This window comes from Streptomyces sp. NPDC107522, from assembly GCF_055657525.1.
Genome location: NZ_JBVKAU010000025.1, coordinates 1 through 57136, shown reverse-complemented (window position 1 = coordinate 57136; position 57136 = coordinate 1). Strand labels below are relative to the sequence as shown.

The 57136-nt window shown below is 68.0% G+C and carries 46 protein-coding genes and 7 pseudogenes; 28 read left to right on the top strand and 25 right to left on the bottom strand.

Going from position 1 to position 57136, the window contains the following annotated elements; all coding sequences use genetic code 11:
• Window positions 1–86 precede the first annotated feature (86 nt).
• The 3 genes from ACZ7L6_RS40790 to ACZ7L6_RS40780 all read left to right on the top strand — a co-directional run bounded on the left by ACZ7L6_RS40790 (window position 87) and on the right by ACZ7L6_RS40780 (window position 1365).
• On the top strand, window positions 87–239 hold the full coding sequence (locus ACZ7L6_RS40790) for a transposase (RefSeq protein WP_471933121.1): 153 nt from the start codon (window positions 87–89) through the stop codon (window positions 237–239).
• Window positions 240–294: 55 nt separating this feature from the next.
• Window positions 295–618 carry a transposase gene (locus ACZ7L6_RS40785; RefSeq protein WP_471933189.1) on the top strand — a complete coding sequence of 108 codons (324 nt, stop codon included), beginning with the start codon at window positions 295–297 and terminating at the stop codon, window positions 616–618.
• A gap of 213 nt (window positions 619–831) precedes the next feature.
• Window positions 832–1365 (top strand): CbrC family protein, encoded by a 534-nt coding sequence (locus ACZ7L6_RS40780; RefSeq protein ID WP_471933119.1) that lies wholly within the window; start codon window positions 832–834, stop codon window positions 1363–1365.
• Here the strand turns inward: ACZ7L6_RS40780 and ACZ7L6_RS40775 are convergent.
• The 3 genes and pseudogenes from ACZ7L6_RS40775 to ligA form a co-directional block, all read right to left on the bottom strand.
• Entirely contained in the window at window positions 1362–1598 is a 237-nt protein-coding gene (locus ACZ7L6_RS40775) for a transposase (protein ID WP_471933117.1), read from the bottom strand. The genes ACZ7L6_RS40780 and ACZ7L6_RS40775 overlap by 4 nt on opposite strands.
• Before the next feature lie 63 nt (window positions 1599–1661).
• Window positions 1662–1807 (bottom strand): annotated as a pseudogene (locus tag ACZ7L6_RS40770) (transposase); the annotation flags it as partial.
• A gap of 1693 nt (window positions 1808–3500) precedes the next feature.
• Window positions 3501–5585 (bottom strand): NAD-dependent DNA ligase LigA, encoded by a 2085-nt coding sequence (ligA, locus tag ACZ7L6_RS40765; protein WP_471933115.1) that lies wholly within the window; start codon window positions 5583–5585, stop codon window positions 3501–3503.
• 290 nt (window positions 5586–5875) lie between these two features.
• Here ligA and ACZ7L6_RS40760 point away from each other — a divergent pair, with 290 nt between their 5' ends.
• The 3 genes from ACZ7L6_RS40760 to ACZ7L6_RS40750 all read left to right on the top strand — a co-directional run bounded on the left by ACZ7L6_RS40760 (window position 5876) and on the right by ACZ7L6_RS40750 (window position 8486).
• Window positions 5876–7033, top strand: coding sequence for a WD40/YVTN/BNR-like repeat-containing protein (locus ACZ7L6_RS40760; protein ID WP_471933113.1), 1158 nt, complete (start codon window positions 5876–5878; stop codon window positions 7031–7033).
• Between the two features lie 196 nt (window positions 7034–7229).
• Window positions 7230–7703: a hypothetical protein gene (locus ACZ7L6_RS40755; protein WP_471933111.1), complete on the top strand. Its 474-nt coding sequence runs from the start codon at window positions 7230–7232 to the stop codon at window positions 7701–7703.
• Window positions 7704–8048: 345 nt separating this feature from the next.
• Window positions 8049–8486, top strand: a complete 438-nt coding sequence (locus ACZ7L6_RS40750; protein WP_471933109.1) for an ATP-binding protein — start codon at window positions 8049–8051, stop codon at window positions 8484–8486.
• 24 nt (window positions 8487–8510) lie between these two features.
• Here ACZ7L6_RS40750 and ACZ7L6_RS40745 read toward each other — a convergent pair whose 3' ends face one another.
• The 4 genes from ACZ7L6_RS40745 to ACZ7L6_RS40730 all read right to left on the bottom strand — a co-directional run bounded on the left by ACZ7L6_RS40745 (window position 8511) and on the right by ACZ7L6_RS40730 (window position 10713).
• Window positions 8511–8948: an ATP-binding protein gene (locus ACZ7L6_RS40745; RefSeq protein WP_471933107.1), complete on the bottom strand. Its 438-nt coding sequence runs from the start codon at window positions 8946–8948 to the stop codon at window positions 8511–8513.
• Window positions 8949–9098: 150 nt separating this feature from the next.
• Window positions 9099–9470 (bottom strand): PRC-barrel domain containing protein, encoded by a 372-nt coding sequence (locus ACZ7L6_RS40740; RefSeq protein WP_471933105.1) that lies wholly within the window; start codon window positions 9468–9470, stop codon window positions 9099–9101.
• A gap of 49 nt (window positions 9471–9519) precedes the next feature.
• Window positions 9520–9753, bottom strand: coding sequence for a DUF5133 domain-containing protein (locus ACZ7L6_RS40735; RefSeq protein WP_471933103.1), 234 nt, complete (start codon window positions 9751–9753; stop codon window positions 9520–9522).
• Between the two features lie 96 nt (window positions 9754–9849).
• Window positions 9850–10713, bottom strand: a complete 864-nt coding sequence (locus ACZ7L6_RS40730) for a SigB/SigF/SigG family RNA polymerase sigma factor (RefSeq protein ID WP_471933101.1) — start codon at window positions 10711–10713, stop codon at window positions 9850–9852.
• A 355-nt stretch (window positions 10714–11068) separates the two neighbouring features.
• On the opposite strand from ACZ7L6_RS40730, the gene ACZ7L6_RS40725 reads away from it, so the two are divergent.
• Window positions 11069–11944 carry an RNA polymerase sigma factor SigF gene (locus ACZ7L6_RS40725; RefSeq protein ID WP_471933099.1) on the top strand — a complete coding sequence of 292 codons (876 nt, stop codon included), beginning with the start codon at window positions 11069–11071 and terminating at the stop codon, window positions 11942–11944.
• Between the two features lie 76 nt (window positions 11945–12020).
• Here the strand turns inward: ACZ7L6_RS40725 and ACZ7L6_RS40720 are convergent, their stop codons facing one another.
• On the bottom strand, window positions 12021–12491 hold the full coding sequence (locus tag ACZ7L6_RS40720) for an ATP-binding protein (RefSeq protein ID WP_471933097.1): 471 nt from the start codon (window positions 12489–12491) through the stop codon (window positions 12021–12023).
• Window positions 12492–12914: 423 nt separating this feature from the next.
• Here ACZ7L6_RS40720 and ACZ7L6_RS40715 point away from each other — a divergent pair, with 423 nt between their 5' ends.
• The 7 genes from ACZ7L6_RS40715 to ACZ7L6_RS40685 all read left to right on the top strand — a co-directional run bounded on the left by ACZ7L6_RS40715 (window position 12915) and on the right by ACZ7L6_RS40685 (window position 19747).
• Window positions 12915–13316 (top strand): STAS domain-containing protein, encoded by a 402-nt coding sequence (locus tag ACZ7L6_RS40715; protein WP_471933095.1) that lies wholly within the window; start codon window positions 12915–12917, stop codon window positions 13314–13316.
• Between the two features lie 833 nt (window positions 13317–14149).
• Window positions 14150–15049, top strand: coding sequence for an STAS domain-containing protein (locus ACZ7L6_RS40710; protein WP_471933093.1), 900 nt, complete (start codon window positions 14150–14152; stop codon window positions 15047–15049).
• Window positions 15046–15468: an STAS domain-containing protein gene (locus ACZ7L6_RS40705; RefSeq protein ID WP_471933091.1), complete on the top strand. Its 423-nt coding sequence runs from the start codon at window positions 15046–15048 to the stop codon at window positions 15466–15468. The genes ACZ7L6_RS40710 and ACZ7L6_RS40705 overlap by 4 nt, the downstream gene beginning before the upstream one ends.
• On the top strand, window positions 15465–15908 hold the full coding sequence (locus ACZ7L6_RS40700; RefSeq protein ID WP_471933089.1) for an anti-sigma regulatory factor: 444 nt from the start codon (window positions 15465–15467) through the stop codon (window positions 15906–15908). Before ACZ7L6_RS40705 ends, ACZ7L6_RS40700 begins: the two co-directional genes overlap by 4 nt.
• Window positions 15908–16978 carry an ATP-binding SpoIIE family protein phosphatase gene (locus tag ACZ7L6_RS40695; protein WP_471933087.1) on the top strand — a complete coding sequence of 357 codons (1071 nt, stop codon included), beginning with the start codon at window positions 15908–15910 and terminating at the stop codon, window positions 16976–16978. The genes ACZ7L6_RS40700 and ACZ7L6_RS40695 overlap by 1 nt, the downstream gene beginning before the upstream one ends.
• Complete coding sequence (locus ACZ7L6_RS40690; RefSeq protein ID WP_471933085.1) at window positions 16978–18720, top strand: PP2C family protein-serine/threonine phosphatase; 1743 nt, start codon at window positions 16978–16980, stop codon at window positions 18718–18720. The genes ACZ7L6_RS40695 and ACZ7L6_RS40690 overlap by 1 nt, the downstream gene beginning before the upstream one ends.
• A gap of 451 nt (window positions 18721–19171) precedes the next feature.
• Entirely contained in the window at window positions 19172–19747 is a 576-nt protein-coding gene (locus ACZ7L6_RS40685) for a transcriptional regulator (RefSeq protein WP_471933083.1), read from the top strand.
• A 513-nt stretch (window positions 19748–20260) separates the two neighbouring features.
• On the opposite strand, the gene ACZ7L6_RS40680 is transcribed toward ACZ7L6_RS40685, so the two are convergent.
• The 5 genes from ACZ7L6_RS40680 to ACZ7L6_RS40660 all read right to left on the bottom strand — a co-directional run bounded on the left by ACZ7L6_RS40680 (window position 20261) and on the right by ACZ7L6_RS40660 (window position 27776).
• Window positions 20261–22111: a peroxidase family protein gene (locus ACZ7L6_RS40680; protein WP_471933081.1), complete on the bottom strand. Its 1851-nt coding sequence runs from the start codon at window positions 22109–22111 to the stop codon at window positions 20261–20263.
• Window positions 22108–24045 (bottom strand): GMC family oxidoreductase, encoded by a 1938-nt coding sequence (locus tag ACZ7L6_RS40675; protein ID WP_471933079.1) that lies wholly within the window; start codon window positions 24043–24045, stop codon window positions 22108–22110. The genes ACZ7L6_RS40680 and ACZ7L6_RS40675 overlap by 4 nt, the downstream gene beginning before the upstream one ends.
• Window positions 24042–24341, bottom strand: a complete 300-nt coding sequence (locus ACZ7L6_RS40670; protein WP_471933077.1) for a hypothetical protein — start codon at window positions 24339–24341, stop codon at window positions 24042–24044. Before ACZ7L6_RS40670 ends, ACZ7L6_RS40675 begins: the two co-directional genes overlap by 4 nt.
• Window positions 24342–24875: 534 nt before the next feature.
• Entirely contained in the window at window positions 24876–26024 is a 1149-nt protein-coding gene (locus tag ACZ7L6_RS40665) for a hypothetical protein (RefSeq protein ID WP_471933075.1), read from the bottom strand.
• Between the two features lie 96 nt (window positions 26025–26120).
• A complete protein-coding gene (locus ACZ7L6_RS40660) occupies window positions 26121–27776 on the bottom strand; it encodes a hypothetical protein (protein WP_471933073.1) in 1656 nt (551 codons plus the stop codon).
• Between the two features lie 388 nt (window positions 27777–28164).
• Here ACZ7L6_RS40660 and ACZ7L6_RS40655 point away from each other — a divergent pair, with 388 nt between their 5' ends.
• Window positions 28165–29100: a CE1 family esterase gene (locus ACZ7L6_RS40655; RefSeq protein ID WP_471933071.1), complete on the top strand. Its 936-nt coding sequence runs from the start codon at window positions 28165–28167 to the stop codon at window positions 29098–29100.
• 137 nt (window positions 29101–29237) lie between these two features.
• On the opposite strand, the gene ACZ7L6_RS40650 is transcribed toward ACZ7L6_RS40655, so the two are convergent.
• From ACZ7L6_RS40650 to ACZ7L6_RS40640, 3 genes are all read right to left on the bottom strand, one after another.
• Window positions 29238–29885 carry a dihydrofolate reductase family protein gene (locus ACZ7L6_RS40650; protein ID WP_471933187.1) on the bottom strand — a complete coding sequence of 216 codons (648 nt, stop codon included), beginning with the start codon at window positions 29883–29885 and terminating at the stop codon, window positions 29238–29240.
• A 294-nt stretch (window positions 29886–30179) separates the two neighbouring features.
• Window positions 30180–31025, bottom strand: a complete 846-nt coding sequence (locus ACZ7L6_RS40645; RefSeq protein WP_471933069.1) for a hypothetical protein — start codon at window positions 31023–31025, stop codon at window positions 30180–30182.
• A gap of 112 nt (window positions 31026–31137) precedes the next feature.
• On the bottom strand, window positions 31138–32259 hold the full coding sequence (locus ACZ7L6_RS40640; RefSeq protein WP_471933067.1) for a hypothetical protein: 1122 nt from the start codon (window positions 32257–32259) through the stop codon (window positions 31138–31140).
• An 862-nt stretch (window positions 32260–33121) separates the two neighbouring features.
• Here ACZ7L6_RS40640 and ACZ7L6_RS40635 point away from each other — a divergent pair.
• From ACZ7L6_RS40635 to ACZ7L6_RS40615, 5 genes are all read left to right on the top strand, one after another.
• Window positions 33122–35038 carry a DNA/RNA non-specific endonuclease gene (locus ACZ7L6_RS40635; protein ID WP_471933065.1) on the top strand — a complete coding sequence of 639 codons (1917 nt, stop codon included), beginning with the start codon at window positions 33122–33124 and terminating at the stop codon, window positions 35036–35038.
• A gap of 55 nt (window positions 35039–35093) precedes the next feature.
• Window positions 35094–37031 (top strand): S41 family peptidase, encoded by a 1938-nt coding sequence (locus tag ACZ7L6_RS40630; protein WP_471933063.1) that lies wholly within the window; start codon window positions 35094–35096, stop codon window positions 37029–37031.
• Window positions 37032–38540: 1509 nt separating this feature from the next.
• Window positions 38541–38726, top strand: a complete 186-nt coding sequence (locus tag ACZ7L6_RS40625) for a LysM peptidoglycan-binding domain-containing protein (RefSeq protein ID WP_471933061.1) — start codon at window positions 38541–38543, stop codon at window positions 38724–38726.
• A gap of 897 nt (window positions 38727–39623) precedes the next feature.
• Entirely contained in the window at window positions 39624–40055 is a 432-nt protein-coding gene (locus ACZ7L6_RS40620; protein WP_471933059.1) for a peptidoglycan-binding protein, read from the top strand.
• Window positions 40056–40128: 73 nt separating this feature from the next.
• A complete protein-coding gene (locus ACZ7L6_RS40615) occupies window positions 40129–40395 on the top strand; it encodes a peptidoglycan-binding domain-containing protein (RefSeq protein ID WP_381510716.1) in 267 nt (88 codons plus the stop codon).
• A 103-nt stretch (window positions 40396–40498) separates the two neighbouring features.
• Here the strand turns inward: ACZ7L6_RS40615 and ACZ7L6_RS40610 are convergent.
• Both ACZ7L6_RS40610 and ACZ7L6_RS40605 read right to left on the bottom strand, forming a co-directional pair.
• A pseudogene (locus ACZ7L6_RS40610) lies at window positions 40499–41451 on the bottom strand (IS630 family transposase); the annotation flags it as partial.
• A 29-nt stretch (window positions 41452–41480) separates the two neighbouring features.
• A pseudogene (locus ACZ7L6_RS40605) lies at window positions 41481–42171 on the bottom strand (transposase).
• A gap of 354 nt (window positions 42172–42525) precedes the next feature.
• Here ACZ7L6_RS40605 and ACZ7L6_RS40600 point away from each other — a divergent pair.
• Window positions 42526–42816 (top strand): peptidoglycan-binding protein, encoded by a 291-nt coding sequence (locus ACZ7L6_RS40600; protein ID WP_217212939.1) that lies wholly within the window; start codon window positions 42526–42528, stop codon window positions 42814–42816.
• A 446-nt stretch (window positions 42817–43262) separates the two neighbouring features.
• Here the strand turns inward: ACZ7L6_RS40600 and ACZ7L6_RS40595 are convergent.
• Window positions 43263–43711 (bottom strand): annotated as a pseudogene (locus ACZ7L6_RS40595) (helix-turn-helix domain-containing protein); the annotation flags it as partial.
• A 495-nt stretch (window positions 43712–44206) separates the two neighbouring features.
• Here ACZ7L6_RS40595 and ACZ7L6_RS40590 point away from each other — a divergent pair.
• The 3 genes from ACZ7L6_RS40590 to ACZ7L6_RS40580 all read left to right on the top strand — a co-directional run bounded on the left by ACZ7L6_RS40590 (window position 44207) and on the right by ACZ7L6_RS40580 (window position 47706).
• Window positions 44207–44449 carry a hypothetical protein gene (locus ACZ7L6_RS40590; protein WP_346184545.1) on the top strand — a complete coding sequence of 81 codons (243 nt, stop codon included), beginning with the start codon at window positions 44207–44209 and terminating at the stop codon, window positions 44447–44449.
• A gap of 168 nt (window positions 44450–44617) precedes the next feature.
• The gene (locus ACZ7L6_RS40585; RefSeq protein WP_471933056.1) at window positions 44618–46585 is read left to right on the top strand and encodes a LodA/GoxA family CTQ-dependent oxidase; all 1968 of its coding nucleotides are present in this window, start codon (window positions 44618–44620) and stop codon (window positions 46583–46585) included.
• Window positions 46582–47706, top strand: a complete 1125-nt coding sequence (locus ACZ7L6_RS40580) for an NAD(P)/FAD-dependent oxidoreductase (protein WP_471933054.1) — start codon at window positions 46582–46584, stop codon at window positions 47704–47706. The genes ACZ7L6_RS40585 and ACZ7L6_RS40580 overlap by 4 nt, the downstream gene beginning before the upstream one ends.
• Before the next feature lie 164 nt (window positions 47707–47870).
• Here ACZ7L6_RS40580 and ACZ7L6_RS40575 read toward each other — a convergent pair.
• Window positions 47871–48131, bottom strand: a pseudogene (locus tag ACZ7L6_RS40575) (IS110 family transposase); the annotation flags it as partial.
• On the opposite strand from ACZ7L6_RS40575, the gene ACZ7L6_RS40570 reads away from it, so the two are divergent.
• The gene (locus tag ACZ7L6_RS40570; protein WP_471933185.1) at window positions 48052–48660 is read left to right on the top strand and encodes a DUF2625 family protein; all 609 of its coding nucleotides are present in this window, start codon (window positions 48052–48054) and stop codon (window positions 48658–48660) included. The pseudogene ACZ7L6_RS40575 and the gene ACZ7L6_RS40570 overlap by 80 nt on opposite strands.
• Before the next feature lie 6 nt (window positions 48661–48666).
• Here ACZ7L6_RS40570 and ACZ7L6_RS40565 read toward each other — a convergent pair.
• Window positions 48667–49467 (bottom strand): annotated as a pseudogene (locus ACZ7L6_RS40565) (IS5 family transposase).
• Between the two features lie 637 nt (window positions 49468–50104).
• Here ACZ7L6_RS40565 and ACZ7L6_RS40560 point away from each other — a divergent pair.
• Window positions 50105–50371: pseudogene (locus tag ACZ7L6_RS40560) on the top strand (IS5/IS1182 family transposase); the annotation flags it as partial.
• 73 nt (window positions 50372–50444) lie between these two features.
• Here ACZ7L6_RS40560 and ACZ7L6_RS40555 read toward each other — a convergent pair.
• Window positions 50445–50996 (bottom strand): DinB family protein, encoded by a 552-nt coding sequence (locus ACZ7L6_RS40555; protein WP_471933052.1) that lies wholly within the window; start codon window positions 50994–50996, stop codon window positions 50445–50447.
• A 180-nt stretch (window positions 50997–51176) separates the two neighbouring features.
• On the opposite strand from ACZ7L6_RS40555, the gene ACZ7L6_RS40550 reads away from it, so the two are divergent.
• Complete coding sequence (locus ACZ7L6_RS40550) at window positions 51177–51560, top strand: hypothetical protein (RefSeq protein ID WP_471933050.1); 384 nt, start codon at window positions 51177–51179, stop codon at window positions 51558–51560.
• Between the two features lie 280 nt (window positions 51561–51840).
• On the opposite strand, the gene ACZ7L6_RS40545 is transcribed toward ACZ7L6_RS40550, so the two are convergent.
• The 3 genes from ACZ7L6_RS40545 to ACZ7L6_RS40535 all read right to left on the bottom strand — a co-directional run bounded on the left by ACZ7L6_RS40545 (window position 51841) and on the right by ACZ7L6_RS40535 (window position 54554).
• A complete protein-coding gene (locus ACZ7L6_RS40545; protein ID WP_471933048.1) occupies window positions 51841–52461 on the bottom strand; it encodes a hypothetical protein in 621 nt (206 codons plus the stop codon).
• A gap of 283 nt (window positions 52462–52744) precedes the next feature.
• Window positions 52745–53407, bottom strand: a complete 663-nt coding sequence (locus ACZ7L6_RS40540) for a response regulator (protein WP_147977719.1) — start codon at window positions 53405–53407, stop codon at window positions 52745–52747.
• A complete protein-coding gene (locus ACZ7L6_RS40535) occupies window positions 53382–54554 on the bottom strand; it encodes a sensor histidine kinase (protein ID WP_471933046.1) in 1173 nt (390 codons plus the stop codon). Before ACZ7L6_RS40535 ends, ACZ7L6_RS40540 begins: the two co-directional genes overlap by 26 nt.
• A 175-nt stretch (window positions 54555–54729) precedes the next feature.
• Between ACZ7L6_RS40535 and ACZ7L6_RS40530 the strand changes: the two genes are divergently transcribed.
• Window positions 54730–56997 carry an MMPL family transporter gene (locus ACZ7L6_RS40530; RefSeq protein ID WP_471933044.1) on the top strand — a complete coding sequence of 756 codons (2268 nt, stop codon included), beginning with the start codon at window positions 54730–54732 and terminating at the stop codon, window positions 56995–56997.
• Window positions 56998–57136 lie beyond the last annotated feature (139 nt).

The following is a 57136-nucleotide window of genomic DNA, read 5'->3' as shown; positions in this document are numbered from 1 at the left end:
AACTCTGGGAGCCGGTCGCCCCGTTGCTGCCGTCGTTCGCGGCGCGTCCGTAAGGTGGTCGGACTGCTCCGTGGGACGAGCGGGCCGTGTTCACGGCAGTGGTGTACGTGCCGACCAGCGGCTGTGCTTGGCGGCATCTGCCGCCCACGTTCGGCACGTCGCCCGCCACCGCGCATCGCCGCTTCACGGTACGGACCGAGGCCGACCTGTGGCGTCGGCCGCGTCGGGCGGTGATGTAGGAACTCGGGGCCTGGGGCGAGGTGGACTGGACCTCGGCGATCGTCGACGCGGCCTCTGTTCGCGCCAAAGGGGGGATCGCTGACGGGGCCGAGCCCGGGTCGATCGAGGCAAGAAGGGCAGCAAACTGCACGTGCTGTCCGATGCCAAGGGCGTCCCGCTCGCCGCCGCCGTGTCCGGCCCGAACATGCACGACAGCCTCGTCCTCAAACCGCTCAACCGCGGCATACCCGCCGCCTGGTCCCGCCGGGGACCACGGCAGCACCGACCCGTCAATCTCCGCGCGGACACGGCGAACGCCTCGGTCGACACCGCTGGAAGATCGAACGGTCGATCGCCTGGCTCTTCGGCTACCGCCGCCTCACCGTCCGACATGAATGAAAGGGCTCGCACTTCCTCGCCTTCCTCGGCCTGCCCGCCGCCCAGACAAGAAGCTCGCGAACTTGCCACGTGAGACACCCTCTTAAAAGCTGTCTCAATTGGCTGGGCCAGGAGGAGTCCCACGCCGCGCTTGATCGTGGACCTGCTCGCGGACAGACTGCTCTCCATGGAATCAATGGGCATGGCCACCGGGGCGCAGATCGGGAACCGGCGATGAGTGCCAGTCTGCCCTCCTTTCGCTATCACCCAGACCCTCTGGCAAGCGGGTCCATCCGCGCGGCCGCCGAGACATGCGCCTGCTGCAAGGGCAACAGGGGATGGATCTACACGGCCACGTTCTACACCACACACGAGGTCAACGGACGTTTCTGCCCGTGGTGCATCGCAGACGGGAGCGCGGCTGAACGCTTCGCGGGTGAATTCACTGACTCTTACGGGCTCGAGGGTGTCAGCGAGGGCGTCTTGCACGAGGTCACCCGCCGCACTCCTGGCTTCCACGCCTGGCAGGATCCACACTGGCTCGTCCACTGCCAGGACGCGGCCGCCTTCGTGGGCGAAGTCGGATACACCGAGCTGGCGGCGCATCCCGAAGCCCTCGACCAGCTGCGGACCGAAATGCGCCTCGACGGCTGGCACGACGAAAACCAGCTTGAGCACTTCCTGGCCCACCTTGGCGACGGGGCGACCGCCATGCTCTTCCGCTGCACCGTCTGCGGCACTCATCTCGCCTATGCCGACGCCTCCTAGAAGTCGTCTGCTCGGGCGAGTCGTCGGTAGCAGATGAGGGTGCAGGCGATGCTGGTAAAGGCCAGGAAGTGGCTCGCCTTGCGTTCGTAGCGGCGGTGCAGGCGTCGGCATCCGGCGAGCCAGGCCATGGTGCGTTCGATGGTCCACCGGTGCCGGCCCAGCCGCTGGCTGGAGTCTGTGCCCTTGCGTGCGATCCGGCGCGTGATCCCGCGGCTGCGTAACCATCGTCGCAAGTGGTTGTAGTCGTAGCCCTTGTCGCCGTGGAGCTTGCCGGGCCTGCGCCGACGTCGGCCGCGCCGGGACCGGATCGGCGGTATTCCCTGTACCAGCGGGATAGGGCCTGGCTGTCGTGCGTGTTCGCGCCGGAGATGCCGACGGACAGGGGCAGACCGGTCCGCTCGGTAACCAAGTGGATCTTCGAGCCGTACTTGCCCCGGTCCACAGGATTCGACGGTGGCCGAGTAGAGCTCGGGCGCGATCAATCTGCCCGTACCGCGTGGGTGCAGGTTCAGCCAGGATGGGATAGTCCGAGGCGAGCCGCTCCGTCATCCAAGCGTAGAAATCCTTTTGTGTGGGATTCCACGTAGCCAGTGGAAACAGCACTGGGACGGCATTCGTGTGCGGGCCGGCAGCGCTCGTCGTCCGCCGGTGAAGCAGCCCCAGCATCAGCCGTGACAGAAGGACTGTCTTTCCTGCGCCAGGTCCTCCCAGCACCAGAAGGCGCCGAGTAGGAACCCTTTCTGCGAATACTTGCGTGATTTCCGCGCCAGAACCTCCCAGTTCTGCTGGGGAATTCGCCCACCCGTCAGGGACACACCCAAGCTCGCCGGGCCAGTCGTTGGCGGTCGTCTGGAGCAGCGGCCAGGATTCGACCAGATCGTCCGGGGCGGCCCTCCACCTCACCGTCATGGGATACGGATCGTTCACGCGCCGCACCGCGACCTCGGTCTCCCACTGATTCTGCACGGCTTGCGCCAGCTGCTCTGCGATCTCCTCGAGTGGCTGCTCGGCAGCACGTTCCGCGCCCGAGCGGAAGGTCACCCAGGACAAGAACAGCGGAGCCAGTGTAGGCAGCAGTGACGCTGCAGTCGCGGCCGCTCCAAGGTGAAAACGTTGTGCGAACCACAAGGCGCCGATGATGCCGCCTAATGCCAACGCAAAGTAGACCGTACTAACTCGCCGCGCTGCCCTTCTCCATCCCCCCCCATGCCCGCCATCATCCCGCGCGCGTCCGCGCCTAGGAAGGCAGATGGTGAACTGAGTGGATCGACTACTTCTCCACCGTGCGGAGTAGCGGGTTCAGCGGCCCGGCGCTGACCATGCGGCCAGGGTGCATTCGCGGAACCGTCACGCTTTCGTACGGCCTTCTACGGGTGTCTGTCCGCACAAGCGGATGCGTTCTTCGAGGCGACCGACGCACTGCTGCGTCCGGATGGGCCGGTGAAGACGCCGACGGAGCTGTCGCTGACCGCTGGCACGGCCGCGGCTACGGCTATCTGTACGCCGCACTCGATCGCGGCTGCCTGGACGTAAACCGGCTTCGAGATCTTCGGGTGGCGGTGGCGTTGTTGACGGTCACAGGGGATGTCCAGAATCCTCAGTCGCGAGGCGTCGGATAGGTCCTGCGTGAGCCGGAGGGAAACCCTCGGGTCCACCTCCTGGTCCGCCGCCGACGCACACGGTGGAGATGAGCCGGTCGATGGCACCACAGCCCTGGGCCTCGGACATGGACGGAGGCGTCGACAGCGTCATCCGCCGTCGCGGAGCTCCTGAGGTCCTTGCTGACTGGCGCAAGCTCCGCGCCTTCGCCTACTCGCAGCGGCTCTTCACCGGCCAGTTGCGTCGCTGTCACCGCCGTTTGCCTGCACGCCCAGTGGTCATGCGAAAGCCCCGGCTGGACGGGGGAGACCAGCCGGGGCCGTGAGCGGTGGCAAGCGGGGGGCGGTCGCCTCTCGGCGGAAGGCTCCATGGGGCTTCAGCCGGACGATCGTCCCCATGGGCTATAGGTGAGGCCCGGGGACACTGTCCCCTCCGCTAGCCACGTACAGATGAACGGTCAACCACCTCGGGTTGTTCCTTGCGCTGCCCGGGTTCCGCTGTGACGTGGGACACCCAATCTGAAGGGACGGCTGTCATCACAGGAAGTCGGCGACGAGGGTGGCGAATTCGTCGGGACTGGCCAACCGGATGCCGAGATTTTCGGCCTTGGCCCGCTTGGATCCGGCGCCCTCTCCGGCGACGACGAGCGTGGTCTTCTTGGAGACGCTGGAAGAGGAGCGGCCGCCGGCCCGTTCGATGAGCTCGTTCATCTGGTTGCGGCTGAGCTTCTCCAGCGCTCCGGTCATCGCGCCGGTGACGACCACAGTCATGCCCGCCAGCGGCCCGGCGGCAGGTGCCGTAGCTTCTGCGGGGTTGTCTGCGCCGTCGTCTGCGGGGCGGGGCGGGGTGGCGCCGGGTTCGGTCATGTTCACCCCGGCCGCGGCGAGTTTGTCGATGAGCGGGGCGAGTTCGGCGAGTTCGGTGACGATGGACGGGGCCTTCTCGGTGCCGATGCCGTCGACCTGCTGCATCGTTTCGGCGTCGGCGGCCCGGACGGCGTCCATGGTGGCGAAGTGGCGGGCGATGCGCCGGGACATGGACCGACCGGTGCCGCGCACGCCGAGCGCGCACAGCACTCGCGACAGGGGCCGGGTCTTGGCGGTGGCGAGGGCGGCGAGGAGGTTGTCGGTGCTGGTCTCGCCCATCCGCTCCAGGCCAAGGAGCTGCTCGCGGGTGAGGGTGAACAGGTCGGCGAGATCGGAGATCAGGCCGGCGTCGACGAGTTGGACGACGCGGGTGTGGCCGAGGCCTTCGATGTCGAGCTGGTCGCGGCCGGCGGCGTAGGAGAGGGAGGCCACCAGGTGGCAGTTGCGGCCGTTCTCGCACCGCCAGCGCTGCTCACTGGTGTCGATACCGGCGCCGCACCGCGGGCATGCTTCCGGGAAGACGATGGGCTGTTCTTCGCCAGTACGCAGATGGGCAACGGGGGCTTCGACGCGGGGAATGACGTCTCCGGCGCGGTAGACCATGACACGGTCGCCCAGGCGCAGGTCGCGCCGGGTGATGTCGGCGGGGTTGTGCAGGGTGGCGTAGGTGATGGTGGGGCCGTCGATCTCGACGGGCTCAAGGACCGCGCGTGGCGCGATGACGCCGGTGCGGCCCACGTTCCACTCCACCTCGAGCAGCCGGGTGATCTTCTCGACGGCCGGCAGTTTGTAGGCGATCGCCCAGCGCGGCGCGCGCGTCCCGGATCCGGCGGCCTGCTGGTCGGCGGCCAGGTCGGCCTTGATGACGATCCCGTCAATGCCGAACGGCAACTGCGCGCGCAGCGCTGCGATCTCCTGCACCCTGGCCAGTACCTGCTCGGTCGTGTCGGCGGTGATGCCGGGCACGGCGGTGGTGGCGGTGGTGTTCACCCCGTATGCGGCGGCCTGCGCCATCAGATCGCTGTGCGCGAGTTCTGCCAGCCAGGCCGCCTGCGCCGTCTCCGTGTCGGCAAGGGGCAGCAGGCCGTAGCCGAAGAACGTCATCGGCACGGTGTACTCGCGGTCCTTGGCGCGCAGGGTCCCCGCTGCGGCGTTGCGCGGATTGGCGAACGGCTGCCCGCCATGCGCGGTGCGGACCTCGTTGGCGTGCTCGAACTGAGCCGTCGTCATCAGTACTTCGCCACGTACCTCCACGGTGACCGGCTCGGCGAGCTGCTCGGGCAGGCCCTCGATGGTGCCGATCGCGTGCGAGACGTCCTCCCCGGCCGTCCCGTCGCCCCGCGTGATCAGCTGTCTGAGGCGGCCACCGGTGTAGCGGGCGGCTATCGCCAGCCCGTCGAGTTTCGGCTCGACACTGAAGCGGGTGACGTCCCGGCCGATACGCCGGGCCAGGGATGCAGTCCAGGCGGTGAACTCCTCAGGCGAGAACACGTTGTCCAGGCTGAGCATCGCCACCGTGTGCGGGACATCCCCTTCCACGGCGCCGCCGGCCACCTTCCCCGTCGGCGAGCCGGACAGCACCTCATCGGGGTGCTCGTTCTCCCAGGCCGCGATGGCGCGCACCAGCCGGTCGTAGGTCTCATCGTCCAGAGGCGACGTGCCGCCGGCGTAGTAGGCGGCCGGGGCCTTCACCGCGTCCTCGACTGCCAGCGCGTAGACGGCGGCATCCACGATCTCTGCAACTGGTGTCGTCATGACCGTCATCCTGCCTGCCACCACTGACAACGCCCTGGCAGCAGCCAGTCGGCAGGGGGCGCCTCCGGTCGTGCGTGCAGCTTCTCTCGTGCGGTAGACGACGAGCTCACCGTCGAGCGAACAAGGGCCTCACCGAATTCGGTGGCGGAGCGGGAACCCCAGCGCGGTGAGCGGTGTACCAGAGGTGACGGTGCATCGCGGGCCGGGCATGCCGGCCGGATCGGGGGCTTCTCATGAGGTGGCGTGAGGGTAAGGGCAGGGGTAGTTGGGGCCTCTTGGGTGCAGCTGTGTTGGCACTGCTTGCACTGGTGTCGGCTTGCGTCGAGGGGGACACGGACAGAGTCAAGGACAGGGGCCGGGGCGCGCGGGCGGGTGAGCGCGCCGCTTCCGCAGGCGCGGCGGTCGTACCTCGCATTCCGTCGGGAACGGACCTGCCCGGCAGCTCGGTCGCCGTCGACTTCGCAAGGGACGGCAGTGGGTTCGCGCTGCTCGCGGAGTGCGGGAAGACACGCTGCCGGCAGCGAGTCGCCGTGCTCGACAAGGGTGCCGACGCATGGCGGATCGGGCGTTCACCGCTCGCGGACGTGACTGTGGAGCACGGCATCACGGCGACGCTGAGAGTGCTGGGCCCCGGTCGCGCGCTGATCACGGAGGGCGTGTGGCCGCCGCCGGACCGGACCTGGTTCACCAGTGACGGGGGACGCCACTGGCGGCAGGGCTCGGCCAGGCCCTCGGGCACGACCCCGATGCTGCCCGAGGGTGTCACCCTGGTCGAGGACTGCACACGAATGGACCAGGAGGGCAACAGCTGCGAGCAGTCCCGTCTCCTCACGGCCTCGCCCACCACCGGAGAGTTCCGGGCCCTGGCTACTCAGCCGCCGCTGAAAGCTCCGGTGATCCCGGCCGGGCAGACCGAGGATCTGGTCTTCGCCTCCGGTCGTGACCCGCGCTCCGGCCGCGTCGCACTCGCCGTCAGCGAAGACAAAGGACGCAGCTGGCGGTTGTCCCGACCGACGGGAACCGGAGAGTCCGCGTGGGCTCTGCACGTCACCGGAACCGGAAAGGTGCTCTACGCCGCAGAACCGGGCCAGCTGCCCGGCGAGGACAACGTGAAGAACGGCCTGCTGGCCCTCCACCGCAGCACGGACGCCGGCCGCACCTGGGAGCGCGTCTGGGAGCACCGCAAGGGCGTGGAACCGCGCTCCCTGCTCGGCACGCCGATCGCCGCCGCCGACGGCAGCCTGACCATCCACAGTGAGGACGGCGTCTGGCGCAGTACCGACGGCGGCCGTTCCTTCACACGCCACGGAAACTCCGGAGGGATGTCCGGCTGGGTGACCACTACCGCGCTCGGCTATCTGTGGGGCGACAGCTTCGGCGCGGGGAGCTGGCGCATATCCACCGACGGTGTCCACTGGACCAGGTTCGAACTGGGCAACGGAACCTGAGTGGCCGGGCGCGGTGCCATGAGGTCGCGTCCGGCATCGATGCGGCGACGCCGTAGGCCTTGCCGGACGAACGTCGGGTGGAGAGCGTGCGGTAGCTGTTGCAACTGACCTCGGACGGTCCACCTGGTGCGCCGTTGTCGACGAGGCGCAGGAGTGTGGGCCGGTGTGTCGGAAGCGGCCAGTAGCCTCAGGCTCCATGGGCATTCAGATCGATGTAGTGGTGGGGTACCCGATCAACGATGAGGTGGAGAGGGTGCTCGCGTTGGCCGAGACGGTCGGCGAGCCCGTCACTGTCACGTTTATATGGGAGGGGCGTGAAGAGGCGGAACGCGCGGTGCTGGTGCCCGCGGCCACGCTGGCACTCTGGGAACATTGGGCCCCCACCGCCTACCCGACGAGTGGCGCTGGGGACGAGAGCCGGTCTGTTACCGAGGAACCGGAACTGGCCCACCCGGCGGAGTTCGGCCCGTTCACGCTCTTTCGTCGCCGCGTCGGAGGACGCACGGCGGTCGCTCGCAACGGCGTGGTGGTCGCCGAGCTACTGGAACCCGATGAGGCTCACTGGCTCCAGGAGAAGGCCCGTGATGTCCGCCAAGGCTTCATGGATCCGAAACAGAAGGCGGCGTTCGAGGAGTTCCTCACCCGGCAGGCGTCCATAGCTGAGCAGTGACGCGCCGAAGATGAGCAGTGACGCGCCGACCTGCATCCGCTCGCGAGTTCTTCATGGAGTACCTGAAGTTTCCGTTCGCCGATGCCACTGCTGTCGGCAACACGGCAATGGCGCGATCCTCATCCCCTGCAGGCCGCTACGGCTACGGATCGACTCCCCCCGGACCCTTACCGCAGACGCGTGCGACGGCCGGGGCTTCGTCACCGCTCCACCAGGACAACCGCGAGGTCCCCACGGTTCCCACCGGTTTCGCACGCGTATCCGCGCGCCGGCTGGGAACCAGCAGCGGTGGAAGCAGCACGACAAGTCACCGCGGCCGGCGGCGGACGGGCCGGAGAAGGTGTGATGGCGACCGAATCGCATGGGGGCGGCAAAGCGTCTTCGGAGGACAACCAGGACTGGGAGGTCAGGTTTGACGGGGGATTTGGTGATGTGACGGGAGCCCGCCTCAGCGCGGAGGAGTTTCTTACCGGGCTTGCGCGGTCCTCACCGCCGGCGTCGCCCGAGTACCGGGACGACATCCTGCTGGTCGTCAGCGAGCTTGCCGCCAACGCCATCCAGTACGCTCCGGGGCCGTTCGGAATGACGATGCGCAAGGCGTACGACGGTGTGCACGTGACAGTCAGCGACACGAGTACCACCGCACCGGCGCCGCGCCCCTTCCACCCGGGCAAGGGCGGTGCCGGCGGTATCGGCTGGTATCTGATCCACACGTTGTGCGACCAGGTCAGCGTGGTGGTGCGTGAGGACGGCAAGGACGTGCACGTGTTCCTGCCCTGGTGAGTCGCCCGCCCGACGAGCGCATCCTCACATCAGCGGCACCAGCACGCTCACCGTCTTGCCGCCCTCCCGGTGGCACTCGATGTGGATCTCACGGGACAGGCGGATGATCAGCGGCCATCCGTAGCCGCTGCCCGCGTGCGCGTGGGGCAGTGTGCCGGACCCGTAGGCGGCGGAGGGAACGGCGTCGCTGTAGTCGTGCACGCTCAGCCGTACACCCTCGGGAAGAAGGTCCACCTCGAACCCGGCGAGGCCGCCGCCGTGCCGTATGGCGTTGGTGACCAGTTCCGACACGACCAGCAGGAGATCCATGACGGCTCTCTCACTCGCCGGGCCGGACGGGGCACGCCAGTGGTCTCCCACGACCGCCCGCACGTGATTGCGTGCCGTCGCCGCGCTGGTGATCGGGACCGACCGGGTACGCGCCGTTCCGCCGTCCAGGGCCGGGCGCTCCACCGGCTTCACGGTAGCTCGTGCGCTGCCGACGGCGTGCTCATGACTTCCCGAGCATCGCTGCCACACGTCAAGAGGACTCCGGTTTCCGTCACTTCACTATTCCTCGCACGCTGTCGTCTCCGCTCCTCGTCGTTCGTCAGGGGCGCGCATTGGCCTCGCCTACCCGCTTGCGCCCGAACCATGGGGGAGTGCGGCGTAATAGGCACCGACCATGGACAGGTACTCGGGATCGAGCGTCTCGCGGTCCGTCCTGAAGCGGGGAGCCGCCTTGGCTTCCGCTCGGGTACACGCCACGGTGATCATCCGGGCCTTGTGGTCGATACCCGTGACCGTGCCCGCAGGGATCAGCAGACTCCTGCCGAACACCCATGCGCCGGTGTCGACGATCAAGTGCCGCTGGGGAGTGTCGTCGGCCTGGCGGTCGACATGACCGATGACTCCGTCGGTCGCCTCGACCGTGAAGCCCGTGAGGGCCTGCCCTTCCTGGTGGCCGCTCCCAGGAGGGTACGACCAGATTCCGCCGGTGCTCACATCGTCGCCTTCTTCCATTCGCTGCCTCTTGCCTGTGCGCCCGCCCAGCTCAGCCGGCGATCGCCGACGACTCGGGGTCGTGCGAGGCGGCGAGCAGACGGCGGGCCGCTTCCACGGCCCGGCCCACCTCGCGCGTTCCGGTCGACATGCACAGCGCGCAGGCCAGTTCCTGCGCCCGCAGGTCGCTTCGGCCCGCACCGGCCTCCCCGTCGCCCTCTCGGGTCGTGAGCGTCTGGTACTCCTCGACGAGCCTGCGCAGCATCGCCGGATGGGGCATCAGCATGTCGATCGGCTCCTGGAAAGTGATCGTCGCGCCCGCCGCCGAGCGAGGCTGTCGGGCCTGCGTAATAGGGGTCTCGGGAACGCGGCGGCTGCTGCGTCATCCGGTCCTGCCGTTGTCCCCGCGGCGCTCCGGCCCCGGCTCTTGGTCCAGTACCTCGTCCCGCACGCGCGCACAGCACCGGCTGATGAGGCGGGAGACATGCATCTGCGAGATGCCCAGGCGGTCGGCGATGCGGCTCTGGGTCATGTCCTCGAAGAAGCGCATGTACAGGATGGCGCGCTCACGCTCGGGCAGGCGCCGCAGGCCTTCCTTGGCCGCCTCTCGGTCGATGACGACGTCGTACGCCTCCTCGCAGGTGCCGATCGTGTCGGCGAGGCTGAAGCCGTCGTCGCTCGAGGACATCTCCGCGTCGAGGGACAGGGTGCTGAAGCTCTCTATGGCCTCCAGGCCTGCGTTGACCTCCTCCTCGGTGAGCCCCGTGTGGGCGGCGATCTCGGCGACCGAGGGGTTGGAGCCGCCGGCGGAGTCGGCGAGGTCGCGGCGCGCGATCCGTACCTTGTTGCGCACCTCCTGGACGCGACGGGGGACCCTGAGGGCCCACATCCGGTCGCGGAAGTGCCGCTTGATCTCGCCCGTGATGGTGGGTACGGCGTAGCTTTCGAAGGCCCCTCGTCCGGGCTCGTAGCGGTCGATGGCCTTCACCAGTCCCAGGGCCGCCACTTGGCGCAGATCCTCGAGTGACTCACCGCGGTTGCGGAACTTGCCGGCAATGCGGTGGGCCATGGGCAGCCACGCCTCGGTCAGCCGGTCGCGTACGGCGTCGCGCTCGGGTCCATCGGGCAGAGCGGCCAGGTGGGCGAAGTCGGCCGCGGTGTCGGGGGCGTCGTCGTGGACGCGTCCGCCGGCCACGCGGGGACGGGCAGAGATGTCGGAACCATGTGCGGACGGTTCAACCAGCATGCGGGAACAGCTCCTGAAAATGCGCTCTCAGGGAATCTCCGTGGGAAACGGTGCACGGGGCGTTAAGGCCCCGGAGCGGTCACACCTCACGCACCGGTGCGCCTCTGGTCCGAAGCACGAAAACCCGCATGCCCCGCGACCGGGCACGCAAACAGCCGCGGATCCAAGAGGGTTGACACAAGGCCCGGCGTCGGCCGGGATCTCCATCGACGGCGTGTCCGGATCTAGTGCACCAAGGGGCGACTTCGCGCCAGAACTCATCACGGCGATGTGTTCCGGCCCACAAAGGGGGAGTGAGCCGCGCGAGCAGGGGCACGCGGGGAAGGACGCAGGTTCCGGCGATCGGGAGGGCAGCATGGCAGCCGTGACGGTGGCGCAGGCAACGGCCACGGCACAGGAGACGGTCACGACGGACGGGGCGGCGCTGCCGCTGATCGAGGATCCGACGAGGGTGAGGCCCCAGGAGGCACGCGAGTTGTCGCGTCAGTTCTTCGACCGACTGGTCATGCTGGAAGAGGGCACGCGCGAATTCCAGTACGTGCGCAACACGCTGATCGAGATGAACCTGTCGCTGGTGCGGTACGCGGCGTCGCGCTTCCGCGCCCGCGGGGACTCGCTGGAGGACATCGTCCAGGTCGGGACCATTGGGCTGATCAAGGCCATCGACCGCTTCGAGGTGTCCCGGGAGGTCGAGTTCACGACGTTCGCCGTCCCGTACATCGTCGGCGAGATCAAGCGTTTCTTCCGCGACACGAGCTGGGCGGTCCATGTGCCGCGCCGACTGCAGGAGGCGCGGGTGGAGCTGGCCAAGGCGACGGAGGAACTCAGTTCCCGGCTGGGCCGTACGCCGACCACCCGCGAGCTCTCACAGCTGATGTCCCTGTCGGAGGACGAGGTGATCGAGGCCCGCAAGGCCTCCAACTGTTACCAGTGTGCCTCCTTGGACGCCGCCGTCGCGGGGGATGCGGAGAGCGGCGAGTCCGTCCTGGCCGACCTCCTGGGTGAGGAGGACCCGTCGCTGGAACTCGTCGAGGACTTCCACTCTTTGGCACCCCTGATCGACGGGCTCGACGAACGTGAACGCCGGATCATCCATCTGCGTTTCGTCGAGGAACTCACCCAGGCGCAGATCGCCGACCGGATCGGCGTCTCCCAGATGCACGTCTCGCGGCTCATCAGCCGCATCATCAAGCAACTGCGCGTCGGGCTGTTGGAGCCCGAGGTCGCCTGAGCACCGTCGTCTCTGGTGCACTGTCGTCCGGGGTGGGTCGCGGCCTCGTGGCCGTCGGCCCACCGTCACGTCCGGGTCAGGTGCTGTCGACCGGGCGCGGGCACCCCGCCGACAGGGGAATCACCGCGGTGACGCGCTTGCCGCCGGCCGGAAGATCCGACACCAGCACGTCGCGGGACAGCCTGCATACGATCGGCCAGCCGCGGCCCGAGCAGCGCCGTCGTCCGTGACGGTCGACCGGCGCGAGAGCGACCGGCCGCCGTCGCTCCCGGTCACTGACGGACAGGTACAGGTCCTGACCCACCACCTCGGCGTCGAAGTCTGTGACGCCGCCGCCGTGCAGCATCGCGTTGGTCGTCAGTTCCGATGCCACCAGCAAGGCGTCCGAGAGGGTGTCCGGTGGGCACGCGGCGCCCCGGGCACGCGACTGTTCGGACAGCACCCGCCGCACGGCTCCGCGTGCCTCCGCCGGACTCCGCGGCCCGCGGCGCACTCGACCCGCTCCCGCCGAGTTCCGGGCGGCGCCGGTCCGGTACGTCTCACTCATCCTTTCGCTCCCTGATGGAGGCGAGGGGAGGAATGACCCGCCGTGCGTCCATGAGGACCCTGGGGCAGGGCTGAGTTCCTTCCCTCCGCCACATCCGTGATGCCTTCCTCCTTTCCGCGTGACCAGTCGGCGAGCCGTCAAACCGCCGCTCGAACCCATGCGCACAAAAGCGGCCAAAAGTACGGCGGAGTACCGCTGCCGCGCACTACCCCTGTGTGCTGTGAGGATTCAGGGGTAGGTGGGCGAACGCATCGACGGACGGTCAACTGCACACGCGGGACAGGAGCGCCATGCCCGAGACCACCCATGACGGCCTCCAAGGGGCCGCTCAGGGGGCCGGACCGGAGTGTCTCGGCGCCGCGATGCATGAAATCCGTCCATCGGGGCACCCGTCCCGATCGCCAACGCCTGTGGGAGGTTTTTGTGTCCGTTGCCCAGAATCCCTTGTCGATCAAGGTAGAGGTGCCCCGGGAGGACGCCGTGCTGCTCACGGTCGAGGGCGACCTGGACATGGATACAGCGACCGAGTTGCAGCACCATCTCGCGAACCAACTCCACCATGGCCGACGCCACTTCCTGCTCGACATCGCCGGCGTTCCCTTTATGGACTCCTCCGGCATGAACATCGTTCTGCGCGCCTATCAGGAGGTGCGGGAGGTCTCGGGCGGGGTGTACGTCATCTCCCCGACGCCCGCCGTCCAGCGCATCCTGGATCTGACCGGGGTCAGCATCACCGTCCCGATCGTCGGCAGTGTCGAGGAGGCGCTCGCCACCGCGGACTCCCGGCCGGCGCACCCCGAGCCTGCGGCCTCGACGGACGAGTGAAAACAGTTTCCCGAGAGGCAGTTCATCGATCGCGAGCCGCACTAGCGCGGGCAGTTGCCGTGTGACGACCACGGCGGTGAGGACGACAGCGTGAGCCGGGCGACGGACACCGCTGCTGTCGAGACCCCGGCCCCACAGAACCCCCAACAACTCGGCGGCCCCGGCGGCCACAGGTGAGAATGGCGTTTCCGACATCGTGAACAGATCCGTGGCAGCCGGGCAGGCGCTTCGCTCCGCGGTCCCGCACCAACCGGTGGACGGCGTCCGCGAAGTACCGTGCGACGGCCACACGCCGAAGCGCGTGCGACCGCGCCCGGCCGACCACGGCCTCGCCATGCTCCATCCCGTTCACCCGGCTCCGATTCCCACCGGGCCCGTGCGGGCGTGCCGCAGCCCGGCCGGACGGACCTGCGGATCCCAGGACTCCGAAGTCGACACGCCGACCGACGGCCAGGCACGCCTGTGCCCGCGGGCGGTGGTGCGCGGCGACCGGCTCGGCGTCCCGGCCGTCACGATGCCTTCCGCCGGCGTGGCCGACCACGCAGGCCACTGGAGCGACGCTCACCTGTTCGTGCTCCTGCCCGACCTCGATCGGAAGGCGGGCGGGCTTCCGGTCGTCGACACCGGCTCCCCGCGGATGCTGCCGCCGTTTGGCCGAGGCCCTCCGGGTGCCGTCTTGAGAGAACGTCGGGTCACCGCGGTACGGCAGTGGCCGGCGACGATGCGCTCGTGGTCCGTCCCGACCGGTCGGGGCCACGGCGGGCGCCTTGACCGTACCGTCCGGCGCTCCCCGTGCGGTCGGGGCAGCGCACACCGTATGAGGAGGGAATCACGTGCCGGAGCAGCAGGCGGCAGAACATCGGACCAACCCGGTGGAGGAGGTCGAGGCCTTCCTCCGGCGACGCCGGGAGCAGATCGCCCAGCGCTGGGCCGACGCGGCGCTGTTCCGCACCGTGTTCACCGTCTCCCGTGACGAGGCGGTGGAAGCCGGCCGGGCAGTGGTGGAGGCGTTGGCCGCGGTGGCCGCCTCGGGTCGGGTGGAGGATGCGGAGGCGGACGGGTTCGCGGTCGTCCGCGAGCAGTTGGCGCGTACGGCGCATTCCCGGGCGCGTGCCGGTGCCACCCTGGCGGAGATCTCGGCGGAGATGGACGCGTTGCGGCCCTCTGTCACCGACCTCCTGCTCGAGGAGCTCTCCGAGGCGCCTGCCGAGCACTTGAGGGAGTGCACGACGGCGCTGACCGTGCTCATGGGCACACTGCGGCTGGTCATGCTGGAGACGACGACGATCGCCGGGCAGGAACTGATCAACCGTCAGCGGCTGGAACTGCTGGAGATCGCCACCCCTGTGATCAAGCTGTGGGAAGGCATCGTCGCCGTCCCGCTGATCGGCACTCTCGACAGCGCCCGCAGCCAGGTGGTGATGGAGACGCTCCTGGACGCCGTCGTCGAACAGCACGCCCGCATCGCGATCCTGGACATCACCGGAGTGCCGACCGTCGACTCCCTGGTGGCACAGCACTTGATGAAGACCGTGGCGGCCGCGCGACTGATGGGAGCGGAGTGCATAGTGTCCGGGATCCGGCCCGCCATCGCGCAGACCATCGTCCACCTCGGCATCGACCTGAGCTCGGTGCTCACCCGCGCCAGCCTCGCCGACGCCCTGGCCTACGCGCTGCAGCAGCAGGGCGCGCACATCGTGCCGAACCCCGCCTCGACGGTGGAGGCCCTGTGACCGGCGCCGCCACGTTCCCGTACGAAGGACACGTGCCGGTCCTCAGGCTCGGTGGCGTGCTCCTGGTCACCCTCCAGGGCGACCTGTACGACAGCACCGCGGAACAGCTCCAGCAGGACATCGGCGCGACCGTCGCCGACAGCGCGATCACCGGTGTCGTCATCGACCTCTCCGGTGTCGAGGTCGTCGATTCCTTCATGGGCCGTGTGCTCAGTGACGTGGCGGCCATGACCGGGCTGCTGGCCGCGCAGACCGTGGTGGCGGGGATGCGCCCGGCGGTGGCGATCACCTTGGTGGAACTCGGGCTGACTCTGCCGGGGTTGCGTACGGCTCTGAACACCGAGGAGGCCCTGCGCCTGCTCGGGGCCGAGGTGTCGGTCCTGCCCCGGGCCGGGCGCGCCCGCCGGGAGAGCCTGTGACCCACAGCACCGGCAGTGTCTCCGCCTGCCTGCCGATCCACTCGGACCTGGATCTGGTGCGAGTACGGCAGCACGTGCGGCAGATGACTGCCCGACTCGGGTTCCGTCTGGTCGAGCAGACGAAACTTGTCACCGCCGCCAGTGAGCTGGCGCGTAACGCCCTCGTCCACGGTGGCGGGGGCCAGATGGAGTGCACGCCGGTGAGCAGCGGCGGGATCCAGGGGCTGCGGCTCGTCTTCAGCGACCAGGGTCCCGGCATCGCCGATCTGGACCAGGCCCTGTCCGACGGCTACACCTCCGGCGAGGGGTTGGGGATGGGCCTGGGCGGCGCCCGGCGCCTGGTGCACGAATTCTCCATCGACAGCCGCCGCGGTGTCGGCACTACCGTTACGGTGACGTCATGGACCGCCCGGCCGCCTCGTCCGCGTGAGGCCTTCTGATGCCGCGCGTGTGGGAGGTGCCGGTGCACGACTCGACCCGCGTACGCGACGCCCGCGTGGCGGCCGGGGCCGCGGCCCGCCATGCCGGGCTGGCCGGGGACAGGGTCGCCGCCGCCGAGCTCGTGGCCACGGAACTCGCCACCAATCTGCTGAAACACGCCGGTGGCGGGCAGATACTCCTCGACCTCGTGGGTCCGGTGGTTCCGGCCTACGGCGACGAGAGGATCGCAGTGGTGCAGATCATGGCCGTCGACCACGGACGGGGCATGCCCGACACCGCCGCAGCGCTGCGCGACGGCTACTCCACCACGGCCTCCCTCGGTGCCGGCCTGGGCACGTGCCTGCGCACGGCCGACGACTTCGCCCTGCACAGCACACCAGGGCGGGGCACGGTCGTCATGGCCAGGATCGCTGGCGGTCGGGACCGTGACGCCGCGGGTCCGCGCCCCGCCCCTGTCCCGGTACGGGCCGGCGGCGTCAACATCCCCTTCGCGGGCGCGGAGTTCTCCGGCGACGCCTGGGTGTGTGTCCGTACGGGCGACCGCGTGACACTGATGCTGGCCGACGGCCTGGGCCACGGCCCTCAGGCAGCCCGCGCTTCCTCCGCCGCAGTGGAGGCATTGCGCAGCGCGCCCCACCTGTCGCCGGCGGACCTGCTGCGGCGGCTGCACGGTGCTCTGCGCGAGACCAGGGGTGCGGCGGTTGCCGTGGCGCAACTCGACGTCGCCGCAGGACAGTTGCACTTCGCCGGAGTGGGCAATGTGGGGGCCCGGCTGCGTCGTGGCGAGCGCTGGCAGGGGCTCCTTTCGCGTCCGGGCATCGTCGGTGCCCACCTCCCGGCGCGGCTGCCGGAGAACCAGGAGCTCTGGATGGACGACTGCCTCCTGGTCCTGCACAGCGACGGCCTGCCGAGCCGCTGGAGTCCCGGCCCGGCCGCCCATGCCCCGCCCTCCCTCGACCCCGCCGTGATCGCCGCGTCGATCGTGCGGGACGCCAGCAGCCCCGCCTTTCCGGTGCGCGACGACACGGCCGTTGTCGTGCTGAGTCCCTTCCCCTCGGACGGCTGCTGATGACCCGCACCTGGTACGTACGCACCATCACGGACGCCGCGCAGGCCCGCATTGCCACCGCGCGGCTGGCCGCCGGGTGCGCAGTGGCCCCCGTCGAGCGGACGCGGCTGGTGGCCGCGCTCACCGCACAACTGCGGCAGTGCCTCACCAAAGGGGGTGACTGGCAGGTCGGCGTGGACGTGACTGTGTCGCCCGGTGGCGGCGCCTTCCGCGTCGAGGTGGCGCCGGCAAGGCGCCGCCCGGAGGACCGGCAGCCCGCGTGGCAGGCGTCGGTCGCCTGCGCCGAGGACGTGGACGTCTCCGGCGCCGAGCAGGCGGCCGACGACCCGGCGACCCTGGCCGAGGCCCTGTTCGGCGCCGACGAGGACGCGGCCCTGCTGCTGGAACGGCTCGACGAACAGGAGGCACTGGTCGCGTTTCACCGCGAGGAACTCCACCAGACCAACCAGGGCGTCCTGGCGCTCCACGCCGAACTGGACGCCGCCGGCCGGGCCCAGCGGGAACTGTTCGCCGCTGAGAAGAAGGCGCGCAAGGAGGCGGAGAACGCCCGCGGCCGGCTCACCTTCCTGGCCGACGCCAGCGCCGCCCTGACGGCCTCCTTGAACCACGAAGCCATCGTCCGGCTGCTCCCTGCCCTGCTGGTGCCGCGGTACGCGCGCACCGTCGACGTCTGGCTGTTCGACGGTGTGGACGACGAACTGGGCAGCGGCCCGCATCCGGCCGCCGCCGTCCTCGCGGCCCGCCGCGGCCGCCCGCAGTACGCCGCCGACCACCCCGGCGGACTGCCCGGCGTCGACGACCAGCCGCCCTCGGCCCTCGACCCCGGCCGGCCCCTGCTGTGCATCCCCCTGCTCACCCGGCGGGCACCGCAGGGCGTCCTCACGCTGTCGCCGCCCGACGAACGCTGGGACCCGGACGACGCCGTCATGCTGATCGAGCTGACCCGACGGGCCAGCATCGCCCTGGAGAACGCCAGACGTTTCGAGCACAACCGGGACATCGCCGAGACCCTGCAACGCGCCCTGCTCACCGAACTGCCCACGACACCCGGCCTGAGCCTGGCCGCACGCTACCTTCCCGCCACCCGCGGCCTGAACATCGGCGGCGACTGGTACGACGCCTTCCGCCAGCCCGACGGCAGCCTGATCACCGTCATCGGAGACGTCACCGGACACGGACTGCACGCCGCGGTGATGATGAGCCAACTGCGCACCGCCCTGCGCGCCTACGCCGTCGACGGCAGCAGCCCCGGCGAACTCCTGACACGCCTGCATGAGTTCCTGCACCGCCTGCGCCTCGACCTCTACGCCACCGCGGTCATCGCACGCTTCCACCCCGACGAACCCACACTCACCTGGGCCGCCGCCGGTCACCCGCCACCAGTACTGCGCACCCCCGACGGTCAGGTGCGCACCCTCGACGCCAAGCCCGGTGCCATGCTGGGCATCCCCCTGAACCAGGAGATCCGCGACCACACCGTGCCGCTCCCGTCCGGATCGACGCTGGCCCTGTACACCGACGGCCTGGTGGAGCGCCGCGCCCGTGGGATAGACCCCGGTATCCGGCGCCTGGCCGAGGTGCTGGGCGGCTTCGGCCCGACCGAACTCGAAGACAACCTGGAGACGTCGGCCGACCGGCTCCTGCACCCCCTGCTGCATGACTCCGAACACGAGGACGACGTATGCCTGTTGCTGTGCCACGTGCACAGCGACGCGCGACGGCAGCGCGCGCCGCAGCCCTGAGCGCCCAGATCCGGGAAACGACCGGCGGCCGGCCCGAGCAGGTGCAGTGCTTCGTCCATGACGACCAAGCCCGCCTCACACAAGCCTTCACCCGCGCCTACCTCTACCAGGGATACGACGACGTCGGCACCCTGGACCACGGCCAACGCCGCCCAGCCGCACGGCGTCTGCAAGATCAGCACCTTCTTGGGAGCGCGACGGTGTGCTGCCCCATCTGTGTGCCGCGCGCGAGCACATCCCGCATTCGCATGCGCAGCAACCGCAACCCGTACTCCTCCAACTCCGTGGCGGCGCCGTAACTCGAGCTGTCATGCGCCACGTTCACGCAACTCCCGAACCAGCAGGTCAGGGCCTGGCGTGTGCTTGACGGCACCTCCTGATGTGTGAACCGAACGTGCTGTAATCTGGTCCCGCCACAAAGCAGCGCACGCCACCGTGAAAGAGAATTGAAGTGCCAGAGCGCACCATGGAATTCGGGAAATACGGGGCCCGTGGCATGAAAGGCCACGAGGCCGTCGCCCGCCAGCTCGATGCGCTTGCCAACTTCGTCGCCACCCCGATCACTGCACGCCGCGGGCTGCTGGCCCGTCTGCACTACCTCACCCGCACCGACCACGCCCGCCAGGCAGCCCGCGAGGCCGGCCTCACCGTCACCGACCGCACGCTCAGGGCATGGCTGGACGGCAAGCGCAGCCCTTCGAGGAAGAGTCTGCAGAACATCGAGACCGCCTACCGCACGGTGCGCCGCCACAACGTCGCCAGGTACTTGCTCGCACGTCTCAACCGTGAAGGCCGCGGCACCCGTGTCGAGTTCCACCCGGTCAACCAGTCCCAGGTCGACCGGCCCCGTCAGCGCGTCGTGTCCTTCCGCACGCTCAACGTCCGTCACTGGGACCGGATCGTCGAGGCGTGGGCCAACGAAGACGACGCCGCCTTGGACGACGCCTGGATCAGCGACGCAACCGTGGACCTCGGCTCCGAATGGGGCCAGTACGAGTACGTCACCAACATCGGCTTCGCAGCCTGATACAGCAGGCCGTCTTGCGGTCCCGGTAAAGAGCCGCGTCGTGAGAGACGGACCGCCCGCCCGAGCGGCCCGTCTTCTTCCGGTTGGAGGCCTGGTCAGCCTTCGCCGCGATGACCGACTTGATACCGCCTCGACGCAGATAGGCGCGCGGGAGGACTACGTCGTGTCGCCGGCCACGGCGCCAGTTCCTTCTCCAGCCACTGCCGGATCCACTCGCCCCGGTGTGCGCCCCGCCTTCCGAACAGGGATACACCCTCGCTGAGAACGGGCAGGCCCGGCAACAGACCGTCCCGGGACCCGGGTCAGGTCCAGGCGGCCCATGATGTCGCGCAGGCCCGTGGCCTCCACCCCGGCGGCCACGCGATGGCGCCGACGGAGGTGCCGGCGGAGCGCTCGAAGGCAAAGCCCTTCTCCAGCAGGCCGATCACAGCTCCCGCGGCGCCCAGGCCACGAAACCCGCCGCCCTCCAGGACGAGGTCGGCTCTGCGACCTTCTGCCGTCCCGGCTTCCTCCTCACTTCCGCCCGGCGACGTTCCAGGGCTGGAAGGCGTTCTTCACTCCGGCCAGTGCGGTCCGTAGATCCGGGTGGTGGCGCAGCAGTACGGTCCCCATGGTGTTTTCGTCGATCCAGCGCAGTCCAGCCTTCGAGTAGACCTCGGGCGTGTAGTACTCGGTGAAGAACCGATCGCTGTTGAGCCGACGCGAGGCCATGAGGATGAAGATGCGGAACGCGGTGTCGCTGAAGGCGAATCCGGCGGGGAGTTTCTCCGCGTACAGGCCCACGGTCAGGTCCACCTTCTCGATGTCGCCGTCGTAGACCCGCTTGATCTGCTCGGCCCAGTCCCGGTTTTCGGTGAGCTCCTCGAAACTCGCGGCGGGCTTCAGGCGCAGCAGCCGGCGGAACTCGTTGTAGCGGGGGACACCGAGTTCCCTGCTGCGCAGGATGTCCGTGGCGGCGAGGTCCTGCAGGTGACCGTCCGGCCGCTCGAACTCCTGCAGGAACTTAGGGAAGTTGTGCATGGTGACCAGGCCCGGGTGCAGCGTGCCGAAGCTGTACAGCAGGTCATGCACGGGGACGGTGTCCATGACCTTCAGTGCCTCGGGACCGGCGAGATCGCGGAAGGTGGCCTCCCGCAGCGTGGCGTCGTCGGCCGCGGCCCGCAGATGCCAGTCGTCGCGGACCAACGGGTGCATGCGGTAGACGGCGACGAACTCCTCGGTGAGCGTGTACGGAACGCCGTAGTGGTCGGTCTCGGCACCGGGGATGCCGCTGATCACCTCGGAGTTGCTGATCCGCCCGAAGAGGTTGTGCGCGCGCTCGCCGGCGAGCCCCCACCAGTTGGTGCGCAGCGCGGTGACGGTGGTCGGGTGACTGATGACTGCCGGTGTCCACTCCACCGTGTGGATCTTGGCGAGGAGGGCGGCGTTGACCAGCCTGGCGCGCTGGAAGAGCTCCTCGTCGTCCCAGCCGGGGTACTGCGCGTGGAGGTGGTCACAGATGGCGTTGTGCTCCTTGGCGAACAGCGTCTGCATCATCGCGAGCCCCAGCCAGAAGCCGGGCACCCGGGACGGGTCGTGGTCCGGGTCGGACGGTAAGGGTGTCCCGTCGTCGCCCCACAGACGCAGCTTGCCGTTCTCCCCGGTGCGCAGGACACGCTGCTCCTCCTCGCTCGACCCGTAGATCTGGGAGGCGTCCCACCAGTGCGAGGAGACGTTGACGCGCGTGTCGGGGGTGCCGGCCGGGGCGTGCGGGTCGCGCGTGGGGTCGTCGGGGGTGCGCATGATCTGCATGGGTCGCTCGGGCCAGGGGTCGTCGTCGCGTAGCGGGACGGTCCACGGCCGGTCCGTGGGGCTTGCGCCGTGGCTGAACCAGTCGCGCACCATGAACTGCAGCCAGGCCGCCACGAGGGAGTTCACCGTCTCGGCGGGGATGAACTCGTCCCGGGTGAGCAGTTCGCGGCTGACCACGCGCGGGTTGGGCGAGGAGAGCACGTCTGCGGCCGAGACCGGAGGGATCTTCTCCAGCGGGATGTTGCGGCCGAAGCGGGTGCCGGCCATACCCATCTTCGGCTGGTCGAGGTCGTTGTAACTGCCGTCGGCCGTCCGGTTGACCGGGTATGCCTTGCCGTTCCGCGGTGCCGGCTCGGGTACGTTCACCGCGGGGATCCGGTTGGTGTCGTGCAGGTTCTCCTGCCGCAGCTTCACCCGCAGCCCGAGCAGGGTACCGAGTCCGAGCGGGACGGGCAGTTTGTCCCAGCCGATCCTGCGGTCCAGGAATTCGGCGACGCCGGTGACGACACGCCAGGGCAGAGTGCGTCGGTAGCCGGACCTCGCGTTGCCGGCGGACGGTCGCTTGTGAGTCATCGGTTCCTCCTGGCGGACGGTTCGACGGTGCTTGGTTCGCTGGGTGGCAGGGCTTCGGCGAGGATCACGTCACTGGCCTTCTCGCTGATCATGTAGATCGGAGTGGCGACGAAGAATCCGGGGATTCGGGGGAAGACGGAGGCGTACACGACACGCAAGCGCTGCACGCCGCAGACCCGGAACCGGCTGTCGACGACGGAGGCGGGATCGTCGGGACGCCCCATCGGGCAGGTGCAGGACGCATGGTGGCCCCACGCCTCGTCCTGCACCCAGCGGCGGATCTGCTCGCGGGTGCGGACACCCTCGCCGGGCCACAGCTCCTTCTTGATCACGTCTCCGGCGCGGCGGTTCATGCCGCGCACGAATTCGACGGCGTCGACCATCGCGTCGAGGTCCGCGCCGGTCTTGTCTGTGCCCTCCGTGAAGTAGTGGAAGTTCACCTGCGGGGTGTCCCGGGGATCGGCCGACCTCAGGCGCACCCGCCCTCCTGTGTTGCGTGTCCCGGCCTTGAGGACCGCCCAGGTGAAGCGGTCCTTGCGCAGCAGCCCGTCCCGGGAGTAGCCGGGGTAGTAGCCGCGGAAGTCGGCGGGCAGCCCGAAGACGAACAGGTCCGGTGCATCGAGATCGGCACGGGACTTGCGGGTGATGCCGACGACGGCTCCGTTCGTGGTGTAGAGCCCTTTGCCGCGCTGCCAGTCGCGATAGCAGCGGTCGGGTGGCGTGCCGGGCTCGGGCGCGTGGAAGGAGCAGCCTTTGATGATCGGGAACTCCCGGGCCATCTGGCTGACCACGCCGACCTCGTAGCGGTCCTGGAGGGTCCGGCCGACGCACTGCCGGTCGACGCGCACCGTGATGCCATGCCGCTCCAGCTCATCGCGCGGGCCGATCCCGGACAGCATCAGCAGCTGCGGTGTGTTGAAGGCACCAGCGGCCAAGATCACCTCGCGCCGGGCCAGCACCAGCTGCGGCGACGCGAGGTGGGGGTCCCCGTCGGCCGCGGGATCGGCTCGGTAGGCGTGCTCGCGGGCGAGGTACTCGACGCCGACCGCCGCGTCGTTTTCGTCCAGCACGACGCGGGTCACCAGAACGTGCGGTCGTACGACGAGCCGGTCGGGGTGCTTCTCGCGTACGGCCGCGATCCGCTCGCGTACGGCACTGCGCCGCCCGTCGGCGGTGACGGACATGGGAATCTGCCACAGTCCTTCGAGCGCATCGGTCTGCACGCGCCAGTCATTGGGGTCAACCAGGGCGCCCAGGCCCTCCAGAGGCGACAGCGGCCGGCCGAGGAAGTCGGCGAGCTCGCCCTCCGCCGCGTTCAGTACGACCTTCAGCAGCTGCTTGTCCTGGATGATCAGCCCGGGGTCGGCCAGCCGTGTGGGTAGCCAGCCGTCGAATCCGTGCCGCGACCCGTTGACGTACCGCCCGGAGACGAACGGCAGCGCCCGCAGCAGCGCTGCCAGCAGCCGGTTGGACGGCAGTGTCCTGGGGCGCGGCCGGTATTCGCAGCGCTCCAGCCGCTCGAAGTAGGCGCGCATGGACGCGCTGCTCCAGGAGTCATCGCCGGTTGCCCGGGCGATCCGGTCCCAGTCCGCGTTGTACGGGTAGACGGTGATCAGCGCGTGGTGGGCGGAGCAGCCGCCGATCGCCCCGGCCCGCGGGTAGAGGATTCCCTTGCCGGGGACGGCCTTGGTGTCGCGCTGGTGCTGTTCCTCGTCCTCGTAGTGGCGCACGAAGTAGTCCCAGCGCTGTGCGGGGTCCTCGGTGGCGTCGGGGTGGAAGGCGGGCACGAGGTAGTTGTCGTTGGTGTGTTCGCCGCCCGCGTCGAGGAGCAGGACCCGCATGCCGGCTTCGGCGAGGCGGGCGGCGAGCGGGCCGCCGCCGGCCCCCGCCCCCACCACGACGTAGTCGAACCCCTCTGCGGCGGTCGCTGTCACGTCTTCTCCTGGCCGCCGGTCAGGGCACTGACGGCCAGCGCGGTGTTGACGGCGGAGATCAGGGTGGTCAGGGCAGCGGTGCGGGGTGCCAGATGGCCGCGCAGCCCGAGCATTGCCGCAGTCACCGTGTCGCTGCCATGGATGAGCACGCCCTCCCGCAGGTCCTGCGTGAGGCGCTCGTCGCGGCTGGTCAGCAGGTCGAGGCCGAGCAGGCCGGCGGCCCCGTTGAAGAGCCGGATGTCGGCCAGCCCGGGAACCGCCGCGGAACGAATTCGGGCAACACGCTTTCCTGACATGGTGTCCTCCCTGAAAGGGACTGCGGGGCGGCGCACACCCAGGTAGTTGTCCCTGCCGGACGCGTCTCGACCCAAGCCACCCGCGAGAACCACCCGCTCGGCCCTTGGACCGGCAACGCGAAGTGACGTCGCTACGGAGGGTTCGTTCGGGTGATCCGCTCCTGAGCCGATCAGCTCCGGCCGAGTCGACGCGCGGTGCTACCGGTTCACGGTGGGGTGCCGGAGCAGGCCGTGAGTGAAGGCGTCAACTGCGGCCTGGAGTCTGAGTAAGCGGCTCGTGAGTCGATGCCCGTTCCGAGCGATGCTTGGGGCAGGGGTACTGGCTGCCGGTGGGGTGCTTGAGGTGCGGCTCTGCCTCTCGCAGCCGGGTATGCAGGTCGTCGATCTGCACGCGCTCGCCGTGACCGACCGGAACTCCGTCGCCGACGCCGTCCCCGATTCGCGCAGCCTCCGCGGCCGCCGGTGTCCGCCCGGTGTTCGCCGTCGCCCCCACACGTGCCTTGTGAAGCGCGACGCGCTCCGCGATGGAACGTGTCAGGTGACGCGGGAAGAGCGGTGGGAGAGGGTGGGGCGGGGATCCAGGAAGTGGCCGGAGGCGGAGAATGCGGCTGCGTTGAAGCCCTCTTCTCGCAATTCAACCGCCGGGAACTCCTTACAGGCGGTCTGCGGCTGGGCCGTGGACTCGCCGAACCGGCAGGCGACGCCGGTGAGCCTGATCGTGATGAAGTCCGCGATCTGCGATCCGAACTCGATGGGCCTTCCGCCGATGGTGATGTCCCCGACGGCAAAGCCCTTGTCCGCGGGCACCGCGTAGACCGCGCGGACACGGTGCTCCGAGTCGCCTCTCAAGTACGTCCAGTATTCCTTGGGATCGGAGCCGTCCGGGGTCTCCCAGCCGTCCGTGGACAGGTCGTCGAAGTACAGGCCCACTGGGTCGGCGAGGGTGATGTCGGCCTTCTGGCGGGCCAGGGCGTTGACTCCCGCGCCGATGTGCGGATCGCTGTTGCGCTCCGCGGCACCGTACTTGCTGCAGGCGATCAGCTCCTGCTCGGTGGTCAGTTCCTCGCCGTCGATCACGCGCCGGATGGTGGCCGCCGCGGCCAGTTCGATTTCCGCGCCCAAGGTGTTGTTCGGCTGAATCAGGTGCATGGCGCCATGGCTCGTGGAGTTGTTCCACTTGTTGCGCGGCTGGTATCGACCGCTGGGCGAGAACAGATCCTCCTTGCGTACGTCCGGACTGATGAACTTTTGATAGAGCTCAAGTGTCTTGTCCGGGTTGGTTTGCGCCAGGATCTCCCAGTACTCGGGACCTTCACAGGTGAACGTGACCTCGTTGATCTTTCCTGAGTCGTCGCGGGAGACGCTCCACTCGCAGTACTCGTCCTGGACGTCACGGCTGGCGTCGGCGCGCTGCCATCGCTGGAGGTCGGAAATGGAGGTGATCTTGATGATGCGGGGGAACGCAGTCCATCGAATGGGGGCGTGCTGGAGGTCCGGGGCGGTGTCCGTGGTGGTCAGGTTGTAGAACTGCGGTCTTGGGCTGTCGTTCAGTACCTGGTCCGGATCGGGGCCTTGAATGGCCTCGTCGACCGTGTCGGAGATAAACGTGTTCCAGGCCTTGCGGCCGAAGTCGTCCAGATCGTCGAGGTTGCCTGGGGGGCCGTAGGCTTCCAGTTTGGCCATGGCGTTCTCCTTGTATGCGAGGGCGAGCGGGAACCAAGTGGGCGGCAGGGCCGCCGAAGGTGAGGCCGGGGAGACCGAGACCGGTGAGGTTCAGCGTCAGGCCAGCTCCGCGACGGTGGCGTCCTCACGCATCGCCAGCGGCGGGGCGTCAGGGGGAATATTGGTGACCGGCAGGGTGAGTTCGAACTCGTTGAGCTTCATGCGGCGGAAGTGCCGACGGCGCGACTCGGCCAGGCGGACAAAGTCGTCGAAGCCGGTTTCGGTGCGGATGCGCTCGGTGATCCCGCGCAGGTACGCGTCCACCCGTTGTCCGAACACTGTCCGCCAGGCGTCGTCGGGCACCTGCCAGTGCTCGGCGAAGCGGCCTTCGGGGCTGTCGGCGGGCAGGGTGCCCGCGGCGTCCAAGATGGCTTGTGCGACTTTGTCGCACAACTCCACCGCCTTGGTCGGCGTAGTCGGCACGTACCGCATGAGGCGGCTTCGGGCAGAGCTGAAGACGGGGTTGGGAAAGTCCACCATCAGCACACAGGCCGCGAACTTCGCCGGGACAAGCCCGTGGCGGACCATCTGCCGAACCACCTCGTTGTCCTCGTGAGCTGCCTCGGGCACCACGAAGGCGAAAAACGTGTCGCCTGGCTGCGAGAACCCGCTGAACTTCTCCTCCAGCCGGAAGCCGAACCGGGTCAGGCTGGCGAGGTATCGGGCGGCCGGCACCCTGGGCGGGGCGGCCTGCGTGGACAGGCGAAGGTCGTCGAACAGGACATCCTGGTTCAGCCAGAAACCCGTGGGCAGCGTGAGGTCGGGACTGTCCGCCGTGATGCTGCTGCTCTGTCTGTCGGTGCTGGCGAGATTGACCGTGGTGCTGGTGAACAGATGGCGCAGCAGCCGGTCGGGGTGGTCCACGAGGCCGTTCGCGGTGACAGCGGCCAGGCGAGCCGCTGTCCACCGGGTGATGAGGGACCTGACGGTCAGTTCCAGCTGCTGAGCCCCGATGACCTGCTGGAACAGCGGGTCATCGCGCAGCGGGTCATCCTCGGAGAGCCGGATCGTGGCCCGCTCGGACTGCCAGTTGATCCAGGGAATCCTCAGCTCTTTCATCACGGCGCTGCCGTTGACGTGGCTGTCGAAGCAGCCCTTGCCGCGCGAGTCGGGTTCCAGTGCGTCCCAGGAGTTGCCCGCCCAGACCCAGCTGGATTCGAACCGAGCGTAGAAGTTGAAGACCCTCGCTTGGGGATCCCATCCTGCGACCTGAAGGAATCCCGCCTGGGGGTCGCCTCCAGCCTGGGTGCTGACCAGAAGGTCAACCTGACTACCGGCTACGGCAGCGGTGATCGCGAACCGCATGTCGCGCTCGCCGATGGCATCCGGCGGGATCTGCCCGGCCTCGCTGACCAGATACACCTTCCGTGAGGCGGCCGCCGTCGCGGGGAGTCGGGACAGCAGGTCCTGCACGGTGGTGGGAAATACGCCGACGCGGAAGAACTCCACCGCCATCGGGTCGCCCAGCGACGTCAGTTCCTCCTCGCTGACGGGCCGTGCCCGGTCATCCCTACCGCTGATCCTGCGGTACAGCCGCCCCGGTTCCAGCGCGGTGGAGCCGGGCCCGCAGCCGTCGTCGGCGAGGCCCTGGTCCAACGGGGGGTGGCCGGACGTCTCGTCCAAGCCACCCGCGGCGCCGGCGGCGCTGACATCCTCGAGGGCAGTCGCTCTCGTCCAGGCGGTCGCACGCCGCAGCTGCGTGTGGTCGGGCATGGCCACTCTGCTCCCAAAAAGATGAGCATTTTCAGTTAATGCTAAATATCAACGTCCAAACGAATACCCGGTCATGAAAACCCATTTCAGCCGCGGTCGCGGATCCACTCAGATGGCCTACCTGCTCATCGCTTCTGTCTTCGCCGCATTCCCCGTCGACCACTGAGGATCGGTGGGGAAGATGCTCACCAGGGAAGAGGCGCAGGGTGAACGCGTCGCAATCAAGCGCCTGTGGGCCAGTCGGGAAGTTCGCGCGGGACGAGGCGGCGATCGGGAGCGAGCAGACGTTCCGCTCCCGCACGCCGTGCGACTGGCGGCTGAGAGCACGGGTGCTGCGAAGCAACCATTCCTCTGGACCGCCCCGCACCCCACTGCGACCATGTGCGCCATGCTGACCCTAGGGACTACGTCCTTACGCGGCCCACTCACCCGCGGTGCCCTGTGCGCCGTCCTCGTCCTGACCGCCTGTTCCTCCGGCCCCGAAGACTCCGGCGCCGAGGACGAGCCGTCCAAGAGGCCTGCGTCGTCATCCTCACCGGAGGCAGAAGTTCCCCGCCCTGGTGACCAGACGGTCAAGCTGACCTGGAAGGGTCAACAGCGCACCTACAAGGTGCATGCACCCTCTGGGTACACCCCGGACAAGAAGCTGCCCCTGGTGATCGCCATGCACCCCTACCCCAGCACCGGGCGCTACGTGGAAGAGCTCAGCGGCCTGAGCGCGAAGGCCGACCGGGAGAACTTCCTTGTCGTGTACCCGGACGGTCATGCGCAGGCCTTCAACGCCCTGGTCTGCTGCGGCTCCGAGGACGACGTCGGCCTGCTCCGCACGATCACCAACCGCTTCGTCGACATCTGGGGCGCAGACCCGGACCGCATCTACGCGACTGGCATCTCCAACGGCGGCGATATGTCCCTCAAGGCCGCCGTGGAACTCCACGACGTCTTCGCCGCCGTCGCCCCCGTCAGCGGCGGCTTCATCGGCTCGGCCGCAGAGGACGACTCGTATCGCCCTGAATCCCCGGTCTCCGTCATCACCTTCATCGGCGAACTGGACCGGTACTACGACAGTTTCGACACCGGCATCAAGACCTGGCAGAAGCGCGCGGACTGCAAGATCGCCTCGCCTGAGGAGGTGGAGAAGGAAGTCAAGCGAACCACGGCCACGTGCGCAGACGGCTCCGAGGTGACCACCTACCGATTGGCCCGTATGGGTCATTCCTGGCCCGGCGGCCTGAGCAACGACATGGCCTTCGCCGACTCCGACGTCAACGCCACCGATCTGATGTGGGAGTTCTTCGCCGCCCATCCCAAGAAGAGGCAGTGAAGGCGTGTTGCACGTGTGGCTGGTCAGTGGTTGTGGGCGAGTACCGGGGGCTGCAGCGGTGACTCGCCCACAACTACGCGTTCATCTGCCAGCATGCTCGCGTCGGCCGTGCTGAGGTTCCCGCGTTCTCTGTCTTGTCATTTGCGCCAGAAAAGGTGGTGCGTCACGCCGCTCGGGCTGGGCACGACCTCCATGTGGAACCGGTCCAGCAACTGTTTGGGCGAGTCCCACAGGCGTAGCCCGGAACCGAGCTTCACCGGTGAGACGGCAACATGCATGGTGTCGACGAGGTCGGCGTCGAGGAACTCACGGATGGTGGTCACGCCGCCGCCGAGCCGGACATCCTTGCCCTGCGCGGCCTCCCGCGCCTGCGCGAGAACGGTGGCGGGATCGCCGTCCACGAAATGGAACGTGGTGTCGGAGAGCGTGAACGACGGACGCTTGTGGTGGGTCAGGACGAACACCGGCGTGTGGAAGGGCGGCTCGTCACCCCACCAGCCGCGCCACTCGTGGTCGTGCCAGGGGCCGCGCTGGGGTCCGAACTTGTTGCGGCCCATGATCTCGGCGCCGATGTTGTGGCTGAAGTCCCGGGTGAAGTAGTCGTCGAGGCCCCGGCTTCCCCCGGGCTCGGTGCGGATGGGCCAGCTCGCTGTGGCGCCGGCCCAGGCGAAGAGCCTTCCCGGATCGATGGTGTGGCCGAAAGGCCGCTCCAGGCTCTGGTCCTCGCCGGCGGCGACGCCGTCGCTCGAGATGGTGAAGTTCTGCACTCGCAGCAGCTGCTCCATGTGTTCCCTCGTCATGTGCTGTCGTCTCCTCGTATGGCGATGCCTCCTACATCGGGATGTCGAACGGGACGTGGCTGGATCGACAGTGGTGCCCAAGTTTTTCCAACGCGTTCCCCACGTGACCATTCACCTGCGTCGTTCGGCGGCATTCCGGTGCCCGCGGCTGCGGGGCTGAGTCGCCAAGAGGCGCGCGGATGGCATCCACCCCAGCGGATACCTTTCTCGCTGCCAGCGGACGCGTTCCTTGCGTGCGCGGCAAGTACATCGGGGTGGCGGGCGTGGGCCGACCACCGGTCAGCCCCGGAAATACAGTGTGCGCTTCAGCAGACTGATCGACGCCTCCGCCCAGGCGAGGACCTCGAACCCCGAGGTCAGGTTGCCCGGAGGCTGGTTGATCAAGGTGTCGCGGCGGATGAGTCGATCGAAGTCGACGAGGACCGGGTCCGGTCGTACCGTGCCGTCCGGATGGCGGAACTCGACGCCTGCCAGGCGCATGACGGTAACCAGTTCCTGGGCCATGATCCCGTAACCGACGGTGGTGGGGTGGACGCCGTCGAGGGAGAACAGACCTCCGTCGGTGCGCCCCTTGCCGTCGCTGGTCAGGAAGTGGGAGTTCGGTGGCGTAGGCAGGGCCGCCAGCTGCGGCGGCAGGGGATAGGGCTGCCACCACGCCGGCCGGGCATTGGGATCGTCGATGTAGCGCTTGGCGGCGAGCCGGTCGAGCAGCCCGGCCGTATCCATGAGGTACCAGTCCCGGCCGTCCTCCCGCGCGCTCTCCACCTGGGCGGTGATGGCGTCGTTGTACTGGTCGATCGCCAGGTCGATGTCCCTGGCCTGCTCGCCCGTCACGTGGGGGTGCACGGTGGGGTTGAAGTCCCGATCGCTGATCCATGGCCGGGTGTAGTAGGGGTAATACCGCGAGCCGATGGTCATCTTGCGCGCCACCCCGCGCGCGATCGGCGCGATGGTGACGTGGGGCACGGTGCACCAGATGACGTGCCGGGCCGCGATGCCGCGTACCTCCTTGGCGAGTTCCCGCAGTTCTTCCTTGAAATGATCGGGATCCCAGACCGTGTACGACTCCTTGCCCTTCAGGTCCTTGTAGTCCGGGCCGCTCCACTTCACCTTGAGCTTGGTCACCGTCTGCAGGGCGTTGTTGGCGCCGACGAAGACGATCAGCGTCTCGATGCCGTGGCTCTGGTTCGCGCTCTGGCTTCTCCTCGGTCCAGGCCTGGGTCCGGGATGTGCGGGTTCAGCGGTCCGCTTTTTTTGACGGTACGTTTTCCAGTTGCTCTGCCTCGTCCACGTCGGGGTCGGCGGCCAGCAGCTTTTCCGTGCGTTTGTCGAGCGCATGGGTGAAGGCCAGTTGCCCGACGCCGAAGGCGATCGCGTAGGCGATTACTTCTCGCCAACCGTCAGCGGGCCTCGCGAACGGGAGCCAGTCGGTGTCGATGAGGACCAGGCCCGCCACAGCGGTCAGGGCGCCGGTCGGCAGCTTGATCATCTCCTGCCAGAACGGCAGGCTGTAGGGGTTCCAGCTGCCTCCCATCCGTTGCAGCCGGGCGATCATCGGGAGACCGGCGCCGAGCATACCGAGCAGCATGACGATGCCGGTGTCCTGCCCGCTCGGGGCGTCTGATCCGATGCAATTGGTCCTTCGTCGCTCTCCGATTACATCGCATACGGGGATTGAACCGTCGACTGCGAAAGCGACGCCGACTACCACACCAAGAAGTATCGTCAGCACCAACCCCGCCCGGATCAGCCGGTTACGGAAGTTCCGGCTACGGACACCCCGCTCCTCCTCGACCGCGTATGCCGCTCCCAGCAACTCGGCGAGTGCCGCTGGCAGGTCCTTGGGAGTCGGCGTCTCTCTGGAAGGCCCCAGAAGCTGCTCGACCTGTGCCACCCGGCTGTCTCCACGGCAGATCGGCTTGGCCATCGCGAGCACACTCTGAGCATGGCGTAGCGCCCGGTTGGGCTCGTACAGTCCCATGATGAGCACTTCGGCCTCATGCAGGTTCTTGAGAGTCCCTTCGTAAAGCTCCCCGTTCCACCAACTATGGATCCGCTCCCACAATCCTCGCTGACGACTTCCGGCACTGTCGATCAGCTTCTCCGCCCGAACGAGCAATCGCCGAGCTCCGTCACGCTGCTCGCTCCGCTTCACCCCGTCCGAACAGTCGTCTTCCTTCTCCTTCGGACAGACAGAGTCGAGTTCGATCCACAGAACGGACGCGCGGACCTTGGCGCGATGCTGCCAGGTATTGGGACGAGCGGCCGGGGCGTTGGACGCGTGCCCATGGGATTCCGAGAGTGCTCGGCGAGATCCCTCGGCGCCCGGATTTTCCGTATTCTCTGGAGCTCGTCCCATTGTCTGCCTCCTCCGGTCACGCCGGATCGGGTGCGAGCCGGCGGAGTTCCCGTGGAGAAGTAAGTGAAGAAGCAGCAGCCGTAGTCGATGAAATGCGCCTCTCGGTGTGGAACCGACTCGATGCGCAAGCGGCCGCTTTTCACGTTAGACCCCGTCGCCGTCTCACGCATCCGGATTGGCTCCGGCACCATTCGCCAGAAGGGCGGAGCGTCAGGCTGGCGAGGGAGCGCGGTTCCTCATGGCTGGCAGCCTACGACTGAGTTGCCTAGATGATCGCCAATATTGGACACTCTGCATTGCGTCTGGATTCAATATTTGACGCTTCACTAGAAGTAGTTGACGGCGGGAGAATCCGCCAAGAGGCAGAAGCGTTGGGTTCCAATGTCAACTTGCCTCATCGCGCCGCTCGACCATCATGGATATGAGCGGCAAAACCACCTCCTCGGGTCCTTCGACTCCGGGAGGGCGGGTGGTCGGAATAGTTGACGTCTGATTCATGCAAAAGCTCCAAGTGGTTCAGCAGCTGCAGGAGTTCGAACCGAATTGGGCACCGTCCGCGGGTGTCACGCTCGGGAGCGCACCGGCCACAGAAGGCGATGGACTGCCCGGGTCGGGTGAACGAGGACTTCACCCCCTGGCTCGACAGAGTCATCAGGCAGTCGCGGCCGGCCAGGCCCTCGCAATAGTCGTGGCGATCTTCATTTGACCACCGACGCCGCGACCGAACACCCACCAATGCAAGGCAGCGTTGGTGAGCGTCGCCGCCCCGGACCACTACTGCGCGCGGCGCCGACGTGCCGATGCCTGCCGAGCCCCGGCGGCCCTCCTGCATCGTCTCGCCCACGAAGGGATATGTGCCCCCATGGCCAGCAGAACCACGAACACGAAGAAGACCGCCTCGAAGACCCCGCAACCGAAGCATGCGCCGAAGACGGCCTCGGCGAAGATGGGCTCGCCCTCCGACGATGAACTCATCTCGTCGCTGCGGCACTACATCCGCGTCCGGGGCCCGCATCTGCTGGAGGATCCGAACATCACGTCAGTGGGCGTCGGCCGCAAGATCACCGGCGATCAGCCGGGCGGCGAAGTGGCGTTGCAGTTCACCGTGGCTACCAAGGCCGAGCCGGAGGTGCTGGAGTCCCTGGGCACCGAGCTGATCCCTGCCACCATCACCGTCGACGGCTTCGAGGTGCCCACCGATGTCATCGAGCGCACCTACAAGCCAAGCTTCCACATGGTGGCCGAGGTCGAGAGCCCGCTGCGCAAGAGCCGGCTGGACCCCATACGGCCCGGAGCCAGCGTCGGCGCGGTGACGGTGTCGGCCGGCACCATCGGCTGCATCGTGTTCGACCGGGCCGACGGGACACCGTACGTACTCAGCAACTGGCATGTGCTGCATGGGCCGTTGGGCGAGCTGGGGATCGAGGTCGTGCAGCCCGGCACGCGGGACGACAATCGCATCGACCGCAACCGGATGGGCGTGCTCAAGCGCTCCCACCTGGGCGTGGCCGGGGACTGCGCGGTGGCGACCATCGAAGACCGCGACTCCCGCCCGGAGATCCTCGAACTGGACGTCGCCCCCCGGACGCTGGGGGAGCCCGAGCTCGGCGACAAGGTGGTCAAGAGCGGCCGTTCCACCGGGGTCACCCACGGCATCGTCCGCCGCGTCGACACCATAGCGAAGATCAACTACGGCGGGGGAACGGGCCAGCGGACCATCGGGTGCTTCGAGATTGGCCCGGACCCCGACCATCCGTCGGCGGACGGTGAGGTCAGCAGCGGCGGTGACTCCGGCGCGGCGTGGCTGTTCAAGGAGGGCGACGACCGGGTGAGTTCGGTGCTGGCCGGGCTGCACTTCGCCGGCGAGGGCACCGGTGATCCGGACGAGCATGCCCTCGCCTGCCTGTCGACATCGGTGTTCGAAAAACTCGACATCACCCTCAGCCAGCCTGCGCCGGAGCAGCTGGAGATCATCGCCGGCTACGACGCCGACTTCCTCGGCGAACGGGTCGAGGCCCCGGAACTGGACGCGGACCTCGCGCGGGACGCCGCCCTCCTGGACGGCTCGCCGGTCATCCCGTACACGCATTTCTCGCTCACCCTGAACAAGAAGCGGCGCTTCCCGTTCTGGGTGGCCTGGAACGTCGACGGCGGCTCGCTGAAGAAGCTCAGCCGCAGCGGCATCCCCTTCGTCAAGGACCAGCGGCTGCCCGCCACGGCGCAGGTCGGCAACGAGCTGTACCAGGCCAACCGGCTCGACCGGGGGCACATCGCCCGCCGCGCCGACCTGCTCTGGGGCAGCCTGCCGGAGGCCCGGAAGGCCAACACCGACTCGTTCTTCTACACCAACATCACCCCGCAGATGGACGACTTCAACCAGAGTGCCAAGAACGGGGTGTGGGGCGCGCTGGAGGACGCCGTCTTCGCCGACGTCGACGTCGACGACCTGAGAATCAGCGTCTTCGGCGGGCCGGTCTTCCAGGACGACGACCGGGTCTACCGGGGCGTGCGCATAGCCCGGGAGTTCTACAAGGTCATCGCATTCACCGAGAACGGCGAACTGAAGGCCAGAGCGTTTCTGCTCACGCAGAACCTGGACCAGCTGGAAGCGCTGGAACTGGACGAGTTCCGGGTCTTCCAGGTCAGCCTCGGCGAGGTCGAGGACCGCACTCGGGTGCGCTTCCCCGCGGCCCTCCACAAGGGCGACACCCTGCATGTTCCCGAGTCTGTGGCGGACCGCCCGCCGTTGGAGACCACGGCCGACATCCAGTGGGGCTGAACCGGCCCCCATCCAAGACCCAGATTCGCACATCACGAAGGCTTGGTGCATCACCATGACCCAACCGGTTCATGAGAACGCACCCGAGTTCCTCCAGAACGCGGCGGAGCCGGTACGTGACCATCTGCTCGGCGCGGCCTCCGTGCCCGCCTTCCTGCACGGCGCCGGCCAGTTGTCCCTGGAGGACCGCCGACTCCTCGTCGAGCAGGCCCTGGTCGTGCTGGAGCAGAACTACGTCCATCTGCCGCTGAAGACCGCGATGCACGCCGTCAACCCGGTCCAGCGGCTGAGGCTGCTGCGCCGGCGCATGGAGCGGCAGACACCGCAGACCATGCCGAGGGAGTGGCTGTTCCACTCGGAGATGTCGGAGATCTTCCACTCGGTGCGGGATCTGCACACCAACTACCTGCTGCCCGACCCCTTCAGGGGCAAGATCGCCTTCCTGCCCTTCCTGGTCGAGTCCTGCACGGAACAGGACCGCACCCGGTTCCTGGTCACCCATGTGGTGAGCGGCTTCTCGGCGCCGGGGTTCGAGCCGGGCGTCGAGATCACCCACTGGAGCGGCATCCCCATCCAGGACGCCGTCGCCCTCAACGCGGCCCGGTTCGCCGGTAGCAACACGGCGGCCCGGCGCAGCCGGGGTGTGCAGTCGCTGACCGTGCGGCCGCTCGTCATCCATCTCCCGCCGCTGGAGGAGTGGGTGACGGTCAGCTACATCGACCTCGCCGGAACGGCCCGGGAACTCCGGCAGAGCTGGCAGATCGTGGAGAACTTGCCCTCGTTCGTCTCCGCCGACCGGGACACGGCCGTGTTCCAAGGCCTGGACCTCGACGGCGATGAGACCCAGCGGGCCAAGGTGCTGCTGTTCGCGCCCCGGGTTGTTGCCCAGGAGCGGGCAGCCGAGGCGGACGAACCCCTACCGGACTTGGGGGCGGGCGACATCGCCACCACCACGCCCAAGGTGTTCCGGGCCCAAGCCGTCACCACGCCGTCCGGAACCTTCGGCCACATCCGCATCTTCACGTTCAACGTCCGCAGTCCCGGCGAGTTCGTCGCGGAGTTCGTGCGGCTCATCCGGCAACTGCCGCAGAATGGTCTCATCGTGGACGTCCGGGACAACGGCGGAGGGCACATCCACGCCGCCGAGTTCACCCTGCAGACGCTGACACCGCGCCGGATCAACCCCGAACCGGTGCAGTTCATCAACACGCCGCTCAATCTGCGGATCTGCCGACGGCTCCAGGGCGCGCCGGGACTGGATCTGGGTCCCTGGGTGTCGTCCATGGAGCAGGCCGTCGAGACCGGCTCGGTCTACTCCGGCGCCGTCCCGCTCAGCCCCGAGAACGGCGCCAACGCCATCGGGCAGCAGTACCTCGGACCCGTCGTACTCGTCACCAACGCCCGGTGCTACTCGGCCACGGACATCTTCGCGGCGGGCTTCCAGGACCACGACATCGGCCCCGTGCTCGGCACCGACGAGAACACGGGCGCCGGCGGCGCCAACGTCTGGGAGCACGACGATTTGGCCAAGTTCCTGGCGGACGACCCGGGCACGCCCTACACGGCCCTGCCGAAGGGTGCCGGTATGCGGGTGTCGATGCGCCGCACGCTGCGGGTCGGCCCGAACTCGGGCACGCCGGTGGAGGACCTGGGAGTCGTCCCCGACGAGCTGCATCGCATGACACGCCGCGACCTGCTGGAGGGCAATACGGATCTCCTGGACCACGCGGGCCGGCTCCTGCAGGGTCTGACTCCGCACGCCGTGACGATCACGGAGGCGGCCGCCGCCGACGGCGCGCTCCGTCTGAAGCTCACGGCGGAGAACGTCGATCGCGTCGATGTCTACCTCGACCAGCGTCCCCGCGCCTCCGTCGACCTCATCGGCGGCCAGGCCGACCTGCTGGTCCCTGGCGCCGCCTCGGCACACACCGCCCACCTGGAGGGTTTCGAGGTCGGCCGCCTCGTCGCGAGCACGACCAGGGATCTGCCGTAGGCGCTTGGCCCTCACCTGCTCCTGATCCTGCGGCCCGGGCAGTCCTTCGGACAGGGCCAGTCGTCGTCCTTGCGTCGGATCGGCAATACAGCCGATCCGACGCGGCGGGAGCACGACCCCGCAGATTGCTACAGCCGGATGCACGGGCCACCGCGGCCCGGACACCCGCCTTCGCGCCGGGTTTGGGTAGAGGCTTCGCACCGGGTGGCAGGGTCCGGCCCTTGGCCTGCGCCCGACTGCTGTGACCACGAGCGGTAATTGGCGGGCCGGGGTCGCGGCGCCGTGCCGATTCCTTGTGGGCGAGTTTGCCGATTGATAGTTGCGAGTGGGGACGTGATGCGGGGTTCGGGTCGGTGACGGGGCCCTGGTGTCCGGCGCTCCGGGCCATGCACGAAGAGCCACACCGCAGGTGTGTCGTCTCCCGCAACTCGCATCCCTGACAGCCCTGTCACGCCCCTCGTTCGCCCACAACTTCGAGGGCGCGCTATCACAGACTTCCATGACCAACGCGTTCGCAGCGGCCAACAGCAGCCTTTTCTAGTCAAAACTCCTCGGGCCGTCCCGAAATACCGGCGGGGCTGCCATTTCCGATGCCTGCAGGCCGACGTAACGCGAGTTGTTGAACGACCCCGACGAGTTTCAGACTCGCTGCAGCTCGACATCCACCCCCGGGGGGCCGATGCGCCAGCCCGCGCTGGCACCGTCAACTGCGAAGAGCCGCTTCGGGATCGCCTGGAGCCGCTGCTGCCGTAGCGTGAGCGGCTGACGCACCGGACGACGGGTCCATGGCCAAGGTCGGACTGGGCGAGGCGACGCGCGCACCTCGTTTGAGACGACTGCTCTCCCGACCGTCGAGGAAACCATGGTTGTCCGCCAGACCGGATAAATCCATTACCGGGCTCCTGGCGCGTGGGTGGCCCTCAGGAGATACGAGATCGACCCATAACGATCGAGTTGCAGCGGTATTGGACTGGGGGAACCTGGTCGTGTTCTTTGCATTCTAAGGAATAGGTCGGCGGCGAAGTCCCTGTGCGCTGGCCCATCTCTTCTTCCCCTTGCGTGTCAGCGGTCGCCGGCACGGCGCTCGGCACAGGCTTTGCCACGTTCTGCGATAACTCGCGTGCCTACTGGCTGCGCAACAAGTGTAACGAGTGATGCAGTGGTCTCGATTGCCTTTTGCGGGTACTCCTCACAGACCACTTCCCGGGGAAGCAGCGCGGAGGCATTGGCATGCGTATGCCGATCCGTGGCGAAGGTACGCATCAGCCCTGAGAGATCGCCGTTCGGTGCGATTCGCCAGTACCGCGTGTGAGAACCGCCAAGAGCCCAGCCCACGTCAGATCTTCTGCACTACGGGATCCTCTGGTTCTCCAAACTCTGCACCGATCCTCTAATTTGTCGAACGCAAATGACACAGCATGAACACCCGTACTTCCGCGCCTCCGGTAGCCCCACTACGTCCACCCGCGCGAACATGCGAGGTTCGGTTGAGACGCCTAGAATGGAAATATGAACGGAGAAGACACCTTCCACACCGTCAGAACGGGCGACACGCTGTGGGACCTTGCCAACCGGTTCGGGACCACAGTCGAACAGCTTCAAGCATGGAACAAGATTCGCGACCCGAACAAAATCAAGGTCGGGCAACGGCTGCTTGTATCTAAGGCGGAATCAGAAGCAGAGTCCGCGGGCTGACCGGGCAGCGTAGTGCCGATGGGAGTTAGGGCGGTCGGATGACGCTACTGCGTCATCCGACCGCCCTAACTCCACCCGCTTACTTGCGGGTCGCGCTTCGGCAGGTGGCTGGGGACTCCGAGCCGTCAGGTTGGCGCTTTCCGGCCGCTCTTTCCTGACTTCAGGACCTTACGACACCAGTGTTGGCCCGTGGCGCGTCAGGAGGCGCCGACCAGGCCGGCGTCACTCTCATCGTCTCCTTGCCATGCAGCGCTCCCTCGTGCTGCATGCCGTCGCGTCACCTCGTCCAGGGTGCAGTACTAGCGCGGCTCCGTCCCGCATGGTGCGTGACCAAAGCTGTTGAACATGGAATAGTCGAACAGTCAGATAGCGCCGGTGGGGGAGTTGCATGGGAGCCCGTTCGCGCGTGAGCTGCGCGCGCGGGTTCTTGTCGCGTGGGATCCGGTGATCGCGAGTGATCAGAACGCCAAGGCCTGCCAGGCAACCGGCCCGCATCATGTCGGGCGCGTTAGTGGCCAAGTGAGATACATACAACCGGCGTTAGTCAATCTTCCGGGGCGTTATATCCGGTGCTGTCGGCGGCCGCGAGCCCCCGGACTGAGCGGTGTGGCTGACGGCCCTGATACCGAAGTACCTGTTGTCATCGTGCTGACGGCAGTAAATACACGGGTACGGATGGCAACAGACTGAGCGTCATCTGCACGAGCAACGCCCCAGACAGCAGCGACGGTGATCGCCGCATCTCCTGTGAGGACCACCGCAAGCCCAGCCCAACTCCGGGGCTTCTGTGGTGCGATGTTCTCCGGAACAGTCCACCGGCACCCGCTGTCCGAATGACCTCACCACATCCACCCGGGCGAACATGCGAGGACCAACCGAGGCGCTTAGCATACAAATATGAACGGAGAAGACACCTTCCACACCGTCAGAACGGGCGACACGCTGTGGGACCTTGCTAACCGGTTCGGGACCACGGTCGAACAGCTTCAAGCGTGGAACAACATCCCCGACCCGGACAAAATCTTCGTCGGGCAACGGCTGATCGTCGCGAAAGATGAATCTGGCTACATTCCATTCCCAGGTTCGGCGTGGTTCAAGAGTCAACCGAATAGCCCAATCATCACGATGATGGCAATCCGCCTGGTCGAAGAGGGGTGTTCCGCGTACGGTCAGGGCGGTCCACCGTCTCAGTGGACGACGCAGCACCGCGACTCCTATGCCATGTGGCAGCGGAAACTCGGGTACCGGGGCACGGACGCGGACGGCTGGCCAGGATCAAAGTCCTGGGCTAAGCTCCGGGTCCCCTATCCGGATGAGGGTTACTCATAGTACTGAGTTCCCGGCTTCGAAGCACTAGTCCAAAGTCTACGCACTTGAGGACAGTATGTAGAGGAGGCTCTCCATGGCCAGTCAAGTTTGCAACCACACCAAGTCCCGTCCATCAGTCAAGCGTGGCTCGTCAGGAGCAGCGGTGAAACAGGCGCAGTGCTACCTGAACAATTCAATGACGGGCAAAGACCTCGTCCAGGATGGGGTTTTCGGCCCGGTCACTGATGCTGCAACACGCAGATTTCAGGGATGCGCCGATATCACGGTCGACGGCATCATCGGAGCCCAGACATGGTCACATCTAACCTTCTGGGCCAACAGCTCGGACTTTGTCTGCTGAGCGTAGCCGCCGTCGGTGCGGAGACCGGCGACGACGGCGTCGAGGTCCCGCCGAGGTCCGTGACGAAGCCGCAGGGCAGGCACGCGGTTGTTCATCAACTCGGCTACTGAGCTTGAACTCGTGAAGTCGTTGGCGTGAGGGACAGTCCGGTCCCGGCGAGGCATCCGTCGATGAGGTGCGGGCAGTACTGGATCTTCCTCATTCCCTGGCGGATGGTCTGGATGAGGTGCTCGGGTGTGGTGAAGGCGGTGTTGGACAGCCAGCCACGCCGCAGCAGCGACCAGATGCCCTCGACCGGGTTGAGGTCGGGTGCGTGCGAGGGCAGCTGGTAGACGGTCAGCCACTCCTGCCGGGCGATGAACTGCCGCACCCCGTAGGCGAGATGGACGTTGAGGATGCCCCTACGTTGTCCCAGACGAGTACGATCGGCCCGGCGAGCTGGGTGCGGGCGGCGATGAGCAGGTCGCGGTAGTCGGTCCAGGGGCAGCTTTTGCGCCCATCACGTCTGCCGTCGTCGTCGCGGCGCGGCCGGTAGATCAGCCTCGAGCGTTCCCCGGCTTGTAGCAGGCCAGTGCGGCGATCGAGATACGGCGGCAGGAACGGCCGCGGACCCGGATCACGGGCGTGCGCCCGCGGCGGGCCCACGTGCGGGCAACAGGCGGCGTCATCGAGAAGCCGGACTCGTCCTTGAAGGGGATCCACGCATCGAGCGCCGCCGCGAGGTTTCCACCTGCGGCGAGGTCTCCTTTACCCAGCCGATGATCTGCTCCTCATCTCGCTCGACGGCCCGTCGGGCCGGCACCTGGCAGGAGAAGCCGTTCCGGATCAGCAGTTTGCGCACTCCTTGCAGCGTGTAGCTCTTGTGGAAGCGTCGGCCGATCACGGTCTTGATCCTCGACAGCGTCCACCACTGGTCCGGCCAGCCGTGCGCCACCGGCCCCTTGGCCAGCTCCGCTTCCAGCTGGGCGAACTGGGTCTCGCTCAACCTGGGCGACGAGGCGAACCGGCCGATCGCAGAGCCCGCGGGCCACCCTTGTCCTAGGCGCGCCGCCACCGCCTCCCGCAGAACAACGTAGGGAGCCTTGTCAGCGTTGCCGCTCCAGAATGAGGACGGCCGCGGAGATTGACGACATCCGATTCGGACTGCACCAGGACTTGCGGAAGATCCGCCACGACTTCAGCCGTGCGACACCAGGCTCGACCGGTGTCCGTGCTGCAGACAGCGCGCGGTTGACGGCTTGGTGGGTGGGAGTGAGGTCACGGCCCGACGGGCGTCCGAGGGTGTCGTCACCCACGGGCCGGCTCCGATGTAGGCGCGGTTGGCGAGGACGGGACGCCCTGGCGTTCGCAGATCCGGATGATCTGGTGGGTGCGGGCCGCAGTGAGATCGTGTGCGCGGCCGGGCAGCGTCGGCGAGATCCACAGCAGCCGCCCCGCCGGGTCGGTCACCACCTGCACGTTCACTCCGCGCCGGCGGTGCTTGTGGGAGTAGTCGGCGCGGCTGTCGCCGACCCGGTCGCACTCGGCAAGGGTGCCGTCGATCAGGACGTAGTCGGGGTCGGCTTCGCGCAGCGCGCGCAGCAGGCCGGGGGCACGGGCGGCGAGCAGGCCGATTACTGCGGCCGTGAAGGCGTGGGCGGTGCCGGTCGAGATACCGAAGCCGGCCGCAAGCTGCGCGAGAGTGACGTTCTGACGCAGGTACACCAGAGTGACCAGAGCACGCTGGTGCGGCGGGAGCTTGCAGCGGTGGTCACCCTCGCGGGTGACGATGAGCATGGTGACCCACTCGACCAGGGCATGAGGCAGGTCGAGTGCGGCACGAGGAGCCGGCAGACCGAGAGCTGCCTTGCGCAATGATCCTGAGCGTCGTTGAGCGCGTAGTGCTGCGTTCTGACGCCCAGAGCCTGGGTGGTGGCGTGCCTGCGTCGAGCATGGATGGCAATCGATGCCGCGCTCTGAACGGCTTTAACGTCCCGGGTCCTCGCCCCCCTCTGCCGTACGAGTAGCCCAGCTTGTCGGCCGAGCCGGATGCCGCGATAGCGATCCTCAGACATCCGTCAATCGCATGAACTTACCGAGTTGCAAAGCCGTGAGCATGTAGGCAATGGTGGACACGCCTAATGTGCAAGCATGAGTGCAGAAGACGGCTACGTTCCCTTCCCAGGTTCCGAGTGGTTCAAAAATGAGCCGAGCAGCCCGATCATCAGCATGATGGCAATGCGCCTGGTCGAAGAGGGATGCTCCGAATTTGGTCCGGCCGGCCCACCCTCGGCCCACCCTCTCAGCGGACGTCAGTGGACGACACACCACCGCGACTGCTACGCCAGGTGGCAGCGGAAGCTCGGGTACCAGGGTGCGGACGCGGACGGCTGGCCGGGAGCAAAGTCCTGGGCCAAGCTCCGGGTGCCCTATTCGGAGTGACGGGAACTCGACGTTCTGAGCTCCCGGAATGACTTCAAAACACGACGACGTGCTCCGACTCGGTCCGACCAGCACAGGCGGACGATAGCCCGCCGAGATCCGCCTTATAAGTTCGATCGGGAGATCGGTCCGCATGCATGGACCGCCGCAGCGACGTTGCCACCCCCACCATCGCCGCCCGGCTACGGGTGTGGAGCTCCGCCGGCTTGTCCTCGTGCCGGTGGCGATCGACGCGAAGGATCGCCGGTTTGTGAACCGTCGACCTCACGCTATCTGGCTTCGCCGTTGTGGCCTCAAAGCAGTAAGGACCTCGCGTCGTCGGTGCGCATACACCTTGCTGAATAAACTGTGCTTCGGGGCAAGTCGATCCCGGCAGCTGACCGCACCCGTGCGGGGAAGCCGGACCGACGTCAAGGGCGCCGGAGCACCTGTCAGGCCGTGCGCCTCAGGTCGTGCGCCCGGCCTGACAGAAGGGTGAGATCCACAGCAGCCGCCCCGCCGGGTCGGTCACCACCTGCACGTTCACCCCGTGTCGGCGGTGCTTGTGGGAGTAGTCGGCGCGGCTGTCGCCGACCCGGTCGCACTCGGCAAGGGTGCCGTCGATCAGGACGTAGTCGGGGTCGGCTTCGCGCAGCGCGCGCAGCAGGCCGGGGGCGCGGGCGGCGAGCAGGCCGATTACTGCGGCCGTGAAGGCGTGGGCGGTGCCGGTCGAGATACCGAAGCCGGCCGCAAGCTGCGCGAGAGTGACGTTCTGACGCAGGTACACCAGAGTGACCAGAGCACGCTGGTGCGGCGGGAGCTTGCAGCGGTGGTCACCCTCGCGGGTGACGATGAGCATGGTGACCCACTCGACCAGGGCATGAGGCAGGTCGAGTGCGGCAGGACAGAGAACCAACGAGGCTCTTGTGGTCGCGAGTTGAGACGTCGAACACCTCCCTCAACGGCACGGGAGCCTTGTCCGTTGGGGACGCCTACGCCGTCCCCCTCTACGGTCTTCGTATGAGCGACCCGAGCCCGGCTGGTGAACAATTGCAGACCCCTCGACTGTCATCGCCGCGTCCGACCGAAGCCCGACATCGCCACGATCTTTGCGATCCACCATGACCGCGAAACCTGCCTGCACAACCTTTCCGACACACTCACCCGGCTCGACGAGATGGGAACTGTATCGCCGCTGGGATGACCAGTGGCAGCGGTGCGGATAAGGATACTGGGTCGTCTGAGGCCACGACCCCGCCCGGCAACTGGGCTTCTGCGCGATCAAGCGATCGCTCCATAACACGACTGCGCCTCCCGGGAACCGGAGAACGGCAGTGTTAATTTGCCCAGAGCATGCAATTCGTCCCCTGTGTGGCGAACCGGGCATCGAAAATGAAGTGAGGTATCGGCGATGCTGGCCCGTGGATATGTTCTGTTCGAGGTGGAGCCGGCTAGTGGTGACGTCGCGCTCGAGCGCCTGACACATCACAGTCTTGGTGGCTGCAAGGTGTTGGCGAGTGGGATCTTCCCGGGGGAGATCATCGCCCACTTGGAGGCTGACGGGCTGGAGAATTTCAACGCGGCGTTGGTTGAGCTGCTGGGCGAAACCGGTGTGCGGCGAGCGACGACTCTCAGGATTACCACGACCCCATGACCGGGGGCGGCGATCGGTCACCGACTTGGCGAGAACCACCTCGAGCGCAGGCCACGCGAATTCCACCATCCGCTCAGCTCACCGCCGCCGTATGCCTGGCTTCGTCCGTAGGTTCGCTGTACCCCTTACGTTCTGCCCCGGTAACGCACGATGTCTACGGAGGTGGTTGTGGCTGGGAATGAGGCGACGTTCAAGATTCATCCTGCGATCGGAATCGCGCGGGTTGGCAACAGCCCGGAGTACTTCATCGGCCCGGAGGTGCCGGACCAGCCGGCCAGCCCCGAGGGCGGCTTCCGAGATGCCGAGGGCAGGCTCAAACGGCAGGCGGCGCACTTCCGCATCTACCAGTACGACAGCGGCGGCCAGGCGGTACGCGAAGTCGTTCCGGGCCGCGACGGCGTCAAGGACATCGTGTGGACGGTCCAGGTAGCCAACAAGAAGGCGGCTTGGTACCAGTTCCACCTGCCGCTGGACGTACCGGACGGCAGACGGCTCAAGCGCCGGCAGTACGGTCGCCGCAACGCCGATGTTCAGGACCGTAGCAAGCTGGTGAACATGCCCGCGCCACAAAGCGTGTCAGTGGCGCAGCAGCAGACCGCGCAGGTCCTGGGACAGATCATGGGGGATAAGACGCACCTGGGGGACCTGCGCGGTGTAAAGGGCGGATCACTGCTGTTCCTCGGCGGGATGGGGGAGTGCGGCTCATGGGAGGGCAAGCCCATTACCGGATTCGCCAACAACGACACCTGGTATGACGACATCTCCGACGGGCCGGTTACCGCGGAAGTCATCCTGGACAATGGCCAGGCGATCGAAGCGGCGGGCGCCTGGGTGGTCGTGGGGCCTCCGCACTACGCGCCTGCGGTGAAGACCGTGCGCACCTTGTATGACCTGCTCCACGACGTCTTCGTCAACAACGGCACGCTTCCCTTCCCTACCGACATCACCTACGGGGACCACATCGAGCCGATCCTGGCCCGCTTCTGCAATCTGCAGTGGGTCAATCGAGGTTTCGCTGCCCAGTTCGGGTGGGGCGGGCCGCACTATTTCCTGGACGAGAAGATGCGCGCCCGTCTGTCCGATCCATCCGAGCGCAATGAGGAACTCCGCACGCAGGTCTACAACACGATGCGCGACTACGAGCGTGACGGGCGATCCCCTACGCCCTGGCCGTGGATCTACGGTGACGGCATGGCCGTACCGCCACGATCGGACCTCCAGCACCTGGCGCTCTCCGAGACCCAGAACCGGATGATGCGACAGTGGGCTCTGGGCGACTTCACGGCTGGCACCAAGAAGACCATCACCAAGCTCGAGGATGCGCCCGTCGCCTCGCAGCCGGGCCTGCTGGACCGCGCCGCGCTGGAAAACTCTGCTGCCGATGCCTTCCACCCTGGCTGCGAAGTCACCTGGCCGATTCGACACGACACCATGTACAGCGAACCGTTCCGCATTCGCCACCGCACAGCGCAGGATCCGCCGGAACCGGACTACGGGGACCACCTCACCCCCGATATCGCGCTGTCCGCGCGCGGTCCGCTCTACGCACAGGGGCCCGGGGACCTGACGCGGTGGATGGCGGCCCCTTGGCAGACCGACACCGCAAGCTGCCGCTCCGGCTACGAGCTCCAAAACAACATCGACGCCCGCTACAGCCCCTACCTGCCGACCTTCTGGCCGGCCCACGTTCCCAACCACGTACTGAAGGCAGCCGACTTCGAGAAGGTCAACGCGGCTGGCAGCGACGAGGAGCGGGCGGACGCCTTCGAGCGCCGTGCGGTCTGGTTGCGCGGGCTGACCGCCACGGACAAAACGCAACAGCTGCAGCAGATGACGAAGCTGTGGTGGAAATTCGGGATCATCGAGGAACGCGAATACACCGTCGGCGACGGCAAGTTCCCCGACTCCATTCTGGTCGAGTCCCCTCCGCAGCCGCCGCTGCAGGAGGCTCATGACGACAACAACCTGGTGAACGTACACGTGCCGCAGCTGGGAGCACCAGAGATCTCCGACGCCGCGGCGGAGGCAGCGATGGATCGGGCCGTCACGACAGCAATCGAGGGCACCAGCTACACGCCGGAGCAGGTCTCGGTGGGCTATCTGGAGAAGCTCGACCCCTTCCACGAGTGGCAATGAGCGGCGACCGCTACGACGTCGTCGTCGCCGGAGGCGGGCCGGCCGGGTCCATTGCGGCCTTCGCACTGGTCCGCAGCGGGCACCGCGTCCTGCTCGCTGACGCGGGAACCGGCCCGCCCAAGATCGGCGAATGCCTGGTCTCCGTGGCCGCGCTGCTGCTCGAGGACCTCGGCATCCATGACCAGATCCTTGGTAGCGGCCATCTGCCCAGCTACGGCACCCTCTCCTCCTGGGGCGGGCCCGACCTCCGCACGGTCGATTCCTTGCGTGACCCCTACGGGCATGGCTGGCACCTGGACCGGGCACTGTTCGATCATCGGCTGCGCGCCGCAGCCCAGACGGCGGGAGCCGAGCTCGCCGAGCACACTGCCGTGCGTGCCCCGCTGCGCGCCCCCGAGGGGTGGCACATTCAGCTCCGGGGACCCACCAGTGTCCGCGCTGTGCGGACCACTTGGCTGGTTGACGCCACAGGCCGCACCGCGGCACTGGCGATCCGCCTGGGCGCTCGCCGCCTCACCAATGACCGCCTTTTGGCCACGCACCTCACCCTGGGCCCCGCATCCGGTGTGCCTGACACCCGTTCCCTTGTAGAAGCCGACCGGGACGGCTGGTGGTATACGACTCTGCTGCCCTCACACCATCGCATGGTCGTCTTCTTCACCGACGCCGACCTGCCCGGCACACAGCCGGGCACCGCGGAGACGTTCCACCGACGAGCACTGCGCACTCGCCACGTGAGTGCCCATGCACACGGGCACGAGCTGCTTGCTGACAGCGCGCCGCAGCGGGCGCCCGCGTACAGTGCCCGCCTTGACCGCCTGTACGGCGAGGGCTGGATCGCCGTGGGCGACGCAGCCGCCGCCTTCGATCCGCTGTCCTCGCAGGGCATCCTGACCGCACTGGTGACGGGGCTGAACGCCGCACGCGCGCTGATCGCGCGCATGCGCGGTGACATGACGGCGTTGGACAGCTACGAGCATCGTGTGCACGCCGCTCACGCGGCATACCGCCGACACCACCACATCATCCACCGGCAGGAGACCCGTTGGAACAACCACCCGTTCTGGTCTCGCCGCTTCACCGACCCAACGCCCCATCATGTGTGGTCCCGGTCGGGCTAACCTTGATCTTGCATGAGGGCTCGTCAGTTTGCTGACCACGAGCCCCTCAAAGGGTTGGCAGGTGGCCGACGAGAACGATCACCTGCTGCCGCTGCCCGCAGCGCACGTCGCTGCAGGCGGACCGTGGTCGTCCGGGGCGGAAACGGCTTCGCACTGGGCAGCCGAACGGGCTGGCCGTGGGTGCCGAGGAGGCCGATCAGCAGGGCGGCGCCGCCACGATTGAGGTCGACGGCCCACAGCACGTCGTCGGATAGCGCCAGCACATCGGCGATCAGCGCCGGCAACTCGGTCTCACCGTTGAGGATTGGGCGGGACAGCAGTCTCTCGCCTCGTGCGTTGATCACCATGGTGTGGTGGTGCGTCTTGCCGATGCCCACCCCGGCCCAGATCTCGGGCACAGCCACCTCCGCCAGCTCGTCGTGCATCGATCCCGCAGACGACCTCACCGGCGTAGTCCTACAGCAGCGATCGAGTCGCGTCTCCCAGTTGGCGGTCGAGTCGTCGGGGGAGCCCAGGGCGGCTCCCACATGGTCGTCGGATGCAGGACTCGTGGTCGCGCACGATGTGCTGGGCGGGGTCTTCATGCTCAACGGGGGCAACCCCCGTGAGGCTGGTCGACCCGGCGAGCCGGGCGAGATCCTCTATTTCGCCCCGGATGCCCTTGGCTGGGAGGCTCTGGGCACCGGCCACTCAGCATGGCTGTCCTGGATCCTCTCCGGAGGGCTCCAGGAGTTCTATGAGAGCCTTCGGTGGGACGGCTGGCGCGACGAAGTCACTGTGCTGAATGGCCGCCAGGGGCTGTCATTCTTCCCGCCGTTGTGGTCGGCCGAGGCCCGCCAGGATCTGCTGGCGACCAGACGCCGTGTGGTGCCCATGGCCGAACTCCTGAGCCTGAGCCGCGACTCGTGCCTTCAGTTCGACGGCGCCGATCCGGGGTTTCTCGGAGCGGTATGAACTGGCTCACCCACCCAGACGCCGGTAGCAGATGAGGGTGGCGGCGATGCCGGCGAAGGCGAGGAAGTGTTCGGCCTTGCGCTCGTAGCAGCGGTGAAGACGGCGGCACCCGGCAAGCCAGGACACCGTCCGCTCCACGGTCCAGCGGTGGCGGCCCAGGCGCTGGGAGGGCTCGATGCCCTTGCGGGCGATGCGTGGGGTGGTTCCGGGAGCGCAGCCACTGCCGCACGTGGTCGTAGTCGTACCCCTTGTCGCCATGGAGTTTGGCGGGGCGCCGCCGACGCGGTCCGCGACGGGAGCGGACAGCCGGGATGCCGCGCACAAGGGGTTTGATTCCCTGGCTGTCGTGAGTGTTCGCGGCGGAGATTCCGATCGAGAGGGGTAGACCGGACGGCTCGGTGATCAAGTGGATCTTTGATCCCTTCTTGCCGCGATCTACGGGATTCGGACCCGTCAGGTCCCCCCTTTGAGGGCCCGCATGTTCACCGGGTCGATCGCACACCGCGACCAGTCCAACTCCCCGCGGGCGCCGAGCTCGTCCAGGCCCAGGCGGTGAAGCTTGCCCCACACCCTGGCCCGGCTCCACTCGGTGAACCGACGGTGTGCAGTCGGCCCGGACGGGCCGAAGACCGGCGGCACTTGCCGCCAGGTACAGCCCGTCGTGGCCACGAACACGATCGCCGCCAGCACTTCGCGATCACCATACCGCCGTCGACCACCGCCCTGCGGACGCACCCGAGCAGCCGGGACAACCCGCTGAAACAGTTCCCACAGCCCGTCCGAGCGCCTGCCCGAGATGGTGTTCACCGCCGCGGGCGCCTACACGGGCGTGGCCATCGACCAGGACGCCGTGAAGGCCGGTGACCTTCCCGGCGTCCTCATCGCCCCTGCCTGACCGTCTGCCGCACATGAGACCGGCCCCCACCCTGGTTGCAGGGTGGGGGCCAATGCTGTTGAGGCCGGAGGTGTTACTTCGCGGCGAGCTCGCAGATCACAGGCTGACCGCCGCCGATTGCCGTACGTGCAGGTGCCGCCGTCATCCATCCGCGTGTCCAGCCAGTACGCACGCCGACTCGGCGTCCACGGGGAGCCCTGCTGGGGATAGTTGAGCGCCCGGTCACACGGAGCCACCGCCGCCGACCTGCGGATTTCGGCGACTTGATCGGCTACATAACTGGCGGGACGCCACCGGCAGCTTGGACGGCAAGCTGTGTCCCGCCGTTTGCCGAACAGCTTCATCGTCCGTGCAGCGGAGGCCATGATGTCCTGGTATGAGACGCAGGGGCGCAGCCGAGGCCGGGGCGGGTGGGCAGGGGTCTATTTGCTGTTGGCGACCATCGGGCCGATCGCAGCACTTTTGCTGGCTTTGCGCTTTGATCTCGGTGTGGCAGAGACAGCGGTGACCGTTCTGCTCGGGCTGGCGCCCGCCTATCTCGCCTGGCAACGCGTTCCGTGCCGACCGAGCCGAGGCCGACCCCGTCGATGCCGACCGAGTAGTGGACGAGTTGGCGGTGGCGGTGAGGAGCCAGTGGGACAGAGGGGCCGCTGTGCGCCGGGTCAACGACCCCTCTACAAACGCCGCAACGAGGTCGAGCGAACGATCAACCGGCTCAAGAATCTGCGAGCCGTCGCCACCCGCTACGACAAGAGGGCCTACGTCTTCCACGGCACCGTGACCATCGCCGCGATCCGCTTATGGCTCTGGCCGTGATCGCTCGACAGAAATGACCCCTATTAGGGGTGAGGATGGTGGTCCTGGCTATCCGTCCGCGCCGTACGTCAGTTCACCTCGGCGGGTCCTCGCCCGTGAGCCCGTCGATGGATTCACGGATGAGGTCGGCGTGACCGGCGTGGCGGGCGTACTCCTCGATGAGGTCAAGGAGAATGCGGCGGAGGTTGGGGCGTTCGCCGCTACGGGTGGTGTAGGCGCCGAGTTGGTCCAGCCCGCCCGTGCTGACCGCCTCGTCGACGATGGCCCGGGAGCGGGCGACTGATTCCTGCCAGAGAGCGCGCAGTTGCTCGGGGGTGTCCTCCGCGGCGGAGCGGTAGTCCCAGTCGGGAGTGCTGTCCCAGTCGACGGTGTCCCAGGGAGCACCGACGGGGGAGCCGAGCCACAGCCGGGCGAAGTGACTGTCTTCTATGTGCGCCAGGTGCTTGAGGAGGCCGCCCAGAGTGATGGTGGACGTGCCGAGTGTGGCGCGAAGGCCGGAGGCGTCCAGGCCGGAGCATTTCCAGGCAAGGGTAGCCCGCTGCCGTTCGAGGGCGCCGAGGATGGCTGCTGCCTCGGTGCCGGCGAACGGAGGTTCCGGCCAAGCTTCGGTTTTGCTCTCAGTCATGGCCGCAGACCCTAGCGAACGGAGCTGACAGTGCAGCTGGTGAGCCGCAACGAACCGATCACCCCAGAACCACAAGATCCGCCGGACAGGCCGTAGCGCCGCGTCCGGCAACATTCGCCCCGTCTTGCCGGACGGGCGGCGGCAGGCAGTTGTCGGATGTGGTCCGCGTAGTCTCGCGGGGTGCATTCCCATCTGAATTTCGAGAACCCTCCGGCTCTGCCTCACGAGGTGGTCGTCGAGACGATGGAGCGGGCCCTGCGTGACCGCTCGGCGGAGGGCGAGGCGGCGGGCGTCCTGGTCGGGACTGCGTTGAATGACGACGACGCGGAGTTCGTCGAGTACTGGTGCGTGCAGGTCGGGACGCGGGCTGTGTCGGGCAGTCCTTTGCTCGGGCTGGCCGGTCTGTGCCTGGGGCACACCGCCCGACGCTTCGGGTGCCTCAGTGATGAAGCCCTCGCGCTGGTGCAGTCGCTGGCGATGCGGGCCGAGGCCGACCCGACGGATGTGGACGGACGGGCCGTCGACGGCTACGACGACGTCCGGAGCTTTCTCCACCTGTGGTGACGAGTCCTTGTTCGCCGGCGCACTCGTCGAGCTCCTCGAACGAGCGCGCGTTGAGTCCGCAGCTGTTGGGGAACGTCCGCGCGAGCCACCCAGCCCGCGCCCGCCGGCGTTGGTGCGCGGACCGCATGGCGCGTTCGATGACGTCCAGTTCGATGTCTGGGGCGGGGAACGTGCGAGCCGGGCGTACGGCGCGGTTGTTGAGGGGTGACCCCGGCTGCCCGTCTCGGGGGAAGAGTGGGCAGCCGGGGCCGGCCAGGGGGCACCTCGGCAGCAGCGAGGCTCAAGAGGGAGCCGACTCCTGCCGATTGCTCATGCCTGATGTGTGGTCAGCGGCTTTGTACGGGTCACGATTTAGAGCCGCGGGCGGCGTTGCGCAGAGTGCGCGGCGCCCTTTGCGAATGAGGTCGGAGACGGTGTCGCGTTGGCAGAGGTCGTTGCGGTGGCGGGGTTGGGTGATCCAGTACGTGCCGGGGGGTGTGGTGCGTTGGAGGGCGGGGACGCCGAGGTAGGTGCCGGTGGTCAGGAGTGGGGTGTCGTTGGCGCCCCGCCAGGGCTGGTTGTGTCTGTAGGCGATCAGGGCGTAGTAGGTGGGCCCGGTGGTGAGGTGGTCGTGGATGACCGGACCGTCGAGCGTGTGGCGCACCGTGTCTGCGACGAGGTCGGGGGTGTCACCGCCGGTGGTGGCGTGGATGAGAGTGCCGGGGATGCGGATGGCGGCGAAGCGGCGTCCCAGCGGAAGCAGGGCGACGCCCTGGTCGGTCCATTGTGCGCGTGCCCTCGTGGGTACATCGTGGGCAGTGGCTCGCCACTGCCGGATCACCTCGGGGGCGTCCGGTGCCCGGTTGTTGCGCAGCGGCAGGCGTGGCGGCCCGGCGAGCGGGGGATCGGCGTGGGCGTTCATATGGGTCTTCGGTGGGTGCGGGCACCGGTCAGAGCTAGGGCGCGTATCGAGTCGTGATCATCGGGTGGTCCTGGTGAGGTCTTTGATCCAGGTCATCGAGGCGTGCAGGTGAGACTGGCGAGGCAGCTGTCGGGAGTCTTGTCGTATCGGGTGTCTCACCGTCCCAGTTCCGGCCTCCTGGTACGTCACGCTCTAGGGCGGGTGAGGCATGTGGAGCCGACGTGAGCCGACCGGTGCACTGATGTCCGGGCGGGGACTCATGGGACATGGCCCGGCACCCGGCTCAGGTTCCGGGGAGGATACGGCGCGTTTCGTAGGCCCACATCGCGATCTCGACCCGGTTGCGGGCGCCGAGTTTGGCCATCAGGCTGGCCAGATGCGTCTTCACCGTGCTGAGGCTGATGTGCAGTGCATCGGCGATCTCGGTGTTGGTCAGCCCGCGGGCGACGGCGAGGAGCACCTGCTCCTCGCGGGCGGTGACGGGGGAGACCGGCTGGGCCGCGGGCCGGCCGGCGGGCAGGTCCGCGAATGCCTGGAGCAGGCGGACGGTGACGCTGGGCGCGATGAGCGCCTCACCGTCGGACGCCGACCGTACGGCCTGCGCCAGAAGGTCCGGTCCCGTGTCCTTGAGGAGGAATCCGCGGGCGCCGGCACGCAGTGAGCCGTAGACGTACTCGTCGAGGTCGAACGTGGTGATGACGACCACGGCCAGTGGGTCGGCGACGCCCGGACCGGCGACCAGCCGGGTGGCCTCGAGCCCGTCGAGCACGGGCATGCGGATGTCGAACAGGCAGACGTCGGGGCGTAGTTCGCGGGCCAGACGTACCGCTTCCCGCCCGTCGGCGGCCTCGCCGACCACCTCGATGCCGGGCTGGGCGTTCAGCATGATCCGCAGCCCGGTGCGGATGATCGTCTGGTCGTCAGCGACGAGGACGCGAATGGACACCGCTCTCGCTCCTCGCTCTCGGCAGTTCGGCTTCGACATGCCAGCCCCGGTCGGTACCCGGGCCGGCTCGTAGTGTGCCGCCGAGCAGGGTCGCGCGCTCGCGCAGTCCGGTAAGTCCGTATCCGTCGCGACCCCGGCCGGTGCGCCGGCCGTTGTCGCGCACGCTCACCCGTACCGTGTGCCGTTCCGCGGCGACCCGAACGACGAGCTCGGTCGCGTCGACCGCATGGCGCAGCGCGTTGGTCACCGACTCCTGCACGATCCGGTAGACGGCCGCGTCCACGGCCGGGGGCAGCGCGTCCAGTTCGCCGTCGAGCCCCAGGTCGACCCTGAGGCGACCACCCGGGGTGCGCACCAGGCGCTCCAGATCCGCGACTCCGGCAGGGGGCGCCAGCTCGGCGCCGACCCCGCGGTCGCGCAGCGCGGCGACCATGGCGCGCATTTCCTCCAGCGTGCGCGCCCCTTCCTCCTCGACCCCCTCCAGCGCCTGTACGGCGGCGGACGGGTCGGCGCCCGCGAGCACCCGACCCGCCTGGGCGATGATCACCATGGCCGACACGTGGTGGGCCACGGTGTCGTGCAGTTCCCGGGCGAGCTGCTCACGCTCGCGGGACCGCACCTGCTCCAACTGCCGCTCGCGAGCGGTCACCCGGAACCGCACGGCAGCCCCGACCACGCCGGGCAGCAGCAGGAAGACGAAGCCCACGACATTTTCGACGACCGGGGTCTCGTCCGTGACGGAACACAGCGCGCCGGCCGCGAGGATCACCGCGCCGCCCAGCACGATCTCGCGTCCCGATCCCCACCGGGGCAGCGCGTACACCAGCACGAGCACGACCGCGCCGCTGTACAGGCCGACGGGCTCGCGCGGAGCGGCGACGAGCGAGGCCACCTGAAGCAGGGCCACCGAGCCGAACGCCAGCGTCACCATCGCCAGCGGGCGGGTCCGGCGCCACAGGGTCAGCAGGCACAGCCATACGGCGAGCACCACCGCCACCGGCCGCCACACGACGGTCTCGCGCAGGGTGGCCTCCATCACCACACCGCCCAGGCCCGCGGCGAGCAGCGCCCAGTCCCGCCGCACCCGGGCGGGAGCGTCGGGCGGCCGGGGTTCGGTCCACAGGGTTCGCAGGTCGTCTCGGAGCACGGTTCTCAGCCTAGGGACCGAGCCGTGCCGCGCATCGGCCGAAAGGATGGGTCGTCACTCCGCCCCAGGGCCGACGGATCCGTGGCCCGCGAGCCGATGCCGCAGAGCGCCGTGGCGACGAACCTCGGCTTCGTCGGCCGTACAAGGACGGCCGACGAGGTGGTTGGAGGACCCGATGCTCTCGAAAGCCCTGTTGCGCTTGGGCGTAAGCGCCGCCCGCCATCCCTGGCGGGTGATCGCGGCATGGCTGATCGCCGTCACGCTCGCCGTCCTCGCCGCCGTCGCCTTCGGCGGGCGGAATGCGGATTCGATGACCGCTCCGGGACTGGACTCCCAGCGGGCCGCGGAACTGATCGAGCGGGCCGGCACCGGCCAGGAGGGGATGACCGCCCAAGTGGTCGTCACGCCCCTCGACGGCGCTGCGACGTTCTTCGACGACGACGGCGCGCGCACGGCTCTCACGCGGCTGCAGACCGAGGTGAAGCGGCTGCCGCACGTGCTCGGCACGAGCGACCCGGCGGGGGCACTCGACGCGGGCGGGGGCACCGCCGTGCGCGGCGGCCTTGTCTCGGCCGACGGGCGGATCGCGGTCGTCCGGGTGCAGTACCCCGACCAGAGCCGGCTGTCGGCCCAAGACCTCGACGCCCTAGTCGATCTCGGCGACCGGCTGCGCGCCGAACTGCCCCTGCGCATCGAGATGGGCGGGAACCTCTTCTACGCCTTCTCCGACCCCGACGGCGGCGTGAGCGAGTTGATCGGCCTCCTCGCCGCGGCCGCGATCCTGTTCCTGGCGTTCGGTTCGCTCGTCGCCGCCGCGCTGCCGATCGGCATGGCGGTCTTCGGGCTGACCGTCGGGGTTGCCACGATGACGGTACTGGCGGGCGTGACGGACGTCCCGACCTTCGCCCCTGTCCTGGGCAGCATGGTCGGGCTCGGAGTGGGCATCGACTACGCGCTGTTCGTGCTCGCCAGGCACCGGGAGTACCTCGCGCGCGGGCTCGATCCGCACGAGGCGGCGGGGCGAGCGGTGGCCACGGCGGGGCGGCCGGTGGTCTTCGCCGGCGGCACCGTCGTCGTGTCGATCCTCGGCCTGGCGGTCGCGAACGTGCCGTTCATGACGGTCGGCGGGCTCGCCGTCTCGATCGTCGTCCTGATTATGGTGCTCGCGTCGGTGACGCTGCTGCCGGCCTTCCTCGGCGCCGCCGGCCCACGCCTGGCCCGGGCCGGCCGGATCGGCCGGGCTCTGCAGACCGGGAAGCTGGGCCGACTCGCACGGCGGCGGGACACGGCAGGCGCCGCCCACGCCGCCGGGTGGCGTCGCTGGATCGGGCACGTCAGCCGGCACCCGGTGCTGTACGCGGTCGGCGCGGCGGCGCTGCTGCTGACCGCGACGCTGCCCGTGCTCGGCCTGCGCGTCGGCCTGCCCGACGACGGCTCACTGCCCCACAGCCGTACCGAGCGCCGGGCCTACGACCTCGTCGCCGAGGGGTTCGGCCCGGGCACCAACGGTCCCCTCGTCATCGCCGCGGACCCCACCGGTGATCCGGGAGTGCTGGACCGACTCGTCGAGGCGGTCGCGGCGGATCCGGGCATCGCATCCGTCGCGCCGACGCACATCGATCGGGCCACCGGCATCGCGACCCTCGTGGTGTTCCCGACCACCAGCCCTCAGGACAAGGCCACGGCCGACACCATCGCCAGGCTGCGCACCGACGTGCTGCCCACGGCGATCGGGCACGGCCCGGCCAGGGCCCACGTCGGCGGCGCCGCCGCGAGCCTGTCCGATGTGGGCCAACGCACCAGCCAACGCCTGCCGGTGTTCGTCGCCGCCGTGCTGGCGATGTCGTTCCTGCTGCTGACGCTGGTCTTCCGCTCGATACTCGTACCGCTCAAGGCGGTATTGCTGAATTTGCTGAGCATCGGCGCGGCCTACGGCATCATGGTCGCGGTCTTCCAGTGGGGCTGGGGAGGCGCACTCATCGGGCTGGAAGCGACGGTTCCGATCGTGTCGTTCATCCCGATGTTCCTCTTCGCCATCCTGTTCGGCCTGTCGATGGACTACGAGGTGTTCCTCCTCTCCCGCGTACGCGAGGAGTACCTGCGCACCGGCGACAACGGCACGGCGATCGTCGAGGGCGTCTCGCGCACCGCCCGGATCATCACTTCGGCCGCCCTCATCATGGTGGCGGTCTTCCTGTCCTTCGCCGTCGCCGACGACCCCTCCACCAAGATGTTCGGGCTCGGCCTGGCCACCGCGATCTTCATCGACGCCACGGTCGTACGCATGGTGCTGGTACCGGCGACCATGACACTCCTCGGCCGGACCAACTGGTGGCTGCCGAAGTGGCTGGACCGGATGCTTCCCCGCGGCCCGGTCGGCACCGACGACACCGACGCGGAATCCATGGGTGAGGCCTCGCGTCCACGGCTGGTTGACCGTTGACTCAACTCCTGCCCGCCCTTGGCGTCCGGCACCTCACCGCGTCACCTAGACGAGTAGTTCCGATGTGGCTCAGTGGTCGTAGGCGATCAGTGAGCGGGTGATGGGTGCGCCGATGGTGCGGTTGTGCCAGATCGCGCAG

Excerpts from the sequence above, each read along its gene's own strand:
- ACZ7L6_RS40780 (WP_471933119.1), top strand. The coding sequence starts at position 832 with ATGAGTGCCAGTCTGCCCTCCTTTCGCTATCACCCAGACCCTCTGGCA.
- ligA (WP_471933115.1), bottom strand. The coding sequence starts at position 5,585 with ATGACGACACCAGTTGCAGAGATCGTGGATGCCGCCGTCTACGCGCTG.
- ACZ7L6_RS40755 (WP_471933111.1), top strand. The coding sequence starts at position 7,230 with ATGGGCATTCAGATCGATGTAGTGGTGGGGTACCCGATCAACGATGAG.
- ACZ7L6_RS40750 (WP_471933109.1), top strand. The coding sequence starts at position 8,049 with ATGGCGACCGAATCGCATGGGGGCGGCAAAGCGTCTTCGGAGGACAAC.
- ACZ7L6_RS40735 (WP_471933103.1), bottom strand. The coding sequence starts at position 9,753 with ATGCTGATGCCCCATCCGGCGATGCTGCGCAGGCTCGTCGAGGAGTAC.
- ACZ7L6_RS40730 (WP_471933101.1), bottom strand. The coding sequence starts at position 10,713 with ATGCTGGTTGAACCGTCCGCACATGGTTCCGACATCTCTGCCCGTCCC.
- ACZ7L6_RS40725 (WP_471933099.1), top strand. The coding sequence starts at position 11,069 with ATGGCAGCCGTGACGGTGGCGCAGGCAACGGCCACGGCACAGGAGACG.
- ACZ7L6_RS40720 (WP_471933097.1), bottom strand. The coding sequence starts at position 12,491 with ATGAGTGAGACGTACCGGACCGGCGCCGCCCGGAACTCGGCGGGAGCG.
- ACZ7L6_RS40695 (WP_471933087.1), top strand. The coding sequence starts at position 15,908 with ATGCCGCGCGTGTGGGAGGTGCCGGTGCACGACTCGACCCGCGTACGC.
- ACZ7L6_RS40690 (WP_471933085.1), top strand. The coding sequence starts at position 16,978 with ATGACCCGCACCTGGTACGTACGCACCATCACGGACGCCGCGCAGGCC.
- ACZ7L6_RS40680 (WP_471933081.1), bottom strand. The coding sequence starts at position 22,111 with ATGACTCACAAGCGACCGTCCGCCGGCAACGCGAGGTCCGGCTACCGA.
- ACZ7L6_RS40670 (WP_471933077.1), bottom strand. The coding sequence starts at position 24,341 with ATGTCAGGAAAGCGTGTTGCCCGAATTCGTTCCGCGGCGGTTCCCGGG.
- ACZ7L6_RS40665 (WP_471933075.1), bottom strand. The coding sequence starts at position 26,024 with ATGGCCAAACTGGAAGCCTACGGCCCCCCAGGCAACCTCGACGATCTG.
- ACZ7L6_RS40660 (WP_471933073.1), bottom strand. The coding sequence starts at position 27,776 with ATGCCCGACCACACGCAGCTGCGGCGTGCGACCGCCTGGACGAGAGCG.
- ACZ7L6_RS40655 (WP_471933071.1), top strand. The coding sequence starts at position 28,165 with ATGCTGACCCTAGGGACTACGTCCTTACGCGGCCCACTCACCCGCGGT.
- ACZ7L6_RS40650 (WP_471933187.1), bottom strand. The coding sequence starts at position 29,885 with ATGGAGCAGCTGCTGCGAGTGCAGAACTTCACCATCTCGAGCGACGGC.
- ACZ7L6_RS40640 (WP_471933067.1), bottom strand. The coding sequence starts at position 32,259 with ATGGGACGAGCTCCAGAGAATACGGAAAATCCGGGCGCCGAGGGATCT.
- ACZ7L6_RS40635 (WP_471933065.1), top strand. The coding sequence starts at position 33,122 with ATGGCCAGCAGAACCACGAACACGAAGAAGACCGCCTCGAAGACCCCG.
- ACZ7L6_RS40630 (WP_471933063.1), top strand. The coding sequence starts at position 35,094 with ATGACCCAACCGGTTCATGAGAACGCACCCGAGTTCCTCCAGAACGCG.
- ACZ7L6_RS40625 (WP_471933061.1), top strand. The coding sequence starts at position 38,541 with ATGAACGGAGAAGACACCTTCCACACCGTCAGAACGGGCGACACGCTG.
- ACZ7L6_RS40620 (WP_471933059.1), top strand. The coding sequence starts at position 39,624 with ATGAACGGAGAAGACACCTTCCACACCGTCAGAACGGGCGACACGCTG.
- ACZ7L6_RS40615 (WP_381510716.1), top strand. The coding sequence starts at position 40,129 with ATGGCCAGTCAAGTTTGCAACCACACCAAGTCCCGTCCATCAGTCAAG.
- ACZ7L6_RS40600 (WP_217212939.1), top strand. The coding sequence starts at position 42,526 with ATGAGTGCAGAAGACGGCTACGTTCCCTTCCCAGGTTCCGAGTGGTTC.
- ACZ7L6_RS40590 (WP_346184545.1), top strand. The coding sequence starts at position 44,207 with ATGCTGGCCCGTGGATATGTTCTGTTCGAGGTGGAGCCGGCTAGTGGT.
- ACZ7L6_RS40580 (WP_471933054.1), top strand. The coding sequence starts at position 46,582 with ATGAGCGGCGACCGCTACGACGTCGTCGTCGCCGGAGGCGGGCCGGCC.
- ACZ7L6_RS40570 (WP_471933185.1), top strand. The coding sequence starts at position 48,052 with ATGGTGTGGTGGTGCGTCTTGCCGATGCCCACCCCGGCCCAGATCTCG.
- ACZ7L6_RS40555 (WP_471933052.1), bottom strand. The coding sequence starts at position 50,996 with ATGACTGAGAGCAAAACCGAAGCTTGGCCGGAACCTCCGTTCGCCGGC.
- ACZ7L6_RS40545 (WP_471933048.1), bottom strand. The coding sequence starts at position 52,461 with ATGAACGCCCACGCCGATCCCCCGCTCGCCGGGCCGCCACGCCTGCCG.
- ACZ7L6_RS40530 (WP_471933044.1), top strand. The coding sequence starts at position 54,730 with ATGCTCTCGAAAGCCCTGTTGCGCTTGGGCGTAAGCGCCGCCCGCCAT.